55 protein-coding genes, 2 pseudogenes and 1 riboswitch (1 of these 58 only partly in view) are annotated in these 57,671 nt (G+C 47.9%); of the genes and pseudogenes, 11 read left to right on the top strand and 46 right to left on the bottom strand.

Annotated elements, in window-relative coordinates; translation table 11 throughout:
* Nucleotides 1–929, bottom strand: partial view of a Gfo/Idh/MocA family protein gene (locus AM231_RS23700; RefSeq protein WP_053490044.1) — the 5' portion only. Its footprint begins 70 nt before the window's first position; only the first 929 of its 999 coding nucleotides appear in the window; the start codon lies at nucleotides 927–929; the stop codon falls past the left edge of the window.
* Nucleotides 930–1,226: 297 nt separating this feature from the next.
* Here AM231_RS23700 and AM231_RS23695 point away from each other — a divergent pair, with 297 nt between their 5' ends.
* Nucleotides 1,227–2,690, top strand: coding sequence for a carboxylesterase/lipase family protein (locus tag AM231_RS23695; RefSeq protein WP_054404772.1), 1,464 nt, complete (start codon nucleotides 1,227–1,229; stop codon nucleotides 2,688–2,690).
* 243 nt (nucleotides 2,691–2,933) lie between these two features.
* Here AM231_RS23695 and AM231_RS23690 read toward each other — a convergent pair whose 3' ends face one another.
* From AM231_RS23690 to AM231_RS23655, 9 genes are all read right to left on the bottom strand, one after another.
* A complete protein-coding gene (locus AM231_RS23690; protein ID WP_053490046.1) occupies nucleotides 2,934–3,752 on the bottom strand; it encodes a carbohydrate ABC transporter permease in 819 nt (272 codons plus the stop codon).
* Entirely contained in the window at nucleotides 3,752–4,618 is an 867-nt protein-coding gene (locus AM231_RS23685) for a carbohydrate ABC transporter permease (RefSeq protein ID WP_054404771.1), read from the bottom strand. Before AM231_RS23685 ends, AM231_RS23690 begins: the two co-directional genes overlap by 1 nt.
* Before the next feature lie 83 nt (nucleotides 4,619–4,701).
* On the bottom strand, nucleotides 4,702–5,922 hold the full coding sequence (locus AM231_RS23680) for an ABC transporter substrate-binding protein (protein WP_053490048.1): 1,221 nt from the start codon (nucleotides 5,920–5,922) through the stop codon (nucleotides 4,702–4,704).
* A gap of 204 nt (nucleotides 5,923–6,126) precedes the next feature.
* Nucleotides 6,127–6,987, bottom strand: coding sequence for a transporter substrate-binding domain-containing protein (locus AM231_RS23675; protein WP_054404770.1), 861 nt, complete (start codon nucleotides 6,985–6,987; stop codon nucleotides 6,127–6,129).
* Nucleotides 6,988–7,175: 188 nt separating this feature from the next.
* Nucleotides 7,176–9,143 carry a methyl-accepting chemotaxis protein gene (locus tag AM231_RS23670; RefSeq protein WP_054404769.1) on the bottom strand — a complete coding sequence of 656 codons (1,968 nt, stop codon included), beginning with the start codon at nucleotides 9,141–9,143 and terminating at the stop codon, nucleotides 7,176–7,178.
* A gap of 437 nt (nucleotides 9,144–9,580) precedes the next feature.
* Nucleotides 9,581–10,369 carry a sensor histidine kinase gene (locus AM231_RS23665; RefSeq protein WP_082341789.1) on the bottom strand — a complete coding sequence of 263 codons (789 nt, stop codon included), beginning with the start codon at nucleotides 10,367–10,369 and terminating at the stop codon, nucleotides 9,581–9,583.
* 64 nt (nucleotides 10,370–10,433) lie between these two features.
* The gene (locus AM231_RS29295; RefSeq protein ID WP_165593465.1) at nucleotides 10,434–10,610 is read right to left on the bottom strand and encodes a hypothetical protein; all 177 of its coding nucleotides are present in this window, start codon (nucleotides 10,608–10,610) and stop codon (nucleotides 10,434–10,436) included.
* 180 nt (nucleotides 10,611–10,790) lie between these two features.
* Nucleotides 10,791–12,131, bottom strand: a complete 1,341-nt coding sequence (locus tag AM231_RS23660; protein ID WP_054404767.1) for a lytic polysaccharide monooxygenase — start codon at nucleotides 12,129–12,131, stop codon at nucleotides 10,791–10,793.
* Nucleotides 12,132–12,501: 370 nt separating this feature from the next.
* A complete protein-coding gene (locus tag AM231_RS23655; RefSeq protein ID WP_242615293.1) occupies nucleotides 12,502–12,810 on the bottom strand; it encodes a hypothetical protein in 309 nt (102 codons plus the stop codon).
* A gap of 196 nt (nucleotides 12,811–13,006) precedes the next feature.
* On the opposite strand from AM231_RS23655, the gene AM231_RS23650 reads away from it, so the two are divergent.
* From AM231_RS23650 to AM231_RS23640, 3 genes are all read left to right on the top strand, one after another.
* Nucleotides 13,007–14,422: an NAD-dependent malic enzyme gene (locus AM231_RS23650; RefSeq protein ID WP_054404766.1), complete on the top strand. Its 1,416-nt coding sequence runs from the start codon at nucleotides 13,007–13,009 to the stop codon at nucleotides 14,420–14,422.
* Nucleotides 14,415–15,020 (top strand): class I SAM-dependent methyltransferase, encoded by a 606-nt coding sequence (locus tag AM231_RS23645; protein ID WP_053490054.1) that lies wholly within the window; start codon nucleotides 14,415–14,417, stop codon nucleotides 15,018–15,020. Before AM231_RS23650 ends, AM231_RS23645 begins: the two co-directional genes overlap by 8 nt.
* A gap of 75 nt (nucleotides 15,021–15,095) precedes the next feature.
* Nucleotides 15,096–15,611, top strand: coding sequence for a DinB family protein (locus tag AM231_RS23640; protein ID WP_053490055.1), 516 nt, complete (start codon nucleotides 15,096–15,098; stop codon nucleotides 15,609–15,611).
* 107 nt (nucleotides 15,612–15,718) lie between these two features.
* Here the strand turns inward: AM231_RS23640 and AM231_RS23635 are convergent, their stop codons facing one another.
* From AM231_RS23635 to AM231_RS29290, 7 genes and pseudogenes are all read right to left on the bottom strand, one after another.
* Nucleotides 15,719–16,498, bottom strand: coding sequence for an anti sigma factor C-terminal domain-containing protein (locus AM231_RS23635; RefSeq protein WP_242615292.1), 780 nt, complete (start codon nucleotides 16,496–16,498; stop codon nucleotides 15,719–15,721).
* A gap of 328 nt (nucleotides 16,499–16,826) precedes the next feature.
* The gene (locus AM231_RS23630) at nucleotides 16,827–18,248 is read right to left on the bottom strand and encodes an alanine/glycine:cation symporter family protein (RefSeq protein ID WP_054404764.1); all 1,422 of its coding nucleotides are present in this window, start codon (nucleotides 18,246–18,248) and stop codon (nucleotides 16,827–16,829) included.
* A gap of 141 nt (nucleotides 18,249–18,389) precedes the next feature.
* Nucleotides 18,390–18,564 (bottom strand): annotated as a pseudogene (locus tag AM231_RS30570) (hypothetical protein); the annotation flags it as partial.
* A 1-nt stretch (nucleotide 18,565) separates the two neighbouring features.
* A pseudogene (locus AM231_RS23625) lies at nucleotides 18,566–19,217 on the bottom strand (TipAS antibiotic-recognition domain-containing protein); the annotation flags it as partial.
* Nucleotides 19,218–19,289: 72 nt separating this feature from the next.
* On the bottom strand, nucleotides 19,290–19,481 hold the full coding sequence (locus AM231_RS23620) for a hypothetical protein (protein ID WP_131724794.1): 192 nt from the start codon (nucleotides 19,479–19,481) through the stop codon (nucleotides 19,290–19,292).
* 286 nt (nucleotides 19,482–19,767) lie between these two features.
* Nucleotides 19,768–20,745: a hypothetical protein gene (locus AM231_RS23615; protein WP_054404763.1), complete on the bottom strand. Its 978-nt coding sequence runs from the start codon at nucleotides 20,743–20,745 to the stop codon at nucleotides 19,768–19,770.
* A gap of 18 nt (nucleotides 20,746–20,763) precedes the next feature.
* Nucleotides 20,764–20,928, bottom strand: a complete 165-nt coding sequence (locus AM231_RS29290) for a hypothetical protein (RefSeq protein WP_165593464.1) — start codon at nucleotides 20,926–20,928, stop codon at nucleotides 20,764–20,766.
* Between the two features lie 189 nt (nucleotides 20,929–21,117).
* On the opposite strand from AM231_RS29290, the gene AM231_RS23610 reads away from it, so the two are divergent.
* Nucleotides 21,118–22,155 (top strand): YheC/YheD family endospore coat-associated protein, encoded by a 1,038-nt coding sequence (locus tag AM231_RS23610; protein ID WP_053493992.1) that lies wholly within the window; start codon nucleotides 21,118–21,120, stop codon nucleotides 22,153–22,155.
* A 204-nt stretch (nucleotides 22,156–22,359) separates the two neighbouring features.
* Here the strand turns inward: AM231_RS23610 and AM231_RS23605 are convergent, their stop codons facing one another.
* The 20 genes from AM231_RS23605 to AM231_RS23505 all read right to left on the bottom strand — a co-directional run bounded on the left by AM231_RS23605 (nucleotide 22,360) and on the right by AM231_RS23505 (nucleotide 40,557).
* A complete protein-coding gene (locus AM231_RS23605) occupies nucleotides 22,360–23,130 on the bottom strand; it encodes a MerR family transcriptional regulator (RefSeq protein WP_054404762.1) in 771 nt (256 codons plus the stop codon).
* A 170-nt stretch (nucleotides 23,131–23,300) separates the two neighbouring features.
* A complete protein-coding gene (locus AM231_RS23600) occupies nucleotides 23,301–24,068 on the bottom strand; it encodes a hypothetical protein (protein WP_053490062.1) in 768 nt (255 codons plus the stop codon).
* A gap of 251 nt (nucleotides 24,069–24,319) precedes the next feature.
* A complete protein-coding gene (locus tag AM231_RS23595; protein ID WP_054404761.1) occupies nucleotides 24,320–25,513 on the bottom strand; it encodes an acyl-CoA dehydrogenase family protein in 1,194 nt (397 codons plus the stop codon).
* Between the two features lie 139 nt (nucleotides 25,514–25,652).
* The gene (locus tag AM231_RS23590; protein ID WP_054404760.1) at nucleotides 25,653–26,432 is read right to left on the bottom strand and encodes an alpha/beta fold hydrolase; all 780 of its coding nucleotides are present in this window, start codon (nucleotides 26,430–26,432) and stop codon (nucleotides 25,653–25,655) included.
* 27 nt (nucleotides 26,433–26,459) lie between these two features.
* The gene (locus AM231_RS23585; protein ID WP_054404759.1) at nucleotides 26,460–27,053 is read right to left on the bottom strand and encodes a TetR/AcrR family transcriptional regulator; all 594 of its coding nucleotides are present in this window, start codon (nucleotides 27,051–27,053) and stop codon (nucleotides 26,460–26,462) included.
* A 405-nt stretch (nucleotides 27,054–27,458) separates the two neighbouring features.
* A complete protein-coding gene (locus tag AM231_RS23580; protein ID WP_054404758.1) occupies nucleotides 27,459–27,956 on the bottom strand; it encodes a pyridoxamine 5'-phosphate oxidase family protein in 498 nt (165 codons plus the stop codon).
* A 221-nt stretch (nucleotides 27,957–28,177) separates the two neighbouring features.
* Complete coding sequence (locus tag AM231_RS23575) at nucleotides 28,178–28,363, bottom strand: hypothetical protein (protein WP_054404757.1); 186 nt, start codon at nucleotides 28,361–28,363, stop codon at nucleotides 28,178–28,180.
* A gap of 80 nt (nucleotides 28,364–28,443) precedes the next feature.
* Nucleotides 28,444–29,742, bottom strand: a complete 1,299-nt coding sequence (locus AM231_RS23570) for an ABC transporter permease (RefSeq protein WP_053490068.1) — start codon at nucleotides 29,740–29,742, stop codon at nucleotides 28,444–28,446.
* Nucleotides 29,735–30,637: an ABC transporter ATP-binding protein gene (locus tag AM231_RS23565; protein ID WP_054404756.1), complete on the bottom strand. Its 903-nt coding sequence runs from the start codon at nucleotides 30,635–30,637 to the stop codon at nucleotides 29,735–29,737. The genes AM231_RS23570 and AM231_RS23565 overlap by 8 nt, the downstream gene beginning before the upstream one ends.
* A gap of 21 nt (nucleotides 30,638–30,658) precedes the next feature.
* Nucleotides 30,659–31,561, bottom strand: coding sequence for an ABC transporter ATP-binding protein (locus AM231_RS23560; protein ID WP_054404755.1), 903 nt, complete (start codon nucleotides 31,559–31,561; stop codon nucleotides 30,659–30,661).
* 6 nt (nucleotides 31,562–31,567) lie between these two features.
* On the bottom strand, nucleotides 31,568–31,969 hold the full coding sequence (locus AM231_RS23555; protein WP_054404754.1) for a GntR family transcriptional regulator: 402 nt from the start codon (nucleotides 31,967–31,969) through the stop codon (nucleotides 31,568–31,570).
* Nucleotides 31,970–32,045: 76 nt separating this feature from the next.
* Nucleotides 32,046–32,747: a hypothetical protein gene (locus AM231_RS23550; RefSeq protein WP_242615291.1), complete on the bottom strand. Its 702-nt coding sequence runs from the start codon at nucleotides 32,745–32,747 to the stop codon at nucleotides 32,046–32,048.
* Between the two features lie 747 nt (nucleotides 32,748–33,494).
* Nucleotides 33,495–33,959 carry a DUF420 domain-containing protein gene (locus AM231_RS23545; protein ID WP_054404752.1) on the bottom strand — a complete coding sequence of 155 codons (465 nt, stop codon included), beginning with the start codon at nucleotides 33,957–33,959 and terminating at the stop codon, nucleotides 33,495–33,497.
* A gap of 24 nt (nucleotides 33,960–33,983) precedes the next feature.
* Nucleotides 33,984–34,892: a cytochrome c oxidase assembly factor CtaG gene (gene ctaG, locus AM231_RS23540; protein ID WP_053490074.1), complete on the bottom strand. Its 909-nt coding sequence runs from the start codon at nucleotides 34,890–34,892 to the stop codon at nucleotides 33,984–33,986.
* A 100-nt stretch (nucleotides 34,893–34,992) separates the two neighbouring features.
* A complete protein-coding gene (locus AM231_RS23535) occupies nucleotides 34,993–35,316 on the bottom strand; it encodes a cytochrome C oxidase subunit IV family protein (RefSeq protein ID WP_053490075.1) in 324 nt (107 codons plus the stop codon).
* 3 nt (nucleotides 35,317–35,319) lie between these two features.
* Nucleotides 35,320–35,940 (bottom strand): cytochrome (ubi)quinol oxidase subunit III, encoded by a 621-nt coding sequence (locus AM231_RS23530; protein WP_054404751.1) that lies wholly within the window; start codon nucleotides 35,938–35,940, stop codon nucleotides 35,320–35,322.
* Nucleotides 35,937–37,784 (bottom strand): cytochrome c oxidase subunit I, encoded by a 1,848-nt coding sequence (gene ctaD, locus AM231_RS23525; RefSeq protein WP_054404920.1) that lies wholly within the window; start codon nucleotides 37,782–37,784, stop codon nucleotides 35,937–35,939. Before ctaD ends, AM231_RS23530 begins: the two co-directional genes overlap by 4 nt.
* A gap of 83 nt (nucleotides 37,785–37,867) precedes the next feature.
* Nucleotides 37,868–38,917 (bottom strand): cytochrome c oxidase subunit II, encoded by a 1,050-nt coding sequence (coxB, locus tag AM231_RS23520; RefSeq protein WP_054404750.1) that lies wholly within the window; start codon nucleotides 38,915–38,917, stop codon nucleotides 37,868–37,870.
* Between the two features lie 434 nt (nucleotides 38,918–39,351).
* Entirely contained in the window at nucleotides 39,352–40,101 is a 750-nt protein-coding gene (gene map, locus AM231_RS23510) for a type I methionyl aminopeptidase (RefSeq protein ID WP_054404748.1), read from the bottom strand.
* Between the two features lie 267 nt (nucleotides 40,102–40,368).
* A complete protein-coding gene (locus AM231_RS23505; RefSeq protein WP_006208082.1) occupies nucleotides 40,369–40,557 on the bottom strand; it encodes a hypothetical protein in 189 nt (62 codons plus the stop codon).
* Between the two features lie 374 nt (nucleotides 40,558–40,931).
* Here AM231_RS23505 and AM231_RS23500 point away from each other — a divergent pair, with 374 nt between their 5' ends.
* The 4 genes from AM231_RS23500 to AM231_RS23485 all read left to right on the top strand — a co-directional run bounded on the left by AM231_RS23500 (nucleotide 40,932) and on the right by AM231_RS23485 (nucleotide 44,891).
* On the top strand, nucleotides 40,932–41,987 hold the full coding sequence (locus AM231_RS23500; protein ID WP_054404747.1) for a serine hydrolase domain-containing protein: 1,056 nt from the start codon (nucleotides 40,932–40,934) through the stop codon (nucleotides 41,985–41,987).
* Between the two features lie 162 nt (nucleotides 41,988–42,149).
* Complete coding sequence (locus AM231_RS23495; protein WP_053490081.1) at nucleotides 42,150–42,428, top strand: hypothetical protein; 279 nt, start codon at nucleotides 42,150–42,152, stop codon at nucleotides 42,426–42,428.
* A gap of 65 nt (nucleotides 42,429–42,493) precedes the next feature.
* Nucleotides 42,494–44,455 carry a hypothetical protein gene (locus AM231_RS23490; RefSeq protein ID WP_054404746.1) on the top strand — a complete coding sequence of 654 codons (1,962 nt, stop codon included), beginning with the start codon at nucleotides 42,494–42,496 and terminating at the stop codon, nucleotides 44,453–44,455.
* Between the two features lie 97 nt (nucleotides 44,456–44,552).
* Entirely contained in the window at nucleotides 44,553–44,891 is a 339-nt protein-coding gene (locus tag AM231_RS23485; RefSeq protein WP_053490083.1) for a DUF4870 domain-containing protein, read from the top strand.
* A 120-nt stretch (nucleotides 44,892–45,011) separates the two neighbouring features.
* On the opposite strand, the gene AM231_RS23480 is transcribed toward AM231_RS23485, so the two are convergent.
* The 6 genes from AM231_RS23480 to AM231_RS23455 form a co-directional block, all read right to left on the bottom strand.
* On the bottom strand, nucleotides 45,012–46,376 hold the full coding sequence (locus AM231_RS23480) for a nucleobase:cation symporter-2 family protein (protein WP_054404745.1): 1,365 nt from the start codon (nucleotides 46,374–46,376) through the stop codon (nucleotides 45,012–45,014).
* A 39-nt stretch (nucleotides 46,377–46,415) separates the two neighbouring features.
* Complete coding sequence (locus AM231_RS23475) at nucleotides 46,416–46,985, bottom strand: xanthine phosphoribosyltransferase (RefSeq protein WP_053490085.1); 570 nt, start codon at nucleotides 46,983–46,985, stop codon at nucleotides 46,416–46,418.
* Nucleotides 46,986–47,123: 138 nt separating this feature from the next.
* Nucleotides 47,124–47,224: riboswitch (purine riboswitch) on the bottom strand.
* A 358-nt stretch (nucleotides 47,225–47,582) separates the two neighbouring features.
* A complete protein-coding gene (locus AM231_RS23470) occupies nucleotides 47,583–48,680 on the bottom strand; it encodes a metallophosphoesterase (RefSeq protein WP_207383682.1) in 1,098 nt (365 codons plus the stop codon).
* A gap of 118 nt (nucleotides 48,681–48,798) precedes the next feature.
* The gene (locus tag AM231_RS23465) at nucleotides 48,799–49,104 is read right to left on the bottom strand and encodes a hypothetical protein (RefSeq protein ID WP_054404743.1); all 306 of its coding nucleotides are present in this window, start codon (nucleotides 49,102–49,104) and stop codon (nucleotides 48,799–48,801) included.
* A 216-nt stretch (nucleotides 49,105–49,320) separates the two neighbouring features.
* Nucleotides 49,321–50,214, bottom strand: a complete 894-nt coding sequence (locus tag AM231_RS23460; protein WP_054404742.1) for a TrmB family transcriptional regulator — start codon at nucleotides 50,212–50,214, stop codon at nucleotides 49,321–49,323.
* 97 nt (nucleotides 50,215–50,311) lie between these two features.
* On the bottom strand, nucleotides 50,312–51,151 hold the full coding sequence (locus tag AM231_RS23455) for a zinc ribbon domain-containing protein (protein WP_054404741.1): 840 nt from the start codon (nucleotides 51,149–51,151) through the stop codon (nucleotides 50,312–50,314).
* Nucleotides 51,152–51,530: 379 nt separating this feature from the next.
* Between AM231_RS23455 and AM231_RS23450 the strand changes: the two genes are divergently transcribed.
* Entirely contained in the window at nucleotides 51,531–51,899 is a 369-nt protein-coding gene (locus AM231_RS23450) for a hypothetical protein (RefSeq protein WP_053490090.1), read from the top strand.
* Between the two features lie 177 nt (nucleotides 51,900–52,076).
* On the opposite strand, the gene AM231_RS23445 is transcribed toward AM231_RS23450, so the two are convergent.
* From AM231_RS23445 to AM231_RS23435, 3 genes are all read right to left on the bottom strand, one after another.
* The gene (locus tag AM231_RS23445) at nucleotides 52,077–52,934 is read right to left on the bottom strand and encodes a M15 family metallopeptidase (protein ID WP_053490091.1); all 858 of its coding nucleotides are present in this window, start codon (nucleotides 52,932–52,934) and stop codon (nucleotides 52,077–52,079) included.
* A 186-nt stretch (nucleotides 52,935–53,120) separates the two neighbouring features.
* Entirely contained in the window at nucleotides 53,121–53,849 is a 729-nt protein-coding gene (locus AM231_RS23440; RefSeq protein WP_054404740.1) for a hypothetical protein, read from the bottom strand.
* Between the two features lie 98 nt (nucleotides 53,850–53,947).
* Nucleotides 53,948–57,049 carry a DEAD/DEAH box helicase gene (locus AM231_RS23435; RefSeq protein ID WP_054404739.1) on the bottom strand — a complete coding sequence of 1,034 codons (3,102 nt, stop codon included), beginning with the start codon at nucleotides 57,047–57,049 and terminating at the stop codon, nucleotides 53,948–53,950.
* Nucleotides 57,050–57,377: 328 nt separating this feature from the next.
* Between AM231_RS23435 and AM231_RS23430 the strand changes: the two genes are divergently transcribed.
* The gene (locus AM231_RS23430) at nucleotides 57,378–57,590 is read left to right on the top strand and encodes a PLDc N-terminal domain-containing protein (RefSeq protein WP_053490094.1); all 213 of its coding nucleotides are present in this window, start codon (nucleotides 57,378–57,380) and stop codon (nucleotides 57,588–57,590) included.
* The last annotated feature ends 81 nt before the right edge of the window (nucleotides 57,591–57,671 follow it).

Here is a 57,671-nt window from a genome sequence, read left to right as displayed (position 1 = left end):
GCAACGGCATAGCAAGCATCTTCGATGCTAACAAGCGGGTCACTGCCGTTACGGATACACTCGATAAAATGCTGCAATTCTTTGTAGTACGGGTCATGAAGGCTACTGCCGGAAGGAATTTGAACAGCTGGCCCTTCTCCTCTCAACAGGCCCATCGTTTGAATATCAAGAGGCTGTACCTGGTTACTATCAAATCTTATAATACCTTGATCTCCCGAAACTTCGAATTGCGTCGTAAACGGGCCGGGATATCCCCAATAGCCGGTTAAACTCGCGATAGCTTTATTCTTAAAATGAAGTGTAAGCTGAGCATAATCCATCTTCGGCTCATCCCGCTTAACAACCGAAGCATATACCGACTCAACTTCCCCAAACAGCCAGCATGCGTAATCGATGTCATGAATCATTAGATCCATGATGACCCCTCCGCTCTTGCCAGGGTCTGTATACCATCCCTCCATCCCTTGCGGATATGCCCCATACCGCTTAAAGTGAGCCATCTTCGGTGCTCCAATCTTTCCGGAGTGAGCCTGCTGATATGCATCATGATAGTTCGGAAAGAACCGGACAACATGTCCGATAAACAACCGAGCTCCGTGCTGCTCACAGGCCGCTCTCATCTCCTGTGCATCCTCCAGGGTTAAAGCTGCCGGCTTCTCGCAGATGACGTGCAGTCCTTTTTCAGCTATTTGCAGTACATACGGTTTATGTAGATAGGTGGGCAGACACACCGCAACCGTTTCCAAATCTTTTTGCTCAAACAATGATGCTACATCCGTGTATGCCTTCGCCCCGGTCAAGGCTGCGGCCCGCTCAGCCCGCCTTGCGTTAATATCCACCACGCCTGTCACCGTGACTCCCGGCATTTTGGCCAAATTATGCGCATAAATCATTCCCATTGTTCCACAGCCCAAAATCGCTATGTTCATGCTTATCCCTCCAGTATACCAAGTATGACGTGGACCAAAAGATACTGCTGTACCCACTGTTTGCGAATACCCCACCCTGTTAACTTCTTCATGGGACATGACATTCCTGCCCAGGTTTCGTGGTCGGTACTTTTTGAACTTATGCGGCTAACTTGGTAAAGTGTATATTGTATGGTTAAGTATATCATTTTTTATATATGAACAGAGCCATTTAGGAATGGATTCAACGTTCCAAGAAAGGGCAAAGCTTTCAGGCATTTCTATCAGAGTGATCAAGAGAAAGGGTGTAGAGAGAACATGTCAGAGCTTGTTGTGCAAACGAATAACGGGCGTATCCAAGGCAGTCTGGAGAACGACGTCCGTGTATGGAAAGGCATTCCTTATGCAAAACCCCCGGTTGGCCCGCTGCGGTTCCGTGCCCCTGTGCCGCCTGATTCCTGGGACGGAATCAAAGAAACCACCGACTTCAGTCCGATGTGCCTTCAGCCGCTCGAGTCCACGTCCAGCATGTTAGGTGGAGGTGTGACCAAGACGGTATCAGAGGATTCCCTCTATCTCAATGTGTGGGCTCCTCAGGACCCGCCAGTAGAGCTGCTGCCCGTCATGGTATGGATTCACGGGGGAGCTTTCGTCACAGGCTCCGGCAGCTTGCCGAGCTATAATGGGACTTCCTTCGTTCTCCGAGGCAACGTGATTGTCGTGACGTTCAATTATCGACTGGGCCCGCTTGGCTTTCTTCATCTGGCTCCACTTGGAGAGGGCTTATCCTCCAATGCCGGCTTATTGGACCAGATCGCTGCTCTGCAGTGGGTACGTGACAATATCCGCGCCTTCGGAGGCGATCCGGACCAGGTCACCGTATTCGGCGAGTCGGCAGGTAGCATGAGTATTGCTGCATTGCTGGCCATGCCTGCGGCCAAGGAGCTGTTCAAGCAGGCCATTATGGAAAGTGGCGCTTCCCAGATCATGACTCCCGAACAGGCACAGCTGATAACAGCTGGTTTATTAAAGGAACTGGACCTGACACCAGATCAAATCCAGCAACTTGAAGCGCTGTCCGGTGAGCAGATATTCGAGGCCGGCGAACGGCTGAAGAAGCGGATCGGACCGGGTATAAACATGATTTTTCAACCGGTAGTTGAGCCGAATACTCTGCCTCATGATCCGCTGCAGGCTATTCAAACGGGCTGGGCCAAAGACGTGCCAATCCTCATCGGGACGAACCTGGAAGAAGGCGCCTTATTCTTCCGCCCGGACATGCCACTGGTTAAAGAGGATGATCTTGTCCGTACAGTTGAGCTGATGACCGGCATCGAGGATGCTGCCCCTATATTCAAGACCTATCCGTACAACATAGATGGACACGCCCAGATTATGACGGATCTGTATTTCTGGCGCTCAGCTCTGCAGTTCGCTTCCGCTCAAAGCAAGCATGCGCCGGTATGGATGTACCGATTCGATTGGACGCTACCTGGCCATCCGGTGCTGGGCAAAGCGATGCATGCCCTGGAAATCCCGTTTGTATTTAACACACTTGCACTGTTTCAGAACATTGGTGTTCACGTCGATGATGCCACACAAGCCTTGTCTGACCGGATGCAGGATGCCTGGATTTCATTTGCCCGCCATGGCTCACCGGATACGGAATTGCTGCCTTGGCCTGCTTATGATCAAGCAACACGGGCAACGATGATATTCAATTACGACATCGGAATTGCCCTGGACCCGGATGCCATGAAGCGGGAAATGCTGCAATTATAAAAATAGATCGGCAAACAAGCCATCCCACGAGGCACCGCTTCCTTGCTGACGGTATCCTTGCGGCAGCAAAAAAGCTGTATTCCCATCATGATGAACATGATCTGGAATACAGCTTTTTGTTAAGTCAGGGTCCGTCTGCATCTGATCTCCGCTATGGTGCCCCCGGCCGGCGGTTATGCTCTATGCTCTCAAAGGTGACGAAGGCTGCTTCCAGAGAAACCAGGGGGAAACGCAGTCAGCGCCTTATTTCACTGCCCCTTGCGTGATGCCGTTAATGATCCACTTCTGTGCAAACAAATAGATGATGATCATCGGCAGCATCGCCATCAGGTACGAAGCAAAAGCCAAATTGAAGTCTGTGTTGAACTGCCCTTGGAATATATATTGCACCAGCGGCAGCGTATAAGAGCTTGTGTCGCTGATGATGATAAGCGGCAACAGGAAGTCATTGTACGTGGAGAGGCAGATCAGAATGCCAACCGTCGCGTTCATGGGCGCCATCATCGGGAATATGATTCTCCAGAATGTTCCCCAAGTTGATGTGCCATCCACACGGGCTGCCTCCTCCAGCGCAACCGGAATCGATTTAATGTAACCGACATACACAAAAACGTTAAATGCCAATGCATAAACGGTATGCAAAATCGTAAGCCCGACCAGATTCGTCATATGAAGGCCAGCCGTCAATTTGACTAGCGGCAGCATAATGATCGGAAAAGGAATGAACATGGCGCTGATAAAATAAAAATATAAACCCTTGAAGAACTTTCGGTTCATATTGCGGGCAATGGCATAAGCAACAAGCGAATTGGTCAGCAGGGTCAACACAACCGTTGCCGTCGTTACCATCGCACTATTGCCCAGCGCATTGAAGAAGTTGGTCATTTGGATCGCGTTCGTAAAGTTTTCGAAATGAAGCTCCCTTGGTAAGCCGAACACAGATGACAACATATCCTCCGGCGTTTTGAGCGCAATCGTAATCGTCATATACAGCGGGAACAGAATCAGGATCGTACCCAGCGTAATGAGAAGCATAACCACCCAGTTCGTTTTCGTCCGCATTACACATCCCCCTCTCTTCTCTGCAGGAACCGAATCTGCACGACCGATATGGTGGCAATTAAGATGAAGTAGATCACGGAGTTTGCGGATTGATAGGCAAATTCTCCTCCCTCAAAGCCGCCGGTGTAGATCAGGTGGGAGATCGACTGTGTCGCCCTTCCTGGCCCACCGTTGGTGAGGGCTATGATCTGATCAAAGACCATTAAGGAGTTCTTCATTGCCAGCACCATATTGATTGTAAAAAATGGTGCAATTAGCGGAAAGGTGATTTTCCAGAACTCCTGCCAGCGGTTAGCTCCATCGAGGCTGGAAGCCTCGTACAGCGTGCGGGAAATGGTCTGAAGCCCTGCGAGATAGAGGATCGTGTTATAGGCAATGCCCTGCCATACCGCTACGATCACGACTCCGATCCAGGCATGCTGTTCACTGCCCAGAATATTGGTAGACAGCCAATCGATTCCCAGGTTTTTTCCCCATATAGTAAACACATTCGAGAACATATAATTGAATATGTAACCTACAATCAGCACGCTCAGAATATTCGGCAGAAAGTAAATGCCTCTGAAGAAATTCCTCGCTTTGATCTTAGCGTTCAATCCCATAGCAATCAGCAGACTGAAAATGTTGATGAGGATGGTAACCACCACAGCGAATTTGAATGTGAACCAGTACGCGTGGCCCACGTTCCCATCCTTGAACAGATTGACGTAATTCTTAAATCCGATGAAGTCGAAGTTATCACCGAATCCGTTCCAGTTCGTGAAGGAGTAGTACACCCCCTGCAAAGCTGGCAGCGTCAGAAATACGAAGAACAACACCACTGCGGGTATGGTCATCAAATAATAAGGCGTAAGCCGCTTGTTCATGTCCGGTCCTCCTCCATCCTTCGTGGGTATTGTGAGATATGACTGGATATTGTAGGTATCGTGGAAAAGTAAATATCACACCGTTAGCGCCTGTCAGCTACCTTGTCCCATTCGGTGTCCAGCTTCTTCAAGTACCCATCGATATCCCGGTTCTGCAGGAAGGACTGAATCACCGAGTTTAACTGCACAGCCGCCGGAATATAGTGGTCAGCAAAATCGAGAACCTGGTCCTGCTCCAGATAAGGCAGCAGCTCCGCAACGGCAGGATCATCCTGCTTCACCCCATCAACGGTTGAGAACAGCGTTTGCTCGGTTATATATTGCTTGCTGTTCTCTGGTTTGAGCAGAAATTGAATAAATTGCTGTGCTTCCTCTTTATGTTTCGAACGATCGGATATGGCCAGCAGCGTATCCACACCCGAAATGAGTTTGTTCTCTTCCGGATTATTGCCGGTTGGCAGCGGAAAGAAGCCGATCGGTACGTCTGGATTGGCTTTGCGAATTTCCGGAATCGCCCAGGTTCCCTGGATATACATGGCCGATTCGCCTCTCGCAAACCCCCTGTTGCCGTCTGCATAGTTCTTGCCAAAATTGTCCCCATGGCCATAATCCATCAATGCAAGCTGCTTCTCTGCAATTTCACGATATTTCTCAGCGAAGGTTATCTTGCCTTCTCGCCGATCCATGTAAAATTCAACCCCTTCCAGATTAGAGGCCAAAGCATTAAACGGCAGCACCGTCTGCCAATCGTCTTTATATGTGAAGTAAAACGGAATCTTTCCCGCTTCCTTGACCTTCTGCGCCGTAGCTAACAGCTCGTCCCAAGTCCGGGGAACACGGAGTCCCATTTCTTTGAAAATTTCTTTGTTGTACATTACACCGTTAGCGTTAGTGGAGTAGGGTATGCCTGTAACCTCCTCCATCCCTGCCACGTCCTTCAGCATCTCAACGTAGGTCTCATCAACCTGGCTCAGCAGCGAGTTATTCGTCAAATCCATGAAAATGCCACTTTGCGCCAGCAATGAATAGGTATCGGTTGCGCCCATGCCGATAATATCAGGAATGTCGTTCTTGACGACTCTTGTCTTGAGGACTGTCTCCGCATCCGGCGGATTCACCTGAATCACCTTGATCCTGGATTGGGATTCATTAAACTTCTCGATGAGTGCGTCGAAGGATCCCTTTGCTTCGGGCTTATTCTGAAAAAACTCTATCTGTACCCGTCCCGATTCCTCTTTAGCACCGCAAGCGGTTAGCATTAATACGGTCGACAAACACACCGCGATCCATTTACCAAGCTTCATGGTCTGCCCCCCATTTCATTATTCTGAAGTAATTAAGGCCAATGCCATGTCTATTAACTACCCATACTGCTTGGTTGGTAAACGACCATACCTTAAGACCAGCGCCTGCGGACTTTTCTCTCGAAACAAAAAAAACCAGCAGATCAGGGTTTTTGTCCTGATCTGCTGGCAGAGATTGGCTGTTACTATGCAGCCGGGGATATGCTATTCCAACCATTTTTTATGGATGTCCGCAAACTTGCCTTGGAGCTTCATTTCGTCGATCCACATTTCCAAATAGCTCGCATATTCAAAGTCGCCACGAGGAATCATGTAGCCTTTTTCACTGTTCGTGAACGGCTTGTCCGTTAATGCAGCATACAGTCTGGAATCTGCTTTAGCATACGTGATCGCTTCAATTGTATCCGTGATCATCACATCATACGTACCGTCAGCAACCAAATGCGGGATATCCAAGTTGTTTGGAACCACCGTTACGTTGGCTTTTGTCAGATGCTGACGCACGAATACATCGTTCGTTCCGCCCGGATTCACACCTATGCGTACCGACGGCTTGTTGATATCTTCAACGGTCAAGTATTTGTCCTTGTCTTCCGCACGGATCAAAGGTGCCTTACCGAATGAAATGTAGCCTTGGGATACGTAAGCTGTTTTTTGTCTTGCTGTGTTACGGGTTACGCCGCCTACAGCGATGTCGAACTTGTCAGCTTGCAAATCCTTCATCATGTCAGGCCAAGTCGTGTTTACATAGCGCACTTCTACGCCAAGATCTTTACCGAGTTCTTCCATAGCATCAACGTCATAACCTTCATATTGCTTTGTAGCAGGATTCAAATATGTGAACGGTTTGTAATCCCCTGTCATACCAACCCGTATGTAGCCTCTCTCGATAATCTCATCAAGTTGGGAAGCTGCTTGTTTCTTCAGTTGCCCAGGTGCAGTGGACGAAGCCGACTTAGCGGACACCTCCGGTGAAGTGAGAACCTCGTTTGCTGCAAAGCCTGTTGCTACCAATGATAAGCTGACTATCCCTGCAATTAATACCTTTTTCCAATTCTTAGCCATTTTTTAAGTTTCCTCCTGTTTGTCTTCTTGTTGTTTTTCATCGAATGCTCTTGATTTGGCAGCGGCATCATCTGCCTGAAACATTTGAGAATTTCTTGCTGCTGGCCTTCTGTTAAGGCAGCTTCTTCATTTCTTACAGACATCCCCCCTTTCAAGTACCCTACGTGCGGTCACCATAGGAAGGATTGCTAGAGACTGAATTTGGCAAGCTCTTTGTTAAGTTCTTGAGCAACCATTTCGAGCTGTTTCACAGAGTCTGAAATTTCCTTGATTGTTGAGATTTGATTCTCGACCGCGGCTGTCACTTGTTGTGCATCCGTCGAGGTCAGATCCGCAATGGATTTAAGCTCTTCAACCGAAGCACTCACCTGTTCAGAGCCGGCGGACATTTCTTCGGAAGCTGCAGATACTTCCAAAATGTGATCGGCAACATTTCGCGTAGCAGTCAAAATATTATCGAATTTGGCACGAACCTCTTGGATCAGCGTAATTCCGTCTTCTACATCCTTCCGACTGACGTCCATGACCTCCACGGCATTAATGGTGTCTTCGCGAATTTCCGTAATCAGCTTCGCAATCTGGTCTGTTGAATCCTCGGACTGCCCAGCCAGCTTCTTGACTTCTTCTGCCACAACGGCAAAGCCGCGGCCATGCTCACCTGCTCTGGCTGCTTCGATGGAAGCATTCAGGGATAGCAGTCGAATACGGGAAGTTACTTCCGTGATGAAGCTCAAAATCTGCTCGATTTCAGAAGAACGTTCATTCAAACGCCCAATGGCCGTACCAACTTTAGACGTTCCCTCTCCGATGTTTCCGATTTGCTTCACCGCTTGTTCAACGACAACCGATCCGGTCTCAGCCTGATTAGCAGCTTCCTGTGCGGCTTCAGACACCATGGAAGATGTTTCGGCAATTTTGACAATCCCGCTTGCCATATCATTCATGGACATTGCGATTTCGTTAGAGCTTGAAGCATGAGTATTCGCTCCATTTGCAATTTGGCGAATGGAAGAGCCGATCCGATCAACACTGACCATGGCTGTATCTACTCCACTCGATACGGTCTCCGTGACCGACAGGACTTGGCGGGATGAATCGCTCACTCCGACGACCAGATGCTTCAGATGGGATACTGTCTGGTTAAAGTCGTTGGAGAGGACCGCAATCTCATCCTTCCCTTCCACTTGGATGGTCTTAGTCAAGTCACCAGCTGCAACTTCTTTGACAGCTGTGTTAAGCTTGCGAATCGGCCTAACAATTTGCTCCGTAACATATATCACAGAAAAGGCGGATAAGATCAAAGCCCCTACCGATATGATGATCATGGTAATCGACATCTCCGTGATCGGAGCATTCAGCTCTTTGGTCGGTGCAGCCACAAAAATGCCCCAATTAAAGTAGGATGGTGCATAGGCTCCTGAGTAATCGGCTCCTTCTACTTCATAGTTAAAAGTGCCCGATTTGCCCTGAATGACTTCCTCATAGGCTTTATTTAATCCGGGATTATCAATATCTTTAATGCCTTTATTAAGAACAAGCTCCTCTTCCGGAGACCACATGAACGTTCCTGCTTTACTTAACAGAAAAGCATAGCCGGTAGTTCCGAATGTTTGGTTGGACACTTTTTTTTGAATCTCGTTGATTGGAAGGGTAGAGCCCATATAACCGTACTGCTTACCATCTTTCATCAACGGGATAATCATGGTCACGATGCTGTTTCCCGTTCTCTTGGATAGGATCGGTTCAGACACGACCAGCTTGCCTTCGCCCTTCCCGGCTTCTTGATAATGGACGCGGTCCGATACGTCGGTCACTTCACCCAGAAAGTTAATGACGTTCTTTCCTGTCAAATCATAGGAGAAGAAAAAAGTTTCAAATTCGGGATTGCGCTCCTGCGCAGCTTGAATCAATTTCAAGTCTTCAGCTTTGTTCCCCTGAATGAATTTTCCTACACTCTCAACCTTAGCAATCTCTACATCGAGAAATTGGTCGATCTGAAGGGCTAGCTTCTCGGCGTTAAGCTGTGCTTCTTTGTCCAGACTCTGCTGCAGTATGTCAGAGGACCTGACGTAAGTAATGGCGTTGACGGAACCAAGACTGACTAGCAAGAGCAAACATATCATGGTAATCATTTTTTGCTTAAGACTCTTATACATGCTGTAAACCCTCCCGAAAATAGTCCCTGAGCCCTAACCAATCTTATGTCCAAAATTTTTAGCGATTGCTCTTTTTTCTGTACGGACATTGTCTTTAAACATACAAAATGAACAGATTATGTCGAAAGAATTTGGCAGATAACAAGGGGAAAAGACTCTGATTTATTAGTTATCGGTAAGGCTTGGGTATTAATTGAGAGGTTGACAGGGACTTTTTACAACATTTTACTTTGATGTATGAGTACGTATTATATTAGTTCTTCAGACTTAAAAAATAGGTGTATGCAACTGCAGCTCAGGAACTGATATAGATGCTAAACTATTCTTGAATATGTATGGTTTGTAACGAGGAAATTGACCGGTTCAACAAAAAAAGCACCCCATAGGGTACCTTTTGCTCGGCCTGACGACCTCTAGTTTATATTCACGTCTTACCTTCATGTAAGTATCGTTTCCTGTACACCGATTAGAGGGATCGTAAACGTGAAACACGCTCCCTGTCCTGAAGTATCTTCAAGCCAGATGCGGCCATTGATCAATTCGGTCAGCTGTTTACAGATGGAAAGTCCAAGCCCCGTTCCCGTATATTCACGAGTTACTTCCTGATGATGGACTTGGGAAAAAGACTGGAACAAACGATGCATCCGGTCTGCCGGGATACCGATTCCCGTATCCCGGACGGAAACCATAATTTCTTTGATGTCCGAAGATTCCCGGTCATCCGATACACCAACCTCGACACTTACCTTCCCCTCGCTCGTGAACTTGATCGCGTTCGAGATTAGATTTATGAGAATCTGCCTTATTTTATCAGCGTCTGATGTTATTCTTTCAGGTACATGCTCCGCTATGTCGATTTGGAGCTCGATTCCTTTACGCTGTACGTCATTTCTAATCAGGCTGGATACCTGCTTAATCAATGGACGAATATATAAAGGCCCCATTACCAGTTCCAACTTCTTACTCTCTACTTTGGAATACTCCAACACATGTTCAATCATAGTTAACAGAGATTCGCCGCTCTGTTCAATAAGCTCCACATACTCCCTCTGCTCATCATCCAGAGCGGTGGCCTGAAGTAATGCCGACATCCCCATGATTCCGTTCATTGGAGTCCGTATCTCATGGCTCATCACAGCGAGAAGCTCCGATTTCTCTTGCATGATCCGCTGATTCTCTTCTTCAGCCTGTTTTAGATTCCCAATCGTAGATTCCAGTTCAAGCATATCCGCAAAAAAAGCCGAGAGGGATAATAGTAAATCAATATCTTCCTCGCAATACTGGTAGTAATTATACCGCTTCCCGATTGAACGATTTCAGAACGGTTGTAGTATGCCGATCATTCAATGCAATACAGAAGGTGTTTGCCTGCATGAGCCTGCTGGAAGTCTGGATAACTCTTGCCGCAGATTCATATAAGCGATTGGAGATCACAGTCAATACATCTACATAATCTGTTTTTAACATGTTTCTCCCCCTCTCCTTCTAGCAAATACCACCTTATTTCCTTCCTAATCATAGCATTCTCATATAGGAAGTAAAGATTAACCATTGTTCAGGGCTTCGGTCCCTCATCTAACGCATGTCCTGCTTAAATAAAAAAAGACCCGGCAGTCAAATGACGCCGGATCCTTTCATTACTATGATTTAAGGGATGGCTTTCCATACATCGGCAGATCCAGGAGTTTCACCTTGTGTCCACCATTTTGCTTCATAGTTCACACCGTTATGGCTGACTTTGCTGCCGCCAACATAAACGGTAGTTGAGCTCCATGCCGGATAAGTTGCCGGTGCGTCAGGTGTCGTAACATTGACGACATTACTTGCTGCGGATACATTACCTGCAGCATCTACAGCTTTTACGGTAAAGGAATAGGCTGTGTTAGGTGTCAGGCCTGTAACGAGGTATTCCAATGTGGAGCCCGAAACGGTAGCGACTAAGGTGCTTCCTTGGAATACCTGGTAACCTGTTACGCCTACATTATCCGTTGAAGCATTCCACATCAAAGGAACTGTCGTGGAAGTCGCTGTTCCCATAACATGAAGGCTCGTAGGTGCTGTAGGCGCTTCAGTATCTGGGCCTGTTACAGCTAGGGTCGTAAATGAAGCGGCGTTGCTGGCAGGGGATACATTACCTGCAGCATCGACGGCTTTGACCGTAATATTGTAGAGGGTATTCGGCGTTAAGCCGATCAGATTGTAATTAAGTCCAGTCGTGGAAGCCAATTGAGTGGCCCCGTTAAAAATACGATAGCTCGTTACACCAACATTATCCGTTGCTGCATTCCATGTAAGCGCAGCGCTTGTCGTTGCTACATTGGAAGCCACTACGCCTGTCGGTGCAGTTGGCGGGGTCGTATCGGTATTTCCGCTTCCGGTGAAATTGACGTCAAGCACGTTATAGAAAGCATTTGGTGTGTCAGCCACTTCCCATACAGCCAGAATGATATGGTAACCGGATTTAGCCGGAACGTTACAAGTCGAAGCGTAGTCAACTGGAGGCTTTGCACCACCATAGCTAATGGAGCAGAAAGGCGTCAGATCAAAAGCAGATTTGGCCAGTGGAGCATTTTGATCCCAGCCGTCTTTTGTAATGTAGTATTTCCAGCTTGCCGTCGCATGGTTGGCTGTTAATTTCCATTGGAACGTTGTAGTTCCTGGGGAAATGTTCACTTTGCTCCAGCGAGTTGCAGATTGCTCGTCAAGTTTAGGGAATGCGCCGCCTGCACTGGCAATTTTGCCATCGGCAGGACCTGCATTCGGCCAGCCCTTAGGAGCTTCCAAGCTTTGAGGCTCATACACAATCGCACCGCAATCGGTGTTCTGCCCCAGTTTACACAGATAGGCACGGCTGGCTGGGGATTCAATATACCCGTGAGCAGATGCTTTATCTGCGAATATAACCATCAATAAGGTCATCAATAACATCGCAGAACCCGCAATAATCAGATTCTTGAGCCAAGCTCTGTTCGGCAAACTTAAAGTCATACAATTATTCCTCCTTTGATTTGGGTATTTACATATAAAGCGTTTACATTAAAATCTGTTGTATAATACACCTCCCTTTGTTTATAGACGCTTGTCCCTCTGTGGCTTGACTAACTTGGAAGAGTCTCTAGGTTACATCGTCCAAGCCTACCAGCACTATCATTATTTTAAAACATTTGGAACTTAGATCCCATATTAATTATCAACGATTTGTTACACATTTCAACGAAATTGGATAAATCTGTATCGATAATTGTGATAAATATCATGGCATTTGCTGAAAATACTCAAAAAAAGAGAGCAAAAATCCCAGAGGATTCTTGCTCTCTTTCATATATTCATACCTTATTTGCGGCATAGGGTTTGGCTTTTATTCCACTCCGTCTTTGAAATGTTTCGTGTAATTCTTATCTCCCTTATGTTCCAAATCCTCAATGGTGAGCTCCAGTGTATGAATAATTTGTTCCTTAACCTGATTCAATGTGTCAAAATAGACGCTTTCTTCCGCTCCTACAATTCGTGTGCCACTAAGCGCCTGAACGGCCTGGTAGACCCGGTGCTGTTCGGCCAAATCATCAACAGCTTTCAGTGTATGTTTCATCTGAAGAAACAGGTCCCGATGATGCTGGGTGGTCAATCGCTTCTCAAGCTCCTCCATTCGGGCGTTTGTGTCCATCATTACTTCCCCCTCCTTCACAGTCATATATTTTACGCACATATCCGATTATAGTCTCCCAGTAATTTCTTCTAACTATTATATCACGGTTTCTTTGTAGTGAAACAGGAAATGGACCCTTGCTCAGCGAACTATGATAACGTTAACATCCAACATAGTTACACATACTTAGAATGACAGACTATTATTGGAGGTATCTATGGAAAACAACGGGCTCGGTGGAAAAAGCATTATTCTCAGAATCGAAATGAATACGCAAGAGATTAAGTTTGGTCAAGTTGCATCCGCTATTTTTGAAGCTGGGGGTGACATGGTCGCAATTGATGTCATTCAGGCAAGCGGCCACATCACGGTACGGGACATTACCATTACGGTAACAGACAGCGTCGATATCGAAAGAATTACAAATACAGTAAAACACCTAAAAGGTGTCCGGCTCGTCAACGTATCCGACCGAACTTTCCTGCTGCATCTCGGCGGCAAGATCGAAACTCAACCCAAACGACCCATTCAAAACCGCGATGACCTGTCGCGCGTATATACGCCGGATGTTGCCCGAGTATGTTCGGCCATCCATGAAGATCCGAGAAAAGCCTATACGCTGACTATCAAGAGAAATACGGTCGCTGTCATCTCGGATGGAAGTGCCGTGCTCGGTCTGGGTAATATTGGCCCCTACGCCGCCATGCCGGTTATGGAAGGGAAAGCGATGCTGTTCAAACAGCTCGCAGGTGTAGACTCCTTCCCGATCTGTCTGGATACCCAGGATACGGAAGAGATCATTCGTTCCATCAAGGCTCTGGCCCCGGCTTTTGGCGGGATTAACCTTGAGGATATCTCTTCTCCCCGCTGTTTTGAGATCGAACAAAGACTGCGCGACGAGCTGGATATTCCCGTATTCCACGATGACCAGCACGGCACGGCAGTCGTTCTGTATGCTGCGCTAATCAATGCGCTGAAAATTGTTGGTAAATCCATTGATAACGTTAGAGTTGTCGTGTGTGGAATCGGCGCAGCAGGTGTTGCGTGCAGCAAAATCCTCTTGTCGGCAGGCGTTAAGGACATTATCGGCGTAGATCGTGAAGGTGCGCTGGTTGCCGGGAAAACTTACAGTAATAGTATGTGGCAATGGTATGCCGAGCATACGAACCCGAATAAAATTCAGGGCTCATTGCAAGAAGTCATTCAAGGTGCCGATGTATTTATCGGTCTGTCCGCAGGCGGTCTGCTCCGGCGTGAAGACGTACAGGCCATGGCTGAGAATCCGATCGTATTCGCTATGGCGAATCCTACTCCGGAGATTAAGCCCGAGGAAGTGGAAGATATTGTGGGTGTTATCGCAACCGGACGTTCGGACTACCCGAACCAGATTAATAATGTCCTCTGTTTCCCGGGGATTTTCCGTGCAGCCCTGGACTGCAGAGCAACCACCATTAATGAGGAAATGAAGCTCGCTGCAGCCGAAGCCATAGCATCGGCCGTATCAGATGAAGAGCGCAACCCGTCGTACATCATTCCAAGCGTGTTCAATCAGAACGTCGTGAAGGCCATTAGAGAGCGTGTTGTTAAAGCTGCTGTCAAAACTGGCGTTGCCCGGAGAAACCCGCGTGAATAAGAATTCCCTGATTCGGAAGTTCAACAAACAGGCAGTCATATATGAAAGAAATACAAGGCAGCGTAAACTGGGTGAATGGCGACAACAGCTGCTTCAGGATATAGAGGGTGATGTGCTTGAGGTAGCTGTCGGCGCTGGCGCCAACTTCCCCTTTTATGATCGCGACAAGGTAAACGTAACAGCGGTTGATTTCAGTCCCGAGATGCTGAGACATGCACGGCAGATGGCATCCGAGCTTGGCATTCATGCCACTTTTCTGGAACGGGATATCGAAACTCTCGAGCTTCCCGAACGTTCCTATGACTGCATCGTATCTACCCTTTCGCTGTGCGGCTATGAAGATCCGGTTCAAGCTTTGAATAAAATGAACCGATGGGCTAAACCCGGCGGTCGCATTTATTTACTAGAGCATGGCATGAGCACTAACCGGCTCCTTGGTGCAGCGCAGCATGTCGTTAACCCGGTGGCACGGAGGATATCCGGCTGTCATTATAATAGGGATATGATCCATATCGTAAATGCCTCTGATCTGGATATTATCAAAACCAAGCGTTATTGGAACGGCATCGTCCACCTGATCTGGGCACAAGCAACCTAACCTGTTGTATTATCATTGGGTCTGACTGCATAAAGTTATATAATCTCTTATTAATAGATGTGGAGGAACTTTGTTATGAGTACAAGGCCCGCTTTTAATGAATATCTGCCTCTCGCCGAAAAATACGTCTCGCTTGTTCCCGAAGGCCATATTGCCGAGGTGTTAGGGCGGCAGCATGATGAAACATTAAGATCGCTCAGCGACCTGTCTGAAGAACAGGCGAATGTTCGCTATGCCGAAGGAAAATGGAGCCTAAAACAAGTAGTCGGACACATCGCCGATGTAGAGCGCTTATGGAACTACCGCATTCTCTACATTGCACGTGGAGATGCCCGTGAATTTTCGGGGTATGATCGGGAGATTTTTGTTCAGAATTCTCCCTTTAGCCATCTTCCGTTACAGGAAGCGCTTAAGGATTATGCTGCCGTCAGACAATCTACCATTACGCTGGTTGGAAGCTTGACGGAGGAGGCCCTAAAGCGTCTGGGGACGTTCAACAATTACCCTCTCTCAGCACGTGCAGCTGCCTATGTGATTGCCGGACATGAGCTTCATCATATGAGTATTTTGCGGGAGAAATATTTAACGTAATTCACGAAGTTTGCTTAGCAAGATGCAATCATCCCTTATTCCAAATTTAAAAGGCCTCTGTAGAGGCCTTTTCTAGTTTAATAGGCAGCGATGGGACGCAATTCATTTTAATCCCAATTCCATACCTCAATGCGGCCCAAACGGAATTCCCAAAATTCCTGCTCCTCCTTCAGCTTCTCGAGCTCCCGCACAGGCCCCGTAACGGTTGCTCCGTATACTTGAACCCCATTTTTTCTCAAATACGCCAGACGCTTTATGTCTTCATCCACACCGTTATATTTGATGTTGTCAGTCATCCATTCAACGTCTGCGATCAGTTGCTTCACGTGATCCGTTATCTCGGTATCCTCTGAGAAGAAAGTGTGCCAGAGAGAAAGGGAATGATTATCTCCAAACTGGACCTTTGGTCTTAACGTTAGATGAGGAATCATGTAATCTGCGCCGCTAGAGCTATAAGTCCCCAGCTTGAAATCCTTCAGTTCGCCTGCAAAAACAGCCATACTGGTTGCTTTAACATCATAGTTCGACAAGAGCTTCAAGACCTCCTCCGGTGACCTCAGCGTTCGAATCGAGAAGAATAATTCCGCTACGTTACCGTCTTCAAGTTTCCCTAACTGGTTCATTGCACCAGTAGGGTGAGGATCGTCTTTAATCTCCCTACCCTCCAGCAGCGCAGTGTTCAGGATATAAGGATTTCTTTCCTCTCGGTTCAAATAAGGATTCAGTTCCTCAATCGAATACCTCAGTTCTCCCCCTAATCGCTTCTTCGCGTGAAGCTCTCCGACAATTACCTGCCAATTTCCCACGTCCTTATACACTTTCAGCTTTGTCTTCTGAGTGAGGAAGGGCGTCACTTCACCCAAAGGCGAGCTTCGTTTATCTACCATAAGTCCACTTTCATGCAATTCAACCGTTGTTATGACGGTCCTTAGAAATTTATCATTTAGGTCGGTATTATAATAGTAGATTTGAATAGCTGAGCAATACACAGCATAAATAAAAAACAATATTAATACAGCTAACAAAGCATATATAAGCTCCTTCACCCTTGTCCGCCAGGTCACCCGATTAATCAATCCGTATTCATCTCCTCTCTACCTTCTCATGTAGACTAACGGTTTGAGCACATAAATGTTACGGTAAATATGAAAAATCGTTACAAACAGCTACATTCAAAGCTGCCGTAACGATTTTAATTTACGAGATTCTATAGGCTTACGTCTCTGAGGCAGGGTTGTTAGGTTCGTCCCAGCACTCTATATCATCTAGCCCTTTAATGCTGTCCTTGGTGAAGACAGGGTTCAATCCGGACCGCTTCTGCTGCAAATAATCCTGAAGCGCGGCGAAAGCTTTCCGGGAAAGCAGTGTAATGGCCACGAGATTCACAATGACCATCAGCCCCATAAACAGATCCGCCAGATCCCACACCAGCTTCACACTGGTAACAGAACCGAAGAGAACCATGGCCAGTACTGCAATTCGATACACCCATATCCAAACGCGATTCGACTTCAAAAATTCAATATTGGTTTCCCCATAATAATAATTGCCGATCAGCGTACTGAAAGCAAACAGGAATACCATGATCGCCAGAAAGTCGGACGCCCATGCCCCCATCTCCATGCCCAGCGCCGCCTGTGTCAGTGCGATTCCATCAAGTCCGGTCTGCTGATAAGCACCGGTAAAAAGAATAATGAAGGCCGTGCTTGTACATATGACTAACGTATCGATAAGCACGCCCAGCGCTTGAACCAGCCCTTGCTTGGCCGGATGGCTTGTCGTTGCCGTAGCTGCCGCATTAGGGGCGCTTCCCATGCCAGCTTCATTGGAGAACAGCCCTCTCTTGATTCCATTCATAAGAGCCGCCCCGATCGACCCGCCAACCACCTGCTCATATCCAAATGCGCTTTTGATAATTAAAGCAAAAACCTCCGGCAGCTTGGCGATGTTCGCCAATACGATAAACAGCGCGGCGCCGACATACACCACAGCCAATACTACGACGATCAGCTCCGACATTTTGGCAATCCGCTTCACACCGCCGAAGATGATAACCGCGAAAATCACCGCCATAATAACCCCGATGGTTAAACGATCAGTGCCGAACGAATTCTCGAAAGCAATCGTAATCGTATTGGACTGAACTGCATTAAAAACAAGCCCAAAGGACAAGGTGATCAGAATCGCGAACAGCACGCCCATCCACCGTTTCTTTAACCCTTGCTGCATGTAATAGGCTGGACCGCCGCGATAACCGCCAGCTCCATCCTTCACTTTATAGATCTGGGCAAGCGTACTCTCGATAAAGCTGGATGCCGAACCGATTAGCGCAATGATCCACATCCAAAATACAGCTCCAGGCCCACCAAGCGAGATAGCCAAAGCCACCCCGGTTATATTCCCGGTCCCAACGCGGGCAGCCATACTGATGGCAAATGCCTGAAAAGGGGAAATGCTGTCCTTCGCTTTACTCTTGGGCTCGCGGATGACCCGGAACATCTCCCCGATCAGGCGAAACTGCAGGAATCTGGTCCCGACCGTAAAATACAGGCCGACGGCAATCAGCAATACGATGAGCAGCTTAGACCATAGAAAATCATTAAAGATAGTAACTGCATGCTGTACAAATTGATCCATATTCTACCCTCTCTATAATAAAGTCACACCCATGGTGTAAGTTTTACGTAAAATTGTCCACGGTTCATCTAACCATTACTTCGCCTGATCGGGCAAGCGGTTAATTGTGGAAGCTGCCTCTCCTTAACTTGGACGGTGAATCTAGATATTTAGAAAGAAAAAAGGACCCTCACCTCTGCGCGTTAAGCATGAGGAAAGGGTCCGGTCATCAGGATCAGGCTGTCTGCCTGCTAGCGGCATTATTCGGATGTAGGTTCCATGCCCGTATAGATCAGAATCGCATCGCGTAGAAATACTGCTGTCCCACTTCTCATCGNCATACATTTGAGCAAGGCCAGCATGGGCCTCTTTGCTGTAATCGTTCCAATAATAGGTGAGCCAGCGCTTGTGAAGTTCGGCGGCCTTCTGGGCCAGATCGCTGGCAGGATCGCCTTGCTTAAACGCTTCGGCCAGCGTTTCGTACAGCTCATCCGCCAGGTGCGTTACTTCATCATGCTGCGCTTGCGTCATATTTTTCAGCTTGGCATTGGATTGTTGTACAGTCTCTTCACCATACTTCTCACGAATTTCCTTGCCATATTTCTTCTCATTATCATCAATCAGCTTCTGCTTGAATCCCTCAAATTTCTCTTGGTCACTCATGGTCTTTCTCCCTTCGGCGGAGGCAATCGTGTTCTCCACATTGGTAATCAGCAAATCCAATTACCTTCTTTTGTCTAGGAGCAACGCATGGTGTTCCTGGAGCGCCTTGGTCCGGTTGAAGGATGGTGAGGTCATAATCGCTTTGATATGTACACCTTTACGTAACGTTAAGGTCAACACCCTCCAGCATAGCAGAGTGCAGGTAAAAAGGTTTTTTTCATCTCGGTTCAGATAAAGCGCCACTTCATCAATGGAGTAGCTCATTACTCCCCATAATCCCTTTTTCGCGTGGAGCTCTCCAACAATCAACCTGCCATTCCCCCACATCCTTATACACTTTCAGCGTTTTTTTCTGGGTAAGGAATGGCGTCACTTCAACTAAAGATGAGTCGTGTTTATCTACCATAAGTCCACTCTCGTGCAATTCAAAGTCGTCATGACGGACCGTATAAATTTATTGTTCTGGCCGGATTTATCATAGTAAATCTGGACGGCCGAGTAATACACGGCATAAATAAACAGAACCATCAACACAGCCGACAAAGCATTCACAATCAGCCTCACCCGCGTCCGCCAGATCATCCTATTCATCACTCTGCATCCATCTCCTCTCCCCCTTCTCACTTAGACAACGGTTCGATCCCGCAAATGTTACGATAAAATCAAAAAAATCGTTACAGCAGCTGCAACACGTTGCAACCGTAACGATTCCACATTCATTATATATCATGCGCATCAGAGGATGGATTGTGTAACTAACATAGGGGACTACTGCCTTTGTATGATGTAAATATTATACAAAGGCAGTGGCGGTTCACTTCCTGAATCATTTACCTCCCCTGTAACAAATAGAGGAGTACAATACAGGAGGCTCTTATTAAAAAGGAGTATAAGATAGACTGGCGCTGAATGAGAGTTGGGTAATATCAGCTGCCGAGGGATCAGTCTCAGCAAGCGTCCTTACACGAATACCAATACGATCACCCTCAGCGACCACCAATGATCCCCCAACATTTCTATTCGTTGCGGTACGGAAACCGGTTGGGTTACCAGGTGTAATGACCGTATTCGGAGCTCCGAATCTAACTGAACTAGTCAGCGAAGTTGTCACGTAAGGTGAAGAACTATGATCAATCCCATTATTAGGAACTGACGGTGCGCGGAATACTGTAAAATCATATTGAAGACCGAGAGTATTTATAGAAACCTCAGAAGCAACCAATAAATCTACACTTATTTGTAAATCTTGAACGGTACCCGCAAAGGGAATTGGGAAAGCAAAACCACCTGCTTCGGGTGGCATAGTTGATTCTCCAGAAGCGTTAATAACTTCAACCGTGCTACTACCAAAACCCATTAAAATTGGAGCAGCCGATACTACTTCAGCTCCAACGAGGATGATACCCGTTGAAAATGGAATTAATCCTCCACCTCCTGCTGCACCCGTTGCCCCCGCAGGTCCTGCTGCACCTGTTGCACCCGTTGCCCCCGCAGGTCCTGCTGGTCCTGCTGCACCCGTTGCCCCCGCAGGTCCTGCTGGCCCTGCTGCACCCGTTGCCCCTGCAGGCCCCGCTGGCCCTGCTGGTCCTGCTGGTCCTGCTGGCCCTGCAAGTCCTTCGGGTCCAATTGCTCCTGCAATTCCTGCAAGTCCTGCGGGTCCAATTGCCCCTGCAATTCCTTCAAGTCCTGCGGGTCCAATTGCTCCTGCAATCCCTGCAAGTCCTTCGGGCAAGTCCTGCGGGTCCAATTGCTCCTGCAATCCCTGCAAGTCCTGCGGGTCCAAGTGCTCCTGCGATTCCTGCAAGTCCTGCGGGTCCAAGTGCCCCTGCAAGTCCCTCAGGTCCAGCTTCGCCAATTGCTCCTACAAGTCCTTCTAATCCAGCTGGTCCAAGTGCTCCTGCAAGTCCTGCGGGTCCAGCTGCTGCAATTGCTCCTCCAAGTTCTTGAAGCAATTGCGGTCCTTGGGGTCCTGGAGGTCCCGGAGGTCCTGGTGGTCCTGGAGGTCCTGGTGGACAATTACACCTTCCCATAGTCTCATCTCCCTGTTATCAAAAGTAATTTATCATATTAAAAGCTTAACAAGGTAAACACAGCAAATACCTATCAACTAAAAAATAGGCAATAAGAGCACTGCAATCGCTGATTTTCTGTTCATCTAAGCTCTTGTCCCATAGCATTATGTCTCTGCTGGCATTAGATAATACGAGATATCGAAGTCATGGGAGTGATGAGATTGGAGAATGGCCCTTTAATAGGTATTCTGGTAACTAAAAGGAACAGCAGAAAAAGAATTTTGGAGCTTTATGAACGTTATCACAATCTAAACCTGAAACTTTACGCCTTTACACCGGCAGATATTCTTTGGGATGAACAACGTATTATTGGACTTAGCCTGAAAAAGGGCATATGGAAACAAAGTTCGTTCCCATTTCCTCATGTTGTCTATAACCGGTGTTTTAACAAAAAATTAATAACCATTCAACGACTAGAGAAGGCGATTGGTAGAAACAAATGTTTCAACAATATCAATTTTTTTAATAAATGGGATCTCTATAACCTATTACAACAGTCAGATCTTAAAGCTTATGTGCCAGACACATTTTTATATAATGAAGTGAATGTATCAGAACTATTAGAGAAATATAAACTAGTATACATTAAGCCTTTATACGGATCTAAGGGGAAGTCTGTGTATCGGATTGAACTAACGGATAATGGAGATATTCACATCTCTTTGCACAGCTTGGCTCCAAGATATATCTGCAGAAAAAACGAAAGCATTCAGGAAAAATTGGATGAACTTCTCGGACTAACGAAATACATGGTTCAGCAAGGGATTCATATGAGTCAATTTGATCATCAGTATTTTGATATCCGGGTCCTTGTTCAAAAAGATATTCTTGGAGAATGGACGGTTTCCATCATTACATGTAGAGTGGCTTATGAACATTACTTTAACACGAGTATGTGTGAAAGCATTTATGAAGTTTCAGAAATTCTTCCGCGATTATTTTCGCCGGAGAAAATGAATAAAATCCTCCGATCTCTGTATGAGGTAAGTGTAACGGCCGCACATGAAGCAGAAATTCATATGGGTTCATTGGGAGAATTGAGTGTCGATTTTGTGTTAGACGAGCAAAGAGAGTTATGGATTATTGAACTTAACGGAAAACCCCAAAAAAATATATACAAAGACCTTAAAAGTATTAAACGCAAAATTTATAGTAGACCATTGGAATATGCTTATTATCTCTCTCAACCTTGAGAAATAATAAGTTTCTATGAAATACGCAATGAAATCTATCTATCTTAAATACGAGGTCGTAGTCCGTCATCAGTGTCCTCTGCTCTAAAGTCAACTTGGCATGAAATGCTCAAGAAGTTCCAAATGAAAAAGCCCTTCCGAGGCGGATTAACCGCAGTGGAAGAGCCTTTACTAAAAAAATATAATAAACCTCTATCCCCCCTGTTATGATGAAGGATTCATCCCCGTATAGATCAGAATCGCATCGCGAAGGAATGCTGCCGTCCCAGGCTGCTTCTCATCGTAATGGGCAGTAAACCGCTCATCGTCGACATACATTTGAGCAAGGCCAGCATGGGCCTCTTTGCTGTAATCGTTCCAATAATAGGTGAGCCAGCGCTTGTGAAGTTCGGCGGCCTTCTGGGCCAGATCGCTGGCAGGATCGCCTTGCTTAAACGCTTCGGCCAGCGTTTCGTACAGCTCATCCGCCAGGTGCGTTACTTCATCATGCTGCGCTTGCGTCATATTTTTCAGCCTGGCATTGGATTGTTGTACAGTCTCTTGGCCATACTTTTCGCGAATTTCCTTGCCATATTTCTTCTCATTATCATCAATCAGCTTCTGCTTGAATCCTTCAAATTTCTCTTGGTCACTCATGGTCTTTCTCCCTTCGGCGGAGGCAATCGTGTTCTCCACATTGGTAATCAGCAAATCCAGTTGCCTTCTTTTGTCTAGGAGCAACGCATGGTGTTCCTGAAGCGCCTTGGTCCGGTTGAAGGATGGCGAGGTCATAATCTCTTTGATCCCGTCCAGTTGGAGTCCAAGCTCCCGGTAAAACAAGATCTGCTGCAATTGATCGACCTCTTCCTGCCCATAGATCCGATATCCCGACGAGTTGATTCTGGCCGGCTTCAAAATGCCAATCTCATCGTAATAACGGAGTGTTCGTGTGCTAATTCCCGCCAACTTTCCAAGCTTCTGCACCGTGTATTCCATGGTTTCACCTCCTGACAACTTTACTGTACACCTTTACGTAACGTTAGGGTCAACACTTTGCACCAAAAAAATTATAGCCTCCTCAGTATCCAACATAACAGCAAAAAAAGGAGACGGAGTGTATTCTTCACAGAATATCACCCAGCCTCCTTGTGATCATTTCTCGTATGTTAGTTCGCTTCCCCTTTCGTATCTGCAGCAGCCGATTTATCCGCCTTCGTATGCTTCTCGTTTACCCACTGTTTCAAAGGCTCGGTCATTTGATCCTTCAGCTTCTGAATCAACTGATTCTCCGTAATCCCCTTAGCAGCCGCGATCTCGGCTAACGACTGACCTTCTGTCATTTTCGCCTTCAGATCATCCTCCGATATTCCGAGCATGGCTGCGATTTCCTCCGAATTACCGAATTTGCCAAGGCCTCGGCCGCCTTTGCCATGTCCTCTTCCAAAATCGGCTTCACTGCTCTTCACGATTTGCGTTAGGCGCTCACCCAGGGCCTCTTTCCATGCGGCTGCTTCCGTTTCTGTGATACTGCCTTCACTCAGGCGCTCATCGATTTTGGCTGTTTCTAGAGCCGTCAGCTTCTGCACGAATACGGATTGAGTCATTCCTTTACCTTCCGCAATTTCCGCAAATGTGCTGCCTGCTTCAAGCGCAGACCTAATTTCGGACTCTGTCATTCCAAGGACCTCGGCGGTCTCTTGGATGATGCTGCTGCCGCGAGGTCCGCCAGCCTTATGATCCATCCGTTTTCCGTCCATGTTCTTCACGTAAGTCCCGGTCGATGGGTTTGTCCCGGCTTGGCCATCCTGTGCTGCCGAAGAAGCAGCATCCGTGCTTGCTGCCGCAAACACCTGATTATGAATATATCCGGCTCCCCCCAGCATAATCGCTGCAGCCATACTGCTTGCCAGTACTTTTTTACTTATCGGATTCATCGTATCTCTCCTTTAAGGGTTTGGTTTGTCTTACAATTTGAAGTATAGAGAGGGAATCTGAAAGTAAACTTAGGGGAATATTATGCCAGGCTTAGGCTAAGCTGAAGGTTTGCTGAATGTCCAAGCGCAGGTACATATTAAGCTTTAAGCTGAATCGCAAACGATGGCATTAAATAAACATGCAAAAAAACCGCCGAGTTCAGCCTCTCCAGCGGTTTCTCACTATAACCTTCCAATCCTTTCGGCCCGCTCTAGTCCCTGTTCTCTTCCGCTTCCGAGATAGCTCTATGGGCCAGATTCGTCAGCACGATATCGTCCATAGGCGGGTTATGGAGACCGGCCCGGACATCTCTGTACATCCGTTCCAAGGGGAGCGTGCGGGAGAGACTCAATCCTCCAACGATCCGCATGGCGCGATCAACTATGCGGAGTGCTGCATTGGTTACAACATATTTGGCGAGGCCAAGCTCGGTCTTAAGCGCAGCGCGGTTCTCCACTTCATTGTCCCAACGGTCGGCGGTTTGATACAAATAGCTGCGGGCTGTAAGATAGTCTACCTCAATCTGTGCGATGTGTCTTTGGATATTCGGCAATTCGGCGATCGGAACCGTCAATGAATTCGGTTGATGATGTAGGGCAAAATCAATGGCGAACTTACGCGCGGCATAAGCGATTCCCATATAACATGCAGGGATGTGAAGCAAAATCCCCTCCGTCGGCACGGGATTCGTCGGCTTCTCATAATCGATGCCCCGAATCACTTCCGCCTCGGGCACGAAGACATCCTCCAGAAGCACGTCATGACTTCCCGTTGCCCGCATACCCATCGTATTCCAGGTTTCCTCCACCTTGACTCCGGGCCCGCTGCGGACAAGAAATGCACCGACCTTCTCACTATGCTCAATACCAGCTGTAACCACAAACTGTTTTAAGATGGGACTTAACGTGCTGAACGTTTTGTGCCCGCTAATCCGCCATCCGCCCGGCACTGAACGTGCAGTGGTCTCCGGCCTTCCACCCCGGCTGGGACTTCCTGTCGCAGGTTCACTGGCCAATTCATTAATGACCACACCTTCGGTGACAACATCCTTGCACAGTCTTTCAAATAACGGCTTCGGCCAAGCTCCCGAGAGACGGAGCTGAAGAATTTGCCCGATATGCCAACCGACGGCCAGCGCCGTCGAGCCGTCACCCCTGGCAAGTCTTTCCTGAGCAAGCACCATTTCATATACGGATGCTCCTTCTCCACCGTAGGAGACCGGTACGGTTAGCTTCAGATAACCCGATTCCCTCAAGTCATCAAAATTCTCGAAGGGAAACGATCCCTCGAGATCATGTCGCGGAGCTCTTTCCGCGAATTTCGCCCCAAGCTTATCGGAACGAGCTGCAATTATAGCTTCGCGTTTATTACGTATGAATGGATCTGTGGAACCGGATCGATTCAAGTTCGTCCCCTCCCTCCTAATCCTTGTATTCCGATGGATATTTATCTAAAATTGTAGCAACCCTATTTTGGAGTGTCAATGAGGGGGATTACCACCGCCAGGCTCATACTAATGACGACAACCACTGAAGTCTCCCAGCTTATATTTCGTTCTCCGTCAGAAATGAAGCGATGGCTTCATTGACTTCATCCGGGTTATCCATATTGGTTGCATGATGAGCGTTCCGAATAATTCTTAAACTTGAATTTGCAATTCTCTCCTGCATATACTCTTGCTGCCTTCGGATCATCGTGTCGCTCTCTCCCTGAAGAAGCATGGTTGGACAATGGATTTTATCCAAATCCTTCGTGCTGTCCATTCGCGTCACCGCATCCCATATCCGCACCCAGTTGGAATGCGGGATGGAACGAAATGCTTTTTCTATATAAGCTTGATTGCTCTTATTGTACTTGGAAAGCATCTTTCCCTGTATTTTTCCCGATAAGGACATCGGCATCAAATAACTAGACCAGCGATTCAGCGGGACGAACATTCGCTCATACCAATTGAACGCATTCGTGAATGGAGTGCCGATCAGCACCAGAGCTGCGACCTTGTCAGGATAGCGAACCGCTGTCTGCAGCGAAATATGCCCGCCCAGGGATAATCCGCAAAGGATCGCTTTCTCGATGTCCAGATTATTGAGCAAATCCGCTAAATCCCTGCTGAAATCCTCCGAATCCACCTTACCGTCCGGCAGGGAGGATAAACCATGGCCTCGAACATCCCACACCACGGTTTGATACCGACGAGAGAAAAAATCGACCTGGTGCTGCCATTGTTCATGATCCCATGAGGCCCCATGAGTAAACACCAGCGGCTTTCCTTCCCCCTTGACTTCATAGTACAAATCGACATTCCTTCCTTTGAAAATCGGCAAGAACCATCCTCCTCGCTATATTCGGATTTATTGTGTAGTCACGTTCCATAACGGTGCAAATACCACCTGAAAACATTCATCAAACAGTACATCCAAAGTTCGGCTTGGCTCTTTAATCCAGATCATCATAGCTCCGCTGATGGCAGCTTGCAGCACCCTGCTTACCATGGGCACGTCGCATTCAGCAATTTCTTTGTTTGCAATCGCGTGATTCAGCATCTGCCGGATAAACTCATCAATCAGCAGCAGTCGGGACCGGGTCTTCTCTAACAAATCAGGGTCACTCGTCCCTTCCAGATAGAAGGAAGTATGGTTAGCCAGTTCAACAGGATCCTTCATATGTAAAACTCCATGCTTAAAAACGGTCTTTAACGCATCGATCCTGGAACAATCGGATACACTGGCCTCCTGGAAAGCATGACGGGTTAATTCTATAACATAATCGCTGTAAGCCAAGAACAGATTCCTCTTCGAACCAAATCGTTTCATTAAAGCTGCCGGCGAAATATCCACTTCATGCGTAATGTCGGTTAACGTTGCTTGGCCGTATCCTTTTTTGCACAGCGCCCGATAGACACCGTAGAAGATCGCTTCATCTTGAAATTCGCGAGGTCTTACCATGTCTATTCTCCTCTCCATCATTAGTGAATATCCATTTACTAACTATTGTTTCATAAATCCTTTTTAATGTAAACCGCAACTCTTCATACTATTGAAGCCAGGGTCATTCAGCTTAATGGAGAAGTAAGCAGACAAGCACGCTTCAACTTTCTCTCTTCAGCCTGGTGAAGACACTGAAATTCTGATTCCGTATTCCCTTGTGGAGGATGATGGAAATTAGCGATTCTCACCGTCCCTTGTTCGGAAGGAGAGCTCCACAGCTTCGGCTTTACGACAAGAGATGGACACTATATATCAGAAAAACCTACGCAAAAAAGAGCAGCTTCATCAATGAAGCTGCTCTTTGCTATGTCTGATGCCTCGTTAGATGTCAACAACGCTTCTTAGCTGCATGAACGCTGGCAATCAAGAATTCAGGTCAACGGTTTTATTAATGTCAGAGTCACCTTCCGGCTTTTGTCCCACCAACTTTTTGAAGAAGGCTTTTACCGTCTTCGTCTTGTCACCCGTCTCCCAATATTCCGCGGTGTCTGTATCCACCTTGATCAGAATCACATTCGGATCGTCGTATGAGGTTTTCAGAAACTTCTCATATGCCGCATTCCAAAGCTCCTTTTTCCGCTCCACATCATCTACGACTTCAGCCTTTCCGCGGATCGAAACGTAGGATTTGCCAACATAAGCAATATTCACGTTGGGATTATCCATAATTTCCGTGTATTTGCTGGTGTCCCTCATCGTTAGGAACCACAGATCGCCATCGAATTCGATATGCTGTGTTTGCATGGGTCTGGAATTGATTCCGCCTTCCGATATCGTGGCGAACATTGCTGTTTCGATATCCTTGATAATATCTTTCACGGTCTCAACCGCTTCATGATTGACTACTGTTCCATTTGCCATTTCTATCACCCCATCCTAAGTATTTAGTCTCTAATTACACTTCCCATAAATAAGTTAAACGATGAATCGAGATATAAATCCGCATCATATCATAAGAAAGCTTCAACTTTCTTCACGTATGGGCAACGATCGACCCTTTGAATAAATGAAAAAGACAAGCGTCATCAGAATACTGATAACACTTGTCTCTTGATTCTCCGTGAAGCCTACTGTTTCAGTCGCTATTTCTTCTGCTTGCCATAAAACCATAGTCCGACGATACATGATACGGCCCCTAAACCCATCAAAATTCCTTTGGCGAATTCTTTCACCACAGATCCTGATGTATCCATGGTCACTGCAAGTAGGATTGACAGAACAGCTGAAATCAGCAACAGCAGCATGCTTTGATTTTTATTCCTTGTCATTTTCATTCCACCACCTCGGTTTATAATGGGTTACTAACCTCGCCTGACATATCCACTTGTAATACTGCTAATACTCTACATTACATCTTGTAAGCCTTCATGGCTTTACCTAATTCTTTAAGCGTAGGACGTTTACCGTACATCAGGACACCCGTGCGATAGATTTTTGCAGCCAACCATCCGAATATCAAAATCGCTACAACCAGAATTCCGAGCGAGAGAAGAATCTCCCAAACTGCTATATCGCCAAGCCCAATACGCACCAGAATGGTCGTCGGCGAGATGAACGGAATGTAGCCGGACACCTTCATCAGCATCGAGTTTGGAGCGCTTAAGCTAAAGATCGCAATATAGAATGCAACTAGCGACAGCATCGTAATTGGCATAATGGCTTGCCCCAAATCCTCTGTACGGCTGACAATCGAGCCAATCGCCGCATACAACATGGCATACAAGAAATAGCCAAGGATGTAGAAGATTAAGCCAAATACCAGCAGCATCGGATCAATCGCGCTTAGATCCAAATTCATTTCTTTTAAGGTATCTATGTTATGCGGCAGCATCAAGTTAATGACGGCAACAACGCCGAAGGCTGCGATTTGTGACAGTCCCAGCAGGAACATACCGATAACCTTACCAAACATTTGACTCAGTGGAGATACGCTGGTGATCAAAATCTCCATAATACGGGAGCTTTTCTCTGTGGTTACTTCCGATGCGATCATATTCCCTGTACCCATCAAGGTGAAGAAAAAAAGAATAATCAGTGCGTACACGACAATATAGTTGATGATCTCGGAGGACCCTTCCTTCTCATCGGAAGCTCCGCCTGATTTACTTGCTCCCTCAATGCTCCGAGCGTCAATGCGAACCGGCTGATTCAATTCCTGGATCTGCGATTCCGACAGATTAAGACCATCTACAATGCTGCGAGTCTTCGCTATTTGAAGGGCGGCTTGCAGATTGGATTGCAGCTCTGGACTCATGGCCTCGTCTTCAGAGCTGTAAACTACGGTCGGAAACGTATTGCCTTCTTGCTTTTCAAATTTTAAATAACCCTCGATATTTCCGTTTTCTATGTCTTTGTTCAGGGCTGCCTCATCTGCCGTTTCGTATTTTACGAATTCATAAGACGTGGCTGGCAGGCTGCTCCAGGTGGTCTCCAGTTGTTCGGCAAGCAACTGCTCCTGTCCATAAACCAGGCCGATACGAGTGATATCCTCGGCTCCTGCCTTGTCTCCAGTGAATAATTGGATCAGATAAGGAAGATTAATTCCTATGGAAATAATGAGTGCAAAAATCAAAGTTGAAACAACAAATGACTTGGTTCTTACTTTATTCATGAATGTAAATCGGATTACGGTCCACATATTATTCATTGGATTCACCTACCGCCTTTATGAAGATTTGGTTGAGTGTCGGCTCCTTTATCTCAAACCGATGGATGGTGCTTTGGGACATCGCTGTATTCAAAATGCTCTGTGCTGCATCCACTTGGCTGATCCGGATGGAATAGCCATCCTCTGTCCGCTTTACCTCCGTTACGCCAGGGATGGCTTCAAGACCCTGTACGTCGCCCGACGTGCCCAGCACGACTTCTTCACGTGGATACTTGGATTTAATTTCTTTCAAATTCCCCTTCACTACGGTATTGGAACTGTGCAAGATCGTAATGTTCTTACATAATTCTTCAACATGCTCCATTCGGTGAGTGGAGAACAGGATGCTCGTTCCCTTATCGCGAAGCTCTTTTACGGTTGATTTGAGAAGTTCCACGTTAACCGGGTCCAAGCCGCTGAAGGCCTCATCCAGGATTAGTATCTGCGGATCATGAACAACAGCTGCAATAAAGCCCATTTTTTGCTGATTTCCCTTGGATAGTTCCTCGATCTTTTTATCGTAATAATCGGGTACTTCAAACCGCTCCAACCAGTATTTCAAACTCTTATCTGCATCTTTCACCGACATGCCCCGGAGCTGTGCCAAGTACGAAATCTGCTCACTGACTTTCACCTTCGGGTATAACCCGCGTTCTTCCGGCAGGTATCCCATGATGCGGCGCAGTTCCTTGTTATAGGGCTTTCCGTTGTATAGAATCGTTCCTTCGTCAGGATAGATCAGCCCGAGCACCATCCGCATGGTAGTTGTTTTACCTGCACCATTGGCACCCAGTAGCCCATAGATTTCCCCCTCCTCAACCTGAAGTGAAATCCGGTTTACAGCCGTTTTGTCTGCATAAATCTTTACTACATTGTCTAATTCCAATCGTTGCATATTGTGAAACCCCTCTCTATCCTATTTCTGCACGTTGGCAGGAATATTTCCATCAATCCATATTCGGAGTACTTCATCCAGCTCGAGTGAACGGGTCTGAATAAACGGTATGCCCGCTGACTGCAAGATCTTCTCTACTTCCAAGCATTCCGTGGTAATAAAAGATATCGTATTCGTTGATTCTTGCCTGCTGCTCAGTATGCCCGGCAGCTCCTCCACGATCGAGGCATCGCCTTGAATCCAGCACTCCTTCCAATTGTCCAGTAGTGAATCCTTCTCTACCATACCCATCAGCTTGCCATGATGCATAAGGATGACATAATCGGCTAGTCGCCGAATTTCATCTACGATATGGGTTGAGAGCACGATGGTTGTGTCCATGGACTTCATCACTTTGTGCAGCTGATCAATCATTAGCTTCCAGGCGAACGGATCAAGCCCGGATGAGGGCTCATCAAGCAACAGCAGCTTAGGTCTTGGTGCAAGGGCCGCTGCAATCTCGAACTTCCGGCGTTCTCCTTTGGACATCTTGCGGAGCTTTACGCCTCGGGGAACATCAAACCGGGATAGTAGCTCATCAAAAAAATATCCGTCCCAATTGTCATACCAGGAAGCACGAAAGTTGGCCGCTTCATCCACCGTCATATGTTGTTCCTCTGCGCTTAGCTGTTCAGGTACGAATCCCATATCTTTGCGAATGGAGATCGGAAGCTCCCTGGGATAAGATTCACCGAACCAGGTAATCTCCCCCTCGTCCGGAAACACCGTCTGCATCATCATGTTCAACACCGTGCTTTTTCCTGAGCCGTTCGGTCCCACCAGAGCAACGATATATCCTTGCGGTATCGATAATTGTATGGGGCCAATGGTTTTCGTTCTCCGGCGTTTCATGACATTACGAAATTCAATGACACTCGGTTCCATGGAATGTTAGCGGCCTCCTTTTGTTTCATATTTTTCCCGGACGACTTCCATAAACAATTCTCTTAATTCATCTTCACTAAACTGAACCGCAATCCCTTTATCGACGGCAATCCTTAGCGCCTCAATAACCGCATCGCGCTTATAATGCTCCCGAGCCTGGTCTCCAACCCCTGCTACAAAGGTACCTGTTCCTTGCCTTGTTCGCAGTAATCCTTCATTCTCAAGGTCGCTATACACTCTGCGTACCGTAATGACACTACAATTCAGATTCCCTGCAAACTCCCTAATTGATGGCAACAAGGTTCCCTCCTCTATCTGACCGCTAATAATGAGCGAGCGCAGCTGTGTTTCAATCTGGTGATACAAAGGCTCTGCACTATTTTCATTGATCTGAATCGGAATTCGCACCCTTATACCACCTCACTTTTCCCTTGCTGATAGACTCGGGATACCACCATAGAGTACAAATTTCTATTCATATCCATCATGACAGATCCCTCGTCTGCTGCCGAAGGTAAGTTAATCTACTCATGAGCACCAAAGTCCCCAGTCCAACGATTAGCGATCCCCACATCACCGGAGACAGCAGGCCCCATCTCATGGAAGCATTCGCAGCAAAACGGAATATGCTGAAGCCTAGCAGGTTCAATATAATAATGGGTCCGACCGTTACCGCAGTCATAAAAAGGTTGTTTCTTAGATAAATCTTACCTCGGCACATGTGCTCCCAATAAATATTTGGACCTGTCAATAAAAGTCCGATTCCGACCCAAGTCAACGCAAAAGCAATATATTCAGGAATAGTCATCGCATCTCTCAGGTGATTCCCCAGTGCGTAGATGAATCCATAATACACGAGGCTATTGATTCCGAATGCGATCAGCGAGTTAACGACCCGGGCCACAAAAATAGCTGAAGCAGGAACGGGAATACTCCGATAAAAGTACAACATTCGCGTATAGGAATCTTCGCTCAAATATTTGAATGACCTCCTGGTAAATAGAAACCCCAGAAAAGGAGCGAAAAGCACCATAATAAAATCGACAAAGAGGCTCGTGAATCCCTGCGAATGATCGAATTGTTCATTGATAGCAACACCCGCAGCAAAACCCATATAAAGCATGAACAGTACTGTCCATATCATTTGGAACTTGTCGCTTGCGAAGTCTTTCTTCACGATCTTCATCGCATTATGGAGAACTTGTTGCAACGCTTCTCACCCTTTCATACTCTGAGCTTATGCTATTAGTAAAATTACAGATTTAGAATGTACTCTGCTACGTGTGTATTCACTGTGCTCACTGTGTATGTCTTTATACACAGTATATAGTGTGTAAATAAACAGTGTCAATATGAATTGTGAAAAATTTTCCTGGGTTTCAACAGCGACCGGTACGGCCAAACTCTCCGCCACTTCCCTCACACCCTAAACACTCTTCAGAGGTTTCCTGGCGGGTGTCACACCATGTAGAAGCTCATTCAAGACTTCCCTGCACCAGGGGAGTGTAGCCGTGGAGGAGACCTGGCGTTCGCCTTTGAAACCGGGAAACATCATACTCATCTCATCCCAGTTTCCTGGTTTCAACAGCGACCGGAACGGTTACACTCCCCCACCACTTCCCTCACACCCTAAACACTCTTCAGAGGTTTCCTGGCGGGTGTCACACCATGTAGAAGCTCATTCAAGACTTCCCTGCACCAGGGGAGCCGTGGAGNAGACTTCCCTGCACCAGGGGAGTGTAGCCGTGGAGGAGACCTGGCGTTCGCCTTTGAAACCGGGAAACATCATACTCATCTCATCCCAGTTTCCTGGTTTCAACAGCGACCGGAACGGTTACACTCCCCCCCACATCTCCCACAATATTGAATAAGCCGCCCTCAAAAATAAAAAACACCCGCCAGATCTCTCTGACGGGTGTTCTCCCACGCACAATTACATACCAAATATTACTTTCCATACAGGCTGTGTATGCCCGCCCGGATATAACAGGTACAGCAAGGTATACACGGCTACGCCGGTAATGGCCGTAAAGAACCAGATAATCGACGTAACTCTGCCCCACTTACGGTGCTTGGAATACTTCTCCTTGAAACCTAGGGTCAGTGTCGTGATCCCAAAAACCGCTGCTACCGTAGCCAGCACAATGTGAAAGATCAGGAACACCTGATAATACGGCTGCAGATTATCAGGACCACCCCATGACGTGTTGCCAATGAATACGGTGCGCGAGGAATAGATGACAAAGAAGATGACAGCGGCGACGGCCGCCCAGATCATAACTTTCTTATGAGCCTCGCGCTTCCCCTTAACAATAAGTCCCCAGCCAATCGCTACCAGCACGGCGCTGATCACGATAAACGTTGTACTGACCGTAGGAAATATAAAAAACCAATCCATATGGATCCCCCTTCAATAATCCTGTTACGCCTGATTGAGATTGCCTGGAGGAATCTCGCTTGGCAAAGGATCGTCTTCCTGATTTTCTCGTTTGTACCAATGAAAGAACACATAAGCGAGCATCGAGGCAAAAATAATCTCTTGGAAAAACTTCATGATGATCCCGCCTACCCGCTGATCGATTACAGGATCCAGGTAACCAAAAAACTCAGGACCACCAAACTGGGTAAGCAAAAAGGAAGTATCGCCCGGTACACAATATCCCATCGCCTTGGCCCATATCGCGGGATCACTATAGGTAGCGTACATCGGCTCACTGGAGAAAATTATGAGCGCACAAGCCGGTGTGAGCAGTACCATATTGAGAAAAATATATGCCATTTTGATCAGCCCCGTAGTCTTGTCTTTCTCCGGTATTGGCTGAATAATGGCCCACCACATCAGCAGTGAAGCAATAAACAGAATCAGAAAATATAGTCGATGCACCCAGAAATTCAACATAACGAAATCATGAATAGCGGGAAAGTGGTAAAAAGAAAACAAACCGTTAAACACAACCGCAGCTACAATTGGACGTGCCAGAAATGCGAGTCTTTTAAAAGGGTTCGCCTTATCAATGGCGCGCCAGAGCCAAACAGGGATTCCCAATATCAGAAGTGGTACAGCCACTAAATATGACAGGGCCATACTAACCATATGAAAAGAAAACATGGTATGCCCTAACAGATTAATGGGACCGCCCTGTGCAAGATAGAACATAAACATGCCACTCACAAACAGCGTCTTCCGTCCGAAGGACACTGGTGCACTCCCTTCGAAACGGCTGCTAAGTGGTCCAATCACCAGGAAGTAGCCTGCCGTTACAAGCAGCATAAAGGCCATAAACAAAGGAGTCCATTTAGCTGCAAAACTAAAATATTCTAAGCCCAGCATGCAAAAACCTCCCCTTAACGGGTTAAATTCTGACGAAATTGTGACACCAGCCTACGATTTAAAAAAAGAGGGGGCTGAAGTAGCCCACCTCTTTTTCATTTTACCACCAAACCCAAAACAGCGCCATGACAATACAGGTACTTGCTACGAAGAAGCCACCAATCATGAATAGGATTGGCATCAGATGCCCTTTATCTTTCAAGTGCATCCAGTAACCCATTTGCACGAACACCTGCAACACAGCCATAACGAGCAAAATAATGATCGTAAATGCCGTGTTGATTCCTCCGGCTGCTACGGCTGCAAAAGCAATCGCAGTCAGCACAATGGAGAAAATAAATACAATAATGTGTTTCTCAGGACCTTCCACACGATGGCGGTGTTTAACTGTAGGTCCCTCATTCGATTGTTGATTCGCAGTCATTCCTTAGCCCACCTTTCCAAGAAGGTATACGACCGAGAAGATGAACACCCATACAACGTCGATAAAGTGCCAGTACATGGCAGAAACATATACCTTTGGTGCTGTAACTACGGTTAACCCTTTTCTGAACAGCTGAGCAATCAACAGGCTGATCCATACGACACCGAATGCTACGTGAGCTCCGTGGAAACCAACCAGCGTATAGAATGCTGACGAGAAAGCACTCGTCTTCATGTTAAACGATTCATGCGCAACATATTCATAGAATTCATAAATCTCTAGGCCTAGGAAGCAAAGACCCAAAACAACGGTAACGATCAGCCACAACTTCAGCTTCTCAATATTGTGACGGTGGAGCGCCTGAATGGCGAACACACTCGTCAAAGAACTCACAAGCAAAATCAGCGTTGCCGCTGCAGTAATCGGTAGTGAGAACAATTCCGATGCAGTAGGTCCTTCGTTATTCTGACCACGAAGGGCCAGGAATGTTGCAAATAACGTACCGAAGAGTACGGCTTCTCCACCAAGGAAGAGCCAGAAGCCAAGAATCTTATTACGGCCTTCGAGAGTTGCCTTCTCCGGCTCGTGAGGAAGTTCGCCGTTTACATGTTCAGCGTGACTCATGCTTTCCCCTCCCCTTCAAGTTCTTCGACTTCGATGTGATAACCAGGATCATCATGCACGGAACGTGCAATCATTGCACCGAACGTAATCAGAAGACCAACAATCAGAACAATATATTTATTGAAGATTAAGCTCATGAACGAATTCGAGAAATCCTCCGTGCTAAACATGAAACCAAGTCCACCAATAAACAGACCCAGTGACATAACAAATGGAAGGATGCTTGGCGAAGGCATATGGATTGGACCCAGCGGTTCGGCTGGAGTCATCTCTTTATTGCCTGCCATTTTCTCTTTCCAGAAAGCATCAAGACCGCGAACGAGCGGGATTTGCTTAAAGTTATACTCTGGCGGTGGAGAAGGAATACTCCACTCGAGCGTACGGCCATCTTCCCACGGATCATCTGGAGCACCAACCGGTTTTCTTGCCGTAATAACGACGTTAACCAGGAACGCCAGTACCCCAATTCCCATCAAGATTGAACCGATCGTACTGATGAAGTTAAGTTCATCAAAGTTTTGGTGCGGCAAGTATGAAACAATCCGCCGTTGCATACCAAGCAGTCCAAGGAAATGCTGTACAAAGAATGTCATATGGAAGCCGATTGCGAACAACCAGAACGTCCATTTACCAAGTGTTTCATTAAGCATCCGGCCGAACATTTTTGGCCACCAGTAATGCAGACCTGCAAACAGACCGAATACAAGACCACCGACGATAACATAGTGGAAGTGAGCTACAACAAAGTACGTATCATGGAACTGATAGTCTGCCGGAGCAGCTCCCAGCATAACCCCTGTTACGCCACCCATTACGAATGTAGGTACGAAACCGATCGCAAACAGATTCGCACTTGTAAAGCGAATTTGTCCACCCCACATCGTAAAGAGCCAGTTAAAGATTTTGATACCTGTAGGTACCGCGATCAACATCGTTGCGATAGCAAAGAGCGCGTTCGCCACGGGTCCCAGACCTGTTGTGAACATATGGTGAGCCCATACCATGAAGCCCAGGAAGGCAATCAGGATCGTAGCAAATACCATGGAGCTGTATCCGAACAACCGCTTACGTGAGAAGGTCGGAACGACTTCTGAAATAATACCGAACGCCGGCAAGATCAGAATGTATACTTCAGGGTGACCGAAGATCCAGAAAATATGCTGCCACAATACAGGGCTGCCGCCCGCCGCAACATCGAAGAAGTTGGCTCCGAGCAAACGGTCAAAGCTAAGCAATACAAGACCTACCGTAACTGCAGGGAAAGCAAACAGAATCATGGCCGATGTAATGAACGCCGTCCATGTAAACATCGGCATTCTCATAAAGGACATTCCAGGTGCACGCATCGTAATGATGGTCGCCAGGAAGTTAATACCACCGATCAACGTACCGAGACCGGCAATCTGAAGTCCTATGGTATAGAAGTCTACACCGTGCGTGGACGAGTAATCATTGGTAGATAGCGGCGTATAGGATGTCCAGCCCGCGTCAGGCGCGCCGCCCATAATCCAGCTAAGGTTAAGCAAAAGTCCACCGAACAAAAACGTCCAAAATCCGAGCGAGTTCAAAAATGGAAACGCGACGTCCCGCGCACCGATCTGAAGCGGGATAACCGCATTCATGATAGCGAAGATAACGGGCATAACACCCAGAAAGATCATCGTCGTTCCGTGCATCGTAATCAATTCATTAAATACCTGAGCCGATACCAAATCGTTCATCGGTTTAATCAGCTGCAAGCGAATCAGAATCGCTTCAATTCCGCCAATCCCGAAAAACAAGCCGCCAGCTATCAGGTATAATATACCGATTTTCTTGTGGTCAACGGTTGTCAGCCAATCCATTATACCCGTGTAGCGTTTGGCGCTATGGCTGTGTGCATGAGCGTGAGCCAAGGTTTGTACCCCCTTTTAAAGTTCTTGCTGTATTAATAATCCAACTTATAATTGGCCAAGTAATCGGCAATTTGCTCGATTTCTTCGTCACTGAAGCCGAGATCCTTAGGATTAGGCATCGTGTTACCAGGTTTTACGGCCTGTGGCTCCATCAACCATTCCACCAGGTTATCTTTCGTTGGCTTCGTGCCTGGTTTGCCGCTTATGTCGTTCAGCAAGATACTCGCAATAGTCTCACGCGATCCAATGCCTGTAAGGTTAGGACCCATTGCCCCGCCTTGATCGCCTACAGCATGGCAAGAAAGACAGTTGGTCTTGAATTTCTCAGCAAGTGCTGTATCCGCAGGAAGCACAGCAGGTTCACTAAACGCTGCAACCCACTTATCAAATGCCGCATCGTCAACCGCTTTCACCCGGAATTCCATGAAACCGTGGGAAGGACCGCACAACTCTGCGCATTTACCAATGTATGTATCCGCTTTGTCAGCAACCAGTGTCATGTAGTTGACGCTACCTTCTGTGTTTGTATCCATCTTGCCTCCGAGCGATGGTACCCAGAAAGAGTGAAGCACATCATTCGTTTTCAATTGGAACGCAATTTTCTTACCTACAGGAACTACCAACTCTTGGGCGGTTCTTACACCGTAGTCCGGATAATTGAATTCCCACCAGAACTGGTGAGACGTAACCTCTACCTTAACAGCCTCCGGGTTGTTCCAGTCGTTCTCACCGTACGCAAATACCTTCTGAATCGTTGGAATTGCAAGCACGAGTACCAAGAGCAACGGAATCGCTGTCCAGATAATCTCAAGCTTATGGTTACCTTCTACTTGCTCAGGAATTTCGTCTTGTCCCTTTTTTCGACGGAATTTAATAAGCACGTACGTGGCAATCCCAAAAACCACTACCATTACGACAAGCATGACCGAAATGGAGAGCTTAATTAAATCCAGTTGACCTTGTGCTACCGGACCTTGTGGTCTTAAGACCGACAAATCCTCTCGGCCGCAGCCGGATAACACCAAAGCAAACATGGCCATCAAAGGAAGAAGACGCTTTACAGCCTGCCACCGTTTCATCATTGATCTACCCCACTTTTCCGATTTTCGTAGACTACCATCCGGCGCAAACAGCGGTAATCTACCTGCACAATCACGGATGAAGTAATCCTGTCAATTAAAGCAATCACTTATTAAATATAAGTTCATGGGTAACTTTTGTCAATCATTCACAGGGAGTTCACAAATTGTTCGAAAAGTCGTCAAAGTCGCGCTATTACTGATTTTGCAATCGCTTTCAAAGCTTTTCTTTCATTCTGCAACCTATCATTCGACATTCCATGTAACCCTGAAACCACAGTCCCATAGCCTATATATACAGTCATTTCCGCCTTTTTGAATCTATATACCGCCATTTCTCCACTCGCTGGTAAATATATGTTAAAAATCGGAGGCCTCCCGGACAAGCCTTACTCCAGCCCTGCATAGAATGCCTCCCCCTTTTCAATGGAAAGAATTTATTCCGTCAATATCACAGGGCCTTCCCATGTAATAGCAATAGTATGCTCATATTGCACGCCAACTGATCCATCCGCACTGGAAATGGTCCAGCCGTCATCCTCCCAGAACACGGCACCTGAACGGCCTAAAGTAAACACTGGTTCAATGGTGATGACCATTCCTTCCTTTAACTTAAGCCCTCGCCCGGGAACCCCATAGTTCGGGACATCAGGCGGCTCATGCAAGGCACGACCAATACCATGGCCGACAAGCGGCTTTACAATTCCATAACCTTCTCTCTTCGCAACCTGCTCTATTGCATAACCTACATCACCCAGAGTTGCGCCTAGCTGAGCGGCCTCAATCCCTTTGAATAACGCCTCGTGCGTATGTTCCATCAGGTTCCTCACATCTGCGGACACCTGATCTATCGCATATGTCCAGCCAGAGTCAGCGAGCCAGCCATCCTTGTTAACCACCATATCGATGGTGACCACATCCCCAGCTTCAAGCGGACGCTGATTAGGAAATCCATGGCATACTACCTCATTTACCGATGCGCAAGTCGCATACGGGAACCCTTTGTAGCCCTTTTGCTCCGGGTAGGCCCCGTTCTTCTCCAGGAACCTCTCGACTAAGGCATCAATCTCATATGTTGTAATTCCCGGTTTCATCACCTTTGCAATCTCGCGGTGACACGCAGCCAAGATACGTCCCGACTCACGGATACGCTTGATATCCTCCTTGCTTCTAAGCGGTGTCCTCACATCTGCCCACTCCCTTATATCCTTAACGGATCGATTGCTACAATATATGTTGGGAGGGAGACAAAATCACCTTCGCAGAACCGACTTTTATAGCAAGGCAAGAAGCTTGTTGTAGAACTGGACTTCCAGACACGCAAAAAAACCGCCTTTGGGAACTTTGTCCCAAAAGCGGTTTATCCATAAACGCTGTATGATTCACATCATTGGTTATTAACAAGGTGAACATGCGTGCTTAAGATATTTCTATGGATCAGGTGCTGTTACAGGTTACGAAACGGAGGAATTCAGCTTGCCAAGTTCATGCTCAACAACAAGAGTAAGCTCTTCTTCATAGCCTCCCATAATATGATACTTCCGGACATACTCCTTTACAAATTTTTTCGGATCTTTAGGCCGGAAAATTCGTGTCATTTCCCGCAGACTTTCCTTAACCTCATTGTGACCTTTCGTTGCCATGATGGATCCCTCCTAAAACGTATGGAATATAATACTCCGTTTAAAGAGAATGCCGAAAAGATCTACCTTATTAAGTTGAAGCCATATTGCAGTTCTATTGGTGATGATTAGGTTGATATTCAGCAACTTACCAATGCACCTGACACTATACATACCCTAACAGCATGCAACTGAATCATTATTATATTATATCATATTGATCTATTTGTTTCATCTTTCCCAAAAATTGTTTTAATACCCTGCTTAGGTTTACTTTATCTGCGAACTCTAATATTGGTTAAGATACTGTTAAACGGCTATACCTGAGGCTGAAACAACTGGGTCAGCCAATGAATAATGCTCCAAGAGTATGAGATCCAAGGAGGCTTTATATCATGGTGAATTCACAGTCTATCCTGCATTCCCCTGTCACATTAAATTCCCCCATACCGCTGGCAAGCCCTGAGGATACAGGACTACGGCGTGAAGCTCTGGATCAGATCGACTTGATTATCCAGAAGCGATATCCGAAAATGCGCAGTTTTCTTCTACTTCACGCCGGTAAACTAATATATGAACGTTATTACGGAGGTTACAGCGTCTCTTCACTTCATGATCTAAGATCGGCGACCAAGAGCTTTACATCCGTACTATGCGGTATTGCCCACTCACGCGGTGAACTGCCTGAGCTGAATTCCTCTGTGACGGATATTCTCAAGGGATATATTCCCCTGAGCGCTCATCCCCTATTAAGCAAGGTTACCTTGTACCATCTGTTGACCATGACTTCCGGATTCGCTTGGCAAACTGGTAAGAAGCTTGGGGAACCACTGATTCACCGCTTTCATCGCAACCAAAAATGGACGCGCTTCGCACTCTCTCTCCCCGTCATCGAACAGGATATGGGGAATTTTCAATATCGCAGCATTGATTCTCATCTGCTATCCGTGGCACTTAGCGAGTCCACTGGCTTGGACGCCTATGCTTATGCCAGGAAGCATTTGTTCGAGCCGCTCGGTATCCATCATGCTGCCTGGACACCGAGTCCGGAAGGGCACAGCATGGGGCATATTGGTCTTCACCTCACCTCCCGGGATATGGCCAAATTTGGTCTATGCTGTCTGAATGGAGGCGTGTGGCAAGGGACATCGCTTATTCCGGAAGCTTGGCTTAAACAATCGCTGACGCCGCAAGTCCAAGGATATCCCGCCTTTGGCGATTATGGATTCCAGTGGTGGACCGGCATTCACAGCGGCACTCCTTATGCGCTCGCTCACGGTCATGGTGGACAGCAGATCTACCTTTTCCCCGAGTTGGATATGGTCGCCGTATTTACGGCGGACAGCAAGGTAAGCCGTTGGAAGAACCCGAGGATTCTGCTGGAGCGCTATATTCTCAATGATCCACCCCAATCATCCAAATCAGCAGCAGCTTCACCAATACAAGACTGACAGGCCTTGGACTTGCCTTCGGTATCCGATAATTCCGGATTTCGGGTAAAGCTTATCCATCTGGATACCATGTAAATTTCAGTTGGATAGTACCTCCTCTTTCTGGTTACTTTATGCGATATGAATCATTTTCTAAAACCAATTTGAGAGGAGCATGCGAGCATGGCCGGAAAAGATAAAGATCTTCATCCCATTTCCAGAGAAGTGGTTGAAGTTGATGGAACCTATACGAATGAATGGGGTCGTGAAGAATATTTGAAGCGGGGCGAGGATTTCCCGTTTGACCCGCAAAAGGGCTCAACCGAGTGGCGGCTGGCTGAGTATGATTTTGAGAACCATCATTCAGGCAGAACAGACGAACGTCTGGTACCGAAGGAGAAAGGCCCTGATAAACAAGTAAATGCCGAATCTCCGCTTCGTCATGACGTGCATGTAGATTAGGCCCCCCGTTTATGGGCAGTGAAGAGATGATTCAATAGTCCTGCTTATATAAAGGGTGAAATAATATGCCAAAACTGAAGCGACTTCTACCGCTGCTGATCCTCATATCTATCGGAGTCATCATCTGGGTGGCAGCTTATATTGTGGAGCCGGAGTACGCCTATATACCGCCCGAACATAAACTGGAGAATACGAAGCATACGAAAGTCCGAGAAGCGCCTTTCATCCGAAAATATGATGTCTGGGGCAAGACCCTTACGGTTCCCGGAGCCGCGCTTCAGGATCAACATCCGAAATTAGCTGCTGCTAATGGCGCAGTTGAAGTGACTAAAGAGCTGCTTGCCCTAGGACGACGCACACTCTATGAGGAGAGCTTTGGCAACGAGGTATTCCTTACCGATATTTTGGGAATTGTCGACGGGCCGATGAAGCTGAAAAATGTAGTAAAGGCAATTGCTGAGTTAAAGGGAGAAGCAACGACCAATCTGCGTGTAGAGCTTGACCAAGATGTGACGGTCGGCGGCCTATCCTTCCGCAAGGGGGATAAAATCGATACCGGCTTTGATGTTGCAAAAGGAGCCTATGTCCCCATTGGCCTGACGGTTAAGTATGCTCAAGGCAAAACGCGTATCGGCATCAGCTGCATGGCCTGTCATGCCACCGTGAACCGTGAGACGGGAAAGGTCGTGGAAGGCGCGCCCAATTCCGATCTGAACATGGGTTTAATGCTGGCACTGGCGCCGAACAGCGCAGCATATTTCACACATACAGACGTTACGAGCCTGGTCGATTATATCAAGAACGAGAAACGTACCGTGATGAATTCCAAGGGCGAGGCCGAGGCGCTTCCTGATCCCGCGCTGCTGGAGAAGGCCGTTGACGACAATCTGGTCAAATGGGCGCCGGGTAATTTTGATACTACCGTTGACCTTGTCAGCGATGTATCCCAAATCCCCGATATGTTTACGAAAGGCGGTCACCCTTACAGCTGGAGCGGCTTCGCCCTCGCAGGCCCCTTCAAGGGCCTCAGCACGTTTAGCAACAACGTGCACGCTCAGAACACGGATACACTGAGCCAAACTGAGGTTAGTGATCGTTTATGGGGAATAGACAAAGAAATCTACGTGGGAACGATTCTGCAAAATGCTGCCAGCCATAAGTTTCGCTACAATCCGAGCAGTGGACTTAAACCAACGGATTTCTTCAACCAGCTGGACCCGAATCCCGGTACTCCCGGCGTTAACGAGGTTATTAAAATCCCGAATTATCCGAAGGTTTCGGCCATTGCACCGAATGGACTGTACATCAGCTCGCCTGGATTTAAAGCTGGCGAACAAGTGAACGCGATGTCGGCCTATCAGAATACCGTGCGTCCGCCTGAAACCGATGCTGCGGAAACCTCCGATCCGAAGACCATTAAACTCGGAGCAGCCGTGTTCAAAAAAGCCCAGTGTATTACATGTCATGCAGGTGATTTCTTTACAAACAATCGCATTATGCGGGTTGCGGAAATTGGCACCGAACCGGCAAGAGCTGCAGCCTTCAGCAGGACGGAGAACGCTTTTGGCAAAACTGAATTCTACCCGCCTGATACCCCCGTCCCCCTGCCGCCAGATGCGAAGGCGGTCGAAGTCCCGTTGGATGATATCGATCCGGATCAGATCACGCTAGGCTTCGGTCATAAACAATCAGGGGGCGGTTATAAAGTCAAAGGGCTGACTGGTCTTCGCTGGTCTGCGCCCTATTTGCACGACGGCGGGGTCGCTGTTGGACCAAAGCTCTCCCAGATCGGTGTAACCGAAACGCTGATGAAAGGAATACAGCCAGATCCCTACAACAGTCTCAAAGCTATGATCGACCGTAAGCTTAGATCACAAGTTATCGAGGCGAACCGCAAGGATGCCCGGCTTCGAGACACACATGTGACGGGTCAGGGACATGCACATTGGGTGGACGAGGGCAGCGGCTTTACGCAAGAGCAGCAGGATGCTCTCGTGAAGTACTTGCTCCAATTGAACATGAAATAAGTTTTCGGACTTCATCATACTTTGTCCAGCCGGATCATAAGGTAAGGTATAAGAGCTTGCCCTATCCAGAATGGTCCTAAGACAAGGAGTTGATGAAATGTCCCCTTTCAAATCGTCCACAGGACTTCCCGAGAATCTGGCCGCAACGCTGTGCTATCTGTTTCCCATGGTCGGAGGGATTCTGTTTCTTTCATTAGAAAAGAGAAGCCGTTACGTCATATTCCATGCTCTTCAATCTTTGCTGGCCTTCGGCATTCTTGCGGTTGCCCATCTGCTGTCGAGCGCTGTGCCCATTATCGGCCTTCTGGCCTCAGCCCTGCTAGCACTGGTCGGCGTGTTAATGTGGCTGGTGCTGATGGCCAATGCCATTCAGGGTAAATGGTTTAAGCTCCCCTGGATCGGCAATGTCGCGGAGAAACAAATGCAGCGAATCTAAAGCTGCGGCATATTGTAAAATGGCTTCCTCCAAAATCCAATGGAGGAAGCCATTTTTAAACAAACCTAGCTTTCCATCAAAAAGCAGCTGAAATCATCCAGCTGCTTTTTGATGCTTTTATTATGCTGCATGCCCCTCTGCCGTCTCTCCATGCTCGGTATGTGTCGGGCGCGTATATCTCAAACCGTTAAAGATCAAGTTCAGTACAATGGCTGTCAAGCTGCCCGCCACTATGCCATTATCGGCAAGAATGCGGATGCTGTCCGGCAAATTGGCGAAGAGATTGGGCACCGTCGTTACACCGAGACCCATACCGACAGAACAAGCGATGATGAACAGATTCTCATGGCGATTCAAGTCCACTTGATCCCCTAACATCCGAATACCCGATGATACAACCATCCCGAACAGAGCAACCATGGCTCCGCCAAGAACAGAGGGTGGTACAAGCTGAGTTAAGGCCGCGATCTTCGGAACAAACCCGATCAGGATTAACAAGCTGCCTGCTACAACGATAACATCCCGTGTCTTCACGCGGCTCATCTGAATCAATCCTACATTCTGTGAGTACGTAGTATAAGGGAATGAGTTGAAAATCCCTCCAACAACAATAGCAATACCTTCGGCACGGTAACCTCGGGACAGATCCTTGGAAGTAATGTCACGATCCACGATTTTGCCAAGTGCCATAAATACGCCCGTCGATTCCGCAACGCTGACGATCGCCACCAGTATCATCGTCACGATTGGCATGATCTTGAACTCCGGCGTCCCGAAGTAGAATGGCTGGGGAGCACGGAACCATCCAGCCTCGCGCAGCGGCGTCAAATCCAGACCGCCGAAGAATGCTGCTGCGACCGTACCAATGATCAGACCGAGTAGAACGGATATGGAGCGCCAGAAGCCTTTTGCGAAACGATTCATAATAATAATGAAAACCAGAACACCAAAACCCAGACTCAGGTTGAGTGCACTGCCGAACTCTTCTCCTGCACCTGCCCCGCCCCCGAGATCGGTCAATGCTACGGGTATCAGTGTCAATCCGATAATCGTAACGACAGAGCCGGTAACAACCGGCGGGAATACTTTAATCAGCTTACCGAATAGACCCGAGAACAGAACAACAAATAAACCGGAGGCGATAATCGCTCCATAAATGGCTGACATTCCGTGCTGCTGTCCAATAATAATCATCGGGCCTACGGCCTGGAACGCACATCCAAGCATGACAGGAAGACCGATACCGAAGTACTTGTTGCCAAATACCTGCAGCAAGGTAGCGACCCCGCAAGCAAGCAGGTCGATGGCAATGAGATAAGTCAGCTGTTCCGTAGTCAGGCCGAGTTGTCCGCCAACGATAAGCGGTACGATGATGGCCCCTGCATACATGGCCAATACATGCTGTAAACCAAGTGAAAAGGTTTTACCTGCGCTCCGACTTTTATCAAAAATCGGTTCTTGCACCGCCTGTTTCTGTTCGTCCATGGCTTCTTGATTCCTCCCGAGTATTGTTGTATTCCTCTCCTAAGCGAATGTCACTACGCCGTCATCAAGTGATGCAATGCGAACGAGTGATTCCACGCGATAGCCCGCTTCGGCCAGGAGCCGTCCTCCTGGCTGGAACGCTTTTTCGATGACGATACCGATGCCCACTACTTCGGCCCCCGCCTGCTCTACAATTCGGGCAAGACCGAATGCCGCTTCACCGTTAGCAAGGAAATCATCTACGATCAGCACTTTATCGCCCGGCTTGATAAACTTCTTCGCTACCGTAATTTCGTTCGTTTCCTGCTTCGTGAAGGAGTATACCTTCTCCACGAATATATCCTCACGGAGTGTCAGCGATTTCTGCTTCCGTGCAAAGATCAGAGGCACTTCCATCTCAAGCGCAGTCATAATACCAGGCGCGATGCCGGAGGATTCAATAGTCAATACACGAGTCACGTTCGATTCCTTGAACAACCGTGTAAATTCCTTTCCTACCTCTTTCATCAATACTGGATCCATCTGGTGGTTCAGAAACGAATCCACTTTCAGTACCTGTCCGCTTAATACAATACCTTCCTCTTTCACTTTGTTCTGCAGTAATTGCATGATGCTCCCCCTTAAGTTTTATGTCCTTGTTGCAAGGCAAAAAGCCCACTTTCTCCTTCCTCGTAAATCGCCGGGAAAGGATCAAGTGGGCATAAGCAACAAAAGCGCCGACAACCTTCAGTCATACGACCAGGCTTGTCCGCTGCTGCTATAACCCGTAGTCCAATCATTTCCGGTGATCGGGTAGAAACATGCAAGCCCATTCCTGCACCTATACGAGAAGATGTCTAGTAACCAAGATTTTAGAATACTCAATAATATCCGAATGAATGAAGTATACACATTCTCTATGAAAAAATAAAGTGAAAATTTACGGAAATAACAAACCAGTGGTCAATTTATTATAAAATTGTTCCAAATGTCACAATGGGGCAGGATGGTAGGTACAATCCAATTATCCATTCCAGGGGATCACCGATAGATACAGTTGGATTGGAACTCACGTTAACGAGCTGAATACGGAACTCTATAAACTCTAGCTTGAGCTTGCTACTACCGAATCAGGTCATGATGCCCATTTTATTCCAATAATATATATCCTAGCGGTCAACCCAGAAAAAAAGCCACCTCATGGGTGGCCTCATCCAACATTTTCATCTATTGAAATGTAACCTGTATCTGCACGATCTCGGAGCGGGAGCCCAGCCGAATCGGCGGTCCCCAGAATCCGTAGCCCGAGGACACAATAGAGTGCATCCGGCCTTTCTGCAAGTAACCCCAATCATTCTCGAATATGGCCTTCGTAATCAAGTGCGCCGGAAATATCTGCCCGCGGTGCGTATGTCCCGAAACGATCAGATCAACGCCCTGCTGCTGCGCTTCGTCCAGTGCATTCGGCTGATGATCGAGCAGAAAGACCGGCTTGGAAAAATCAGTGCCCTCCATGATCGTGGACAGATCGGCCCGGTTCCGATCTTGTTTATCCCGTCTTCCAACAAGCGTCAATCCCTCTACCGTCGTTTTCTCATCATACAGCACGGTCATGCCGCTGTCCTCAAGAGCCGCGATCAGTTCAGTGATCTCGCCTTTGAATCGGTCATGATTGCCAAGTGAAGCATATACGCCATAGGGTGCCTGAATATCGGTCAAAATCCGATCAATCCCCTGTCTTAAATAAGCATCCAGATCATCATCAATAATATCGCCTGGAAACAGCACCAGATCAGGGTTCAACCTGTTGATCTCCTTCACCATACGCTTAGCATGCGCCTTGCCTGACAGGACGCCGAAATGCATATCAGACGCCATGACGATATTGAGCTTCTCCATATTACCGGCATCCTTGTCTACCTGAATATCGTAAGCCCGAACGTTTGGACTATAAGCGTTATAAGTGCCAAACCCGATCACAAGCACCATCAGCACCAGTACAACAGATACCGCCGTCTTCTTCAGCCCATCACTTCGCAATGCCGTCATGCTCAGCAGCCATAACACGATATGCATCAATGGGAGTAGAATGATCAGCACATAGAAAATTGCCATCCAATACGAGCCTATGATATGCAGCACGGTCAGATTACCGAAAAACCGTCCTGATATGAACGATGTCGATACCACGGCCAATACGACTATGTATACCCATTTAAGGGCTGTGGACGGCCCCGGTCCCCACCAGCTCCATACACTTCGGCCAATATAATAAACAAGCAAACCATAAATCAAAAGTGCCACGATTCCTGCAATAATAAACATCGCCATCCCCTTCCGTTGATCCATTATAGCAAGCGGATTTTGCAAATCCCAGCAATTATCGGAAGGGGGCGCTCTTAAATCATCCTTGTTTGGGATCTTTGGCGATCTTGTCGAGCTGTTACAGACCCGTGCGCTGTTTAGGCAGCAGCTCATTCAGCAGCGATTTAAGATTACGGTCCTCCGTATAACGCTCCTGCCCCATATCCAATTCATTCACGCGTATATAAGTATAGCTTTCTCCCGGATTCTTTGGTTTAAAGAGCAGCTCATCATTCGGGTCAGGAATAATCTTGTATTCCATATCATGAAACATATCAAGCAGCTGCTGGCCTGTGGGACTCTTCCCCTTGTCAACAAAAATCAATCCCCGAAGCTTCTTAGGACCTTCCTTATGACCGACCGTAAAATGAACGATGCATTCCATGCTCACTCATCTCCTTCTCTTCGTTGTCATTAAGACCGCCGCATTCATGGACATCTGCCGTCTTAACCCTTCGTACCGACTTGAAGCCGATCCTTAGGCAAATAAACGCCAAGATATATCCCGGCGTTTCCATATTATATCATTATATAGGTGAATATAATGCCTGGCTGTGACAAAACTCACTTCTATGGGCGTCTTTCATACATAAAACCAGTCCTAAGCCGTATCCCGGTCGTCTTCTCCGTCTGCTTCAACATTGTCTGCATTTTGTGAAGGAGAATCCGCTTCCGCCTGAAACTCATCTTGATCCTCAGTGTCCGCTTCTGCATTAAGATACTGGCTCTGAATCAAGCCGAAGTGCTCTCCATAACGTTCCTCCAGCTGGTCCCCCATATCCTGTTCAAGCTGGAACAATACCATCTCTTGGGTAAAATGGTGCAGCAGCAGTTCTGCCAATACCGGATGCTCTGTAATGACCGCTCCTGTATCATATTCCCCGCCGCGCATCCCAAGTATGCACCATTGCCGATCGACTACGAAGGAGAACTTTCGGCCGCCTCCCCTACGCTCCGCAAGGCCGTTCCAGCCTGACCATGCCAGCGTTCTCGAAAGTCCCTGCTCCGGACCATCACATGCCCACAGCACTTTCACTCCTCTAGCCTCTGCTTCAGCCAGCGGCTCGCGCAGAAGTGTCGCCTCTTCACGCCAGACATCAACCACGATCTCCTGCTCTGCTCGCTTCAATTCCCGGACGAGTACATCAAGCACCGCCTGATCTCCCTCCATGCTAAGAAAAGCAGCTGACGTACCGCTGCCCCGCGGCAGGCTCTTCTCCACAAAAGCGAGAGACGCCTCCACGCGTCCGGATATCATCCGCGTCAGTTCCTCGGGTTTCAATGAACGATAGCGGACAGGCTCTCCTTCCATTCGTTCAAGTGCCCCCTGCCGCTCCAAACGCTGCATGGCTGCATAAACATTGGAGCGTGAAGCACCCAAACGTTTAGCCACCTCGTATCCACCCGCCGGTCCATACTCAGCTAAGTCCACCATAATCTTCGACTCGATCTCCGTAAATCCCAAATTGCGTAAATGATGCAGCAATTGTTCCATAATAATAGTCCCCCCACAGATGCTCGAACGCTTGCTCTCTCATTCATACTGTCTCTTAATCAGTGCACAAAGGCATGTTCGTCCGAATTTCTATAACTTAAATCTGTTCCGCTCCGCAGCGCGGACACCATTTCGAGCCTTTTGGCAAATCGACACTGCAAATTTGGCACTTTACCGTATCACGGGTTACTTCATCATCGCCGACATAATCCTGACTTTGGTTATTTTCCTGCCAAAAACGAATGCGGCGATCCAGCTCCAATTGTCTCTCCCGCTCTCGCTCGAGCTCTTCCCAACGACGAAGTTCTCTCTCCTGCTCTTCCTTCTCCATCCGCAGCTGTTCAGCATCAACGATGGGCTCAGACAGATCATCCTCCTCGTGCTGTCGTTCCGGCTCCGGCTCATATGGATCCGATTCAAATGAATCGGGTTCATACGAATCCGGATTTGAACGATAATCATAGCTCACCCGCTCATCCTGTTCTGGCAGTTCTTCTTCGGCCGCTGCATATTCATGTTGATCGAATATCCCCCTGCGCTCCTGCACTTTTGGCTCTTCTGAGGTTGTTTCTTCCGGATCAATCAGATTAGAAAGCTTGTTCCCGCAATAAGGACAGAAATTCGCATCCAGTGCAACGACCCGTCCGCATTCGCAGATACGCTCATTCTTGAGCACAGCAATACGATTTCGAATGGACTCAATTTGATCCTGCAATCCGTCACAGGTTTGGGCGAGCTCGACCATTTCTTTTTCCGCATCTCTCATGTCCTGCTGACGATAACCTTCGTAGAACGCTTTACCCATCTGCAGGTAATAAGAGTTCTTCTGCTGTTCTATTTCGGCAATCTGACTATTAAGTTTATTCACTTCCACCACGTGCTGAGCTTTTTCTGTTGCACGGTTAGCTCCATCTTTAAGTTTTTGTAAAATATTCATACAGGAATCCTCCTCTTTCTCATATCCGATTCACCGGGCGCTGCCGGCAGCTAGTTATATCTCTCATTAAGTTATAAACGATTTGTAGTAAGCCATAAACCGACTATACCTGTTTCTTTAGCCATTCAGGGCAAATTCATGGGCCGGTGGCATGAGCCTCTAATCAGTATACTGTCGCCATGGTGATTCTATCATACCAAATTCCTTATCCCATGGGAAAAAGGGAACCCCTTCCAATTACACTCCCTGATTCATCTGGCTCCCGAACGTGTATATGATTAGAAAAATGTACAATACCATGTCGGATCATGCCGGCCCTGCAAGCCGCGTCCTATTTAAGTGCAGCTTGCCGTTGCCGAAGTCTGGAGGGAATTTTACGATGACCAACCATAAAAAGACATATTATGTTTCAGTCAACCACAACCTGATCCAAGACGTACCCAATGATACGAATGAATATGTCGTATATATGGATGATGAAGAGGTCTCAAAGCTGAGAGGGCTGCTGTATGAGGTTAGCAGCAGTGATCGGTATGCGTTTAAACGCACCTTCGTTCCTTATAAATCAGCGGACCATGATGATGCCGCTGAAGAGTACGATGAGCGCACCATTAACCTCTACCGCTTTCTTCATGACCATGGGGATGAGCGCACCCGCAAAACCATAGAGGATATGAACATTATCAACAAGTTAAAAGATACCGGCTACGACGATCCGGGTTACGAAGACTCGCCTCTGAACAAATAACGCGAAAAGTCTGTCCATCCAATACGAATGAATCCCGGAGCGCCTGCTCCGGGATTCATTCGTATAACAAGAACATTACCCGGCCTAGTCTTGTACAGGTCCTGTTCTACTGTATAGATTCAAAAGCCGGGCTGCAAGGATAAAAAGTCCCGTTTATCCTACGACTATTTGCACAGCCTACAACTTAATATTAGCCTCATCAAAATACTCCTCCAGCGTTAACCCGCTGTCGGCAATGTCTGGGGCCAGATCCTTGCCTACATACCGGATATGCCACGGTTCGTAGATATAACCGGTAATATTCTCGGCTCCTTCAGGATAACGAATGACAAAACCAAAATCCGGTGCACGGCGAGCCAGCCACTGACCTTCCTCCGTCTGCCCGAACGTCTGCTCCAGCGCATTGCCAGCGCTTGGGCTGGAGACGTCAATCGTCAAGCCTGTCTGATGCTCGCTTGTCCCCGGTACAGCACTTACACGGTTTGCCTCGGCTTCCCCTTTAGTGCGAACATTATTCTCATATATCGACTTTTGACGGGCATATGAACGATATCCCGACACAGCGCGAAGCTCTATGCCCTCCGCTTTGGCTGCGTCAAACAATTCCTCGAGCGCATCTGCCGCTTCTTTTCGCAAATGTCGTTTTTCATGCGGCTCATCAAAAGAAAATGGAACATTCGGTTCTACCAGATCCTTCGGCTCATAACCATCCGGCAGGCTCCGCTGCTTATTCACAATGACCGTCATGGCCTCTGCATTGGTTACGACCTGCTTACCGCTGCTCTCCTGGATGGTGGCCTGAAGTGCGCTCTCGCTGCGCTTCGCCATAACCGGGTCTGCCTGCGGATCCTCCGGGCTGCCTTCAGGCAGTGTGTTTCCTTCCTGACCTTCGGCCGGGGACTGCAATTGCTGCCCCTCTGCCTTGCCGGATCCGGTATCATTCGACTGGCAACCTGCCAGAATAAGCCCTGTTAACAGCAGTGACGACAGCATTGCACTTGTAAATCGTGCTCCTCTTCTCGAAAATGCATTCATCTTTCGCTTCTTCCTTTCCCACGGTTTGTCCTGTTTCCATTGTACCTTATTCGCAAACGACAGGACAAACCGGGGTCTGGCGACTCATGACGAATATTCTTTGTTAAGGTCAGACATACGACAGCATACTCCATGATACGAGATAGATCTTTAGCGAATCAATTACAATGCTATGTCGCAGGCTAGCTAGAGCTTCAGGCTGCGGCGTTTCTGCTCGGCTTGCTTGGTCGCGCCGCGGGCAACCAAACCGAGCGCTTTCGAAACGCCGCGCACCCCAGGCAGCAAGCTTGTCCAGTCACCGGCTGGTCCAAGCTGATCTGCCGGAGGCGGCGGTGACAGCTGCACCGCCAGCTCGCCAAGCTGAGGGCCGGGCCGGTGCAGCCGGCCCTCAGCGGCCGCTTCGGCCACCCATTCGCCTGGAGAAGGGCCGGATGGCCCCTTCTCCTTCGCGCGGGTGGCCGACTCTGCGGCAGCGCCGCCTGCTGCCGGAGGAGCTGCTTTGGCCCAGGCGTCGAAGACGCTGGCCAGCAGCGCTTCCCGCGGCAGCCCTAGCAGCGTCAGCCGCTGGAGCGGCTCTGCCGCAAGCTGCCGGGCTGCCGCAGCCAGCAAGGCTGCAGCATGCCCGCAGGCCGCTTGACCGCAGGAGCAAGAGGCTTCGGCGGTCTCGCCCTCCAGGGACAATGGCGCCAGTTCATCCAGCCAGGCGGCATCTTGACCTGCAAGCAGTCGATATAACGCCAGCGGATCTTCCTCAAGATAAGCCAGCACCTTCTCGCGGTCTGCAGGGTTCAGCATCTTCACCTGAACGCTAACTTCATGAGGCTCAGATGATTCCTTGCCTCCATCCACTTTAACCTTTAACTGCCCAGGTATTATCGCAAGTCCGATCCCTTCTGCCCATCCCGCAGATTCCATGGCCCATCCCTCCTTACAATCCAATTCCAATCGCATTCCATATTCCAAGAGATTCCTTCGGAATCCTCTATCCACTATCCTCTATATAATCGCCGTGGTTACATCCAATCTTGTTCCTGCAGCTCAATCAGCTGGCGCAGCTCACCGTCTGACATTTCCGTCAGCCAGGTTTCACCCGCACCCACGACCTGCTCGGATAAGGCCTTCTTCTGTTCAATCAGTTCATCGATGCGTTCCTCCAGCGTACCTTGTGAGATCAGCTTGTGAACCTGAACATTGCGGTGCTGTCCAATGCGGAATACACGATCCGTCGCCTGATTCTCGACTGCCGGATTCCACCAGCGATCATAGTGGAGCACATGATTCGCGCGAGTCAAATTCAGCCCCACGCCTCCAGCCTTCAACGACAAGACAAAGAACTCCGTACCTTCGCCAGACTGAAAATTCCGTACCATTTCATCCCGCTCGCGCTTTGGCACTCCGCCATGAAGAAAATACGGCTGCTTCCCGTATTTCCGTTCAAGCATGCTTACCAACAGCTCTCCCATCCCTACATACTGTGTAAAGATGAGGGCGGATTCTTCGACATCAGCAATGCTGTCGAGAATTTCAAGCATGCGCTCCATCTTACCTGAAGAATCCGGACGTAATGGGCGTCCTTCATCACGCCTGAGCAGCTGCGGATGATCGCAGATCTGCTTCAGCTTGGTGAGGGAGGACAGCACAAGACCTTTACGGGCCATGCCTGTCTGGCTCTCGATCTGTCCCATCATTTCGTCAACAACCGCTTGATACATCGCACCCTGAACCTCGGACAGTGGACAATATGATTTCAATTCCAGCTTCTCAGGCAAATCCTTGCGAATATCCGGATCACTCTTCAGCCTGCGCAGCATGAATGGGGATACCAGTTTATGAAGCTCCCGGAGTCGCTCCTGCTGCCCCTCTCCCGGCGCATAGCGCTGACGGAAGGAATGAAAGGATCCGAGATATCCCGGATTGAGAAAATGGAATATCGACCATAGCTCTGCCAGACGGTTTTCCACCGGCGTTCCGGTCATGGCAATCCGGTGAGGCGCGGACAATTTCATGACGCTCTGTGCCTGCTTGGTCCGATAATTCTTAATATACTGTGCTTCATCAAGCACCACGCTCGACCAGTGGATGGCAGATAGATCGCCGCCATCTCTTCCCGCCAGATGATACGTAGTCAGCACGATATCATGTTCGGATGCCTCATGCAGGAAATCTTCTCCGCGCAGGCGGCGAACACCGTGATGCACGTGCAGCGTGAGATCAGGAGCGAATCGCTGAAGTTCACGCTGCCAGTTGCCCAGCAGGGATGTCGGACAAATAATTAGCACCGGACTGCCTTCAGAGCCATGGCGCTGTCGCTCGAGCAGAGTGGTGATGACCTGTACCGTTTTTCCAAGCCCCATATCATCGGCCAGGCATACGCCAAATCCCAGCTCACGCATCATGCTAAGCCACTGATAACCCCGCTCCTGATACGGACGCAGCTCTCCATGCAGCGTGGAAGGAATCGGACGGGACGGCAGCTTGCGCTCCTTCTCACCCTCAAGTAAGGAAGACAATAGTCCGGTTGTCTCCACTTCTTCGATGAAGAGGCCCTTCCACATCCGTTCCCCGTCCATTTCGGCGCTAAGATGCATCCACTCGGCAAGCTCCATTTCGCCCTTCTCATGGCGCTTCATAAAGCGCAGCACCTGGTTGATCTCTTTGAGATCCACCTCCACCCATTCTCCCCGGAACTGGACGTAAGGCAGATTCTGCTCAGCCAAATACTTCAGCTCTTCACGCGACAAAGTTTGACCGCCCATCGCAGCGGATATTTGAAAATTGACCAGATGCTCCATTCCTAGCACAGGTAAAGGATGTGATTCACCAGGCGATCTTGCATCCTGCATCATTTTGAGAGATAAGCCGACACGGCGACGCCCTTCCTTGCTCCAGCGGGACGGCATTTGAACCGCAATACCGTTTGCCGTTAATTTCGGTACCGATTCCTTCATAAATGTTGATAAGCGCTCAAGCGTGAGGGTTACGCCCTCGGGAGCGGGTCCGTGCAATCCTTCAGCCAGCTCTGGCGCCAACGCCGCCGCTTCTCCCAGATTCATTAACAGCTGCAGCTGGACCCCAGAATACATCCTTCCGCGGATCATCTGATCAGAAACGGGATTACCCCATATGCTCCGCGCGGACATCAATAACCCTTCATCCTCCTGGCTTCTCACCCAGAAAGACACCTTCCAGTCTGTCCGGTTGTCTTCCAGCGGCGGTTCCAGCCGTAGACCAAGACCAAGCGTTCCTTCGCCCGGGGGATGGTCCTCCATGCTGATATAAGGAAACTCAGTCCCGCCGACTCGTTCCACTGCTTCCTCCAGTTCGCCGACTTCCTCTGTCGTCCCTTGCACAGGGATATCCCGACTGGCCGTCAGTAAACTATTCCACCACAGCTCGGCCAATGGGGATTGTCCTCGTCGGTAATTCGCCAAGTACGCCTGCAGTTTATTCTCCGATTCCCTGACAACCTCCCGGGCCTGGCTGTCGATGACCGCGCACAAGAAGGAATACAGCACAATAGCCCCGGCTTCTTCACGGGTAGCAGGATCACTTCCAGCCAGAGCTGCCGGCGTTCCAATCGCGATCGGTGGAATGTTCGCTGCAAGCTGCAAGAAACGAGCTGTATCCTCGGCAGACAGCTGCGGTTTCCATACCGCCTTTATGGTCTGCATCGTAGTCCGGCGCCTTCCGACGGAGGGCACCTCCGCCGTCCCCGGCGCAAACTTTCCTTGCAAGAGCAGCTCCAAGGCAAATCTGCTCGCTTGTACCCAATATTCTATTTCTTCACCGACTGCCAGTCCTTGTGACCGGTAATACTCGGCATCCATTGAAATCAGCCATTGAAACGCATCCCCCGGTGCAAGCGCAAGCCCTTCCATCGTCCGGCCGCCGAGCGTCTTCCGTTCCGGCCGTCGTTTGCTCGTGGAACCTAGAGTTTTGGCCGGATATCTGAGTTCAGCTAGCCGGAGGGAAGCATTCGTGAAGGGACGGGTTCCATCCGGCATACGAAAGGTACGGACTACGCGGCTCCATGCGTCCACTTTGGGCTCTGAAACTTCACCGGAAAAACAAAAGAATACGTCTCCTAACCATACACCATAGAGCGGTTGATTCATCGTTGTCTCCCGTCTTTTACTGCTTTATAGATAATATTATTATCTTATACGATCACTTCATAATTTCAAAACCACACCAGGAGTTTTCTCACTCCATACCAAAAATAACGTCACTCTCTATCATACCATGTATTTACGGTAGTGATGTGATCTATGTATTCCAAGACTTTTCTATATCCATAGGTTAGTAATAACCCCTTAATCTTATGCAAAATTCTGTCACTCCCCTTGTTAAAAAGAGGAATATACAGGCAATTTTATGCGACCCTTTCCGCGATCCCCCGTATGTAGAGGATATACAATTATTGCTTCGGGAGGTTTTATTGATATGAGCGTTGTGGGTTTTGGTTTGTTCGGAATCATTGGTTTATTGCTGGGCTTGTTCTTCTTTTTCCTTCACATTGCTGTCTGCGTATGGGGATTCAATGATGCCCGGCGAAAAGGGCGGAGTCCCGAATTTTCAATTCTGGTTGTTTTGGGTCTGTTGTTCTTCCCTGTCGTAGGGTTGATTGTTTATCTGCTGGTTCGAAATTACGATTAGTGATAAATCGAGTAGGAGGCTGCTCATTAATTGAGTAGCCGACCTCTCACACCACCGTACGTACCGTTCGGTATACGGCGG

The organism is Paenibacillus solani, from assembly GCF_001277345.1.
Lineage (GTDB): Bacteria > Bacillota > Bacilli > Paenibacillales > Paenibacillaceae > Paenibacillus_AQ > Paenibacillus_AQ solani.
Note: the sequence above shows the minus strand (reverse complement) of the source record. Positions and strands in the feature narration are given on the sequence as shown.

Excerpts from the sequence above, each read along its gene's own strand:
- AM231_RS23695 (WP_054404772.1), top strand. The coding sequence starts at position 1,227 with ATGTCAGAGCTTGTTGTGCAAACGAATAACGGGCGTATCCAAGGCAGT.
- AM231_RS23690 (WP_053490046.1), bottom strand. The coding sequence starts at position 3,752 with ATGCGGACGAAAACGAACTGGGTGGTTATGCTTCTCATTACGCTGGGT.
- AM231_RS23685 (WP_054404771.1), bottom strand. The coding sequence starts at position 4,618 with ATGAACAAGCGGCTTACGCCTTATTATTTGATGACCATACCCGCAGTG.
- AM231_RS23680 (WP_053490048.1), bottom strand. The coding sequence starts at position 5,922 with ATGAAGCTTGGTAAATGGATCGCGGTGTGTTTGTCGACCGTATTAATG.
- AM231_RS23675 (WP_054404770.1), bottom strand. The coding sequence starts at position 6,987 with ATGGCTAAGAATTGGAAAAAGGTATTAATTGCAGGGATAGTCAGCTTA.
- AM231_RS23670 (WP_054404769.1), bottom strand. The coding sequence starts at position 9,143 with ATGTATAAGAGTCTTAAGCAAAAAATGATTACCATGATATGTTTGCTC.
- AM231_RS23665 (WP_082341789.1), bottom strand. The coding sequence starts at position 10,369 with ATGCTTGAACTGGAATCTACGATTGGGAATCTAAAACAGGCTGAAGAA.
- AM231_RS29295 (WP_165593465.1), bottom strand. The coding sequence starts at position 10,610 with ATGTTAAAAACAGATTATGTAGATGTATTGACTGTGATCTCCAATCGC.
- AM231_RS23660 (WP_054404767.1), bottom strand. The coding sequence starts at position 12,131 with ATGACTTTAAGTTTGCCGAACAGAGCTTGGCTCAAGAATCTGATTATT.
- AM231_RS23655 (WP_242615293.1), bottom strand. The coding sequence starts at position 12,810 with ATGATGGACACAAACGCCCGAATGGAGGAGCTTGAGAAGCGATTGACC.
- AM231_RS23650 (WP_054404766.1), top strand. The coding sequence starts at position 13,007 with ATGGAAAACAACGGGCTCGGTGGAAAAAGCATTATTCTCAGAATCGAA.
- AM231_RS23640 (WP_053490055.1), top strand. The coding sequence starts at position 15,096 with ATGAGTACAAGGCCCGCTTTTAATGAATATCTGCCTCTCGCCGAAAAA.
- AM231_RS23635 (WP_242615292.1), bottom strand. The coding sequence starts at position 16,498 with ATGGTAGATAAACGAAGCTCGCCTTTGGGTGAAGTGACGCCCTTCCTC.
- AM231_RS23630 (WP_054404764.1), bottom strand. The coding sequence starts at position 18,248 with ATGGATCAATTTGTACAGCATGCAGTTACTATCTTTAATGATTTTCTA.
- AM231_RS23620 (WP_131724794.1), bottom strand. The coding sequence starts at position 19,481 with ATGAATAGGATGATCTGGCGGACGCGGGTGAGGCTGATTGTGAATGCT.
- AM231_RS29290 (WP_165593464.1), bottom strand. The coding sequence starts at position 20,928 with ATGAGACTATGGGAAGGTGTAATTGTCCACCAGGACCTCCAGGACCAC.
- AM231_RS23610 (WP_053493992.1), top strand. The coding sequence starts at position 21,118 with ATGAGATTGGAGAATGGCCCTTTAATAGGTATTCTGGTAACTAAAAGG.
- AM231_RS23605 (WP_054404762.1), bottom strand. The coding sequence starts at position 23,130 with ATGGAATACACGGTGCAGAAGCTTGGAAAGTTGGCGGGAATTAGCACA.
- AM231_RS23600 (WP_053490062.1), bottom strand. The coding sequence starts at position 24,068 with ATGAATCCGATAAGTAAAAAAGTACTGGCAAGCAGTATGGCTGCAGCG.
- AM231_RS23585 (WP_054404759.1), bottom strand. The coding sequence starts at position 27,053 with ATGGTAAGACCTCGCGAATTTCAAGATGAAGCGATCTTCTACGGTGTC.
- AM231_RS23580 (WP_054404758.1), bottom strand. The coding sequence starts at position 27,956 with ATGGCAAATGGAACAGTAGTCAATCATGAAGCGGTTGAGACCGTGAAA.
- AM231_RS23575 (WP_054404757.1), bottom strand. The coding sequence starts at position 28,363 with ATGACAAGGAATAAAAATCAAAGCATGCTGCTGTTGCTGATTTCAGCT.
- AM231_RS23570 (WP_053490068.1), bottom strand. The coding sequence starts at position 29,742 with ATGAATAATATGTGGACCGTAATCCGATTTACATTCATGAATAAAGTA.
- AM231_RS23565 (WP_054404756.1), bottom strand. The coding sequence starts at position 30,637 with ATGCAACGATTGGAATTAGACAATGTAGTAAAGATTTATGCAGACAAA.
- AM231_RS23560 (WP_054404755.1), bottom strand. The coding sequence starts at position 31,561 with ATGGAACCGAGTGTCATTGAATTTCGTAATGTCATGAAACGCCGGAGA.
- AM231_RS23550 (WP_242615291.1), bottom strand. The coding sequence starts at position 32,747 with ATGAAGATCGTGAAGAAAGACTTCGCAAGCGACAAGTTCCAAATGATA.
- AM231_RS23545 (WP_054404752.1), bottom strand. The coding sequence starts at position 33,959 with ATGGATTGGTTTTTTATATTTCCTACGGTCAGTACAACGTTTATCGTG.
- ctaG (WP_053490074.1), bottom strand. The coding sequence starts at position 34,892 with ATGCTGGGCTTAGAATATTTTAGTTTTGCAGCTAAATGGACTCCTTTG.
- AM231_RS23535 (WP_053490075.1), bottom strand. The coding sequence starts at position 35,316 with ATGACTGCGAATCAACAATCGAATGAGGGACCTACAGTTAAACACCGC.
- AM231_RS23530 (WP_054404751.1), bottom strand. The coding sequence starts at position 35,940 with ATGAGTCACGCTGAACATGTAAACGGCGAACTTCCTCACGAGCCGGAG.
- ctaD (WP_054404920.1), bottom strand. The coding sequence starts at position 37,784 with ATGGATTGGCTGACAACCGTTGACCACAAGAAAATCGGTATATTATAC.
- coxB (WP_054404750.1), bottom strand. The coding sequence starts at position 38,917 with ATGATGAAACGGTGGCAGGCTGTAAAGCGTCTTCTTCCTTTGATGGCC.
- AM231_RS23505 (WP_006208082.1), bottom strand. The coding sequence starts at position 40,557 with ATGGCAACGAAAGGTCACAATGAGGTTAAGGAAAGTCTGCGGGAAATG.
- AM231_RS23500 (WP_054404747.1), top strand. The coding sequence starts at position 40,932 with ATGGTGAATTCACAGTCTATCCTGCATTCCCCTGTCACATTAAATTCC.
- AM231_RS23495 (WP_053490081.1), top strand. The coding sequence starts at position 42,150 with ATGGCCGGAAAAGATAAAGATCTTCATCCCATTTCCAGAGAAGTGGTT.
- AM231_RS23490 (WP_054404746.1), top strand. The coding sequence starts at position 42,494 with ATGCCAAAACTGAAGCGACTTCTACCGCTGCTGATCCTCATATCTATC.
- AM231_RS23485 (WP_053490083.1), top strand. The coding sequence starts at position 44,553 with ATGTCCCCTTTCAAATCGTCCACAGGACTTCCCGAGAATCTGGCCGCA.
- AM231_RS23480 (WP_054404745.1), bottom strand. The coding sequence starts at position 46,376 with ATGGACGAACAGAAACAGGCGGTGCAAGAACCGATTTTTGATAAAAGT.
- AM231_RS23475 (WP_053490085.1), bottom strand. The coding sequence starts at position 46,985 with ATGCAATTACTGCAGAACAAAGTGAAAGAGGAAGGTATTGTATTAAGC.
- AM231_RS23470 (WP_207383682.1), bottom strand. The coding sequence starts at position 48,680 with ATGTTTATTATTGCAGGAATCGTGGCACTTTTGATTTATGGTTTGCTT.
- AM231_RS23465 (WP_054404743.1), bottom strand. The coding sequence starts at position 49,104 with ATGGAATGCATCGTTCATTTTACGGTCGGTCATAAGGAAGGTCCTAAG.
- AM231_RS23460 (WP_054404742.1), bottom strand. The coding sequence starts at position 50,214 with ATGGAACAATTGCTGCATCATTTACGCAATTTGGGATTTACGGAGATC.
- AM231_RS23455 (WP_054404741.1), bottom strand. The coding sequence starts at position 51,151 with ATGAATATTTTACAAAAACTTAAAGATGGAGCTAACCGTGCAACAGAA.
- AM231_RS23450 (WP_053490090.1), top strand. The coding sequence starts at position 51,531 with ATGACCAACCATAAAAAGACATATTATGTTTCAGTCAACCACAACCTG.
- AM231_RS23445 (WP_053490091.1), bottom strand. The coding sequence starts at position 52,934 with ATGAATGCATTTTCGAGAAGAGGAGCACGATTTACAAGTGCAATGCTG.
- AM231_RS23440 (WP_054404740.1), bottom strand. The coding sequence starts at position 53,849 with ATGGAATCTGCGGGATGGGCAGAAGGGATCGGACTTGCGATAATACCT.
- AM231_RS23435 (WP_054404739.1), bottom strand. The coding sequence starts at position 57,049 with ATGAATCAACCGCTCTATGGTGTATGGTTAGGAGACGTATTCTTTTGT.
- AM231_RS23430 (WP_053490094.1), top strand. The coding sequence starts at position 57,378 with ATGAGCGTTGTGGGTTTTGGTTTGTTCGGAATCATTGGTTTATTGCTG.